This is a genomic window from Bradyrhizobium sp. Tv2a-2, from assembly GCF_000472425.1.
Classification (GTDB): Bacteria; Pseudomonadota; Alphaproteobacteria; order Rhizobiales; family Xanthobacteraceae; genus Bradyrhizobium.
The window spans coordinates 215,001-260,192 of record NZ_AXAI01000013.1; the positions used below are offsets into that span (position 1 = coordinate 215,001).

The 45,192-nt window shown below is 63.4% G+C and carries 42 protein-coding genes, 2 tRNA genes, 1 rRNA gene and 1 riboswitch; of the genes, 23 read left to right on the forward strand and 22 right to left on the reverse strand.

Translation table 11 applies throughout. The features are described 5' to 3' along the window. Positions 1 to 188 precede the first annotated feature (188 nt). The 3 genes from A3AI_RS0126435 to A3AI_RS0126445 form a co-directional block, all read right to left on the reverse strand. A tRNA-Ala gene (locus tag A3AI_RS0126435) sits at positions 189 to 264 on the reverse strand. 69 nt (positions 265 to 333) lie between these two features. Beyond that, positions 334 to 410, reverse strand: a tRNA-Ile gene (locus A3AI_RS0126440). Between the two features lie 231 nt (positions 411 to 641). Then, a 16S ribosomal RNA gene (locus tag A3AI_RS0126445) occupies positions 642 to 2,130 on the reverse strand. Between the two features lie 847 nt (positions 2,131 to 2,977). Between A3AI_RS0126445 and A3AI_RS0126450 the strand changes: the two genes are divergently transcribed. Beyond that, on the forward strand, positions 2,978 to 5,044 hold the full coding sequence (locus A3AI_RS0126450; RefSeq protein WP_024518480.1) for a M23 family metallopeptidase: 2,067 nt from the start codon (positions 2,978 to 2,980) through the stop codon (positions 5,042 to 5,044). A 60-nt stretch (positions 5,045 to 5,104) separates the two neighbouring features. Here the strand turns inward: A3AI_RS0126450 and clpB are convergent, their stop codons facing one another. Then, positions 5,105 to 7,744 (reverse strand): ATP-dependent chaperone ClpB, encoded by a 2,640-nt coding sequence (gene clpB, locus A3AI_RS0126455; protein ID WP_024518481.1) that lies wholly within the window; start codon positions 7,742 to 7,744, stop codon positions 5,105 to 5,107. 228 nt (positions 7,745 to 7,972) lie between these two features. Here clpB and A3AI_RS0126460 point away from each other — a divergent pair, with 228 nt between their 5' ends. Beyond that, positions 7,973 to 8,758: an MOSC domain-containing protein gene (locus tag A3AI_RS0126460; protein WP_024518482.1), complete on the forward strand. Its 786-nt coding sequence runs from the start codon at positions 7,973 to 7,975 to the stop codon at positions 8,756 to 8,758. Positions 8,759 to 9,949: 1,191 nt separating this feature from the next. Here A3AI_RS0126460 and A3AI_RS0126465 read toward each other — a convergent pair. Continuing rightward, complete coding sequence (locus A3AI_RS0126465) at positions 9,950 to 10,594, reverse strand: hypothetical protein (protein WP_156927955.1); 645 nt, start codon at positions 10,592 to 10,594, stop codon at positions 9,950 to 9,952. A gap of 462 nt (positions 10,595 to 11,056) precedes the next feature. On the opposite strand from A3AI_RS0126465, the gene A3AI_RS47955 reads away from it, so the two are divergent. From A3AI_RS47955 to A3AI_RS0126475, 3 genes are all read left to right on the forward strand, one after another. Continuing rightward, on the forward strand, positions 11,057 to 11,233 hold the full coding sequence (locus A3AI_RS47955) for a hypothetical protein (protein ID WP_156927956.1): 177 nt from the start codon (positions 11,057 to 11,059) through the stop codon (positions 11,231 to 11,233). Between the two features lie 16 nt (positions 11,234 to 11,249). Continuing rightward, positions 11,250 to 11,471, forward strand: a complete 222-nt coding sequence (locus tag A3AI_RS46435) for a DUF3551 domain-containing protein (RefSeq protein ID WP_349509700.1) — start codon at positions 11,250 to 11,252, stop codon at positions 11,469 to 11,471. 156 nt (positions 11,472 to 11,627) lie between these two features. Continuing rightward, a complete protein-coding gene (locus tag A3AI_RS0126475) occupies positions 11,628 to 12,692 on the forward strand; it encodes a RelA/SpoT domain-containing protein (protein WP_198030212.1) in 1,065 nt (354 codons plus the stop codon). Positions 12,693 to 12,710: 18 nt separating this feature from the next. Here A3AI_RS0126475 and A3AI_RS0126480 read toward each other — a convergent pair whose 3' ends face one another. Next, positions 12,711 to 12,992 (reverse strand): hypothetical protein, encoded by a 282-nt coding sequence (locus tag A3AI_RS0126480; RefSeq protein WP_024518485.1) that lies wholly within the window; start codon positions 12,990 to 12,992, stop codon positions 12,711 to 12,713. A 658-nt stretch (positions 12,993 to 13,650) separates the two neighbouring features. Between A3AI_RS0126480 and A3AI_RS0126490 the strand changes: the two genes are divergently transcribed. From A3AI_RS0126490 to A3AI_RS0126520, 7 genes are all read left to right on the forward strand, one after another. Continuing rightward, the gene (locus tag A3AI_RS0126490; protein ID WP_024518486.1) at positions 13,651 to 14,538 is read left to right on the forward strand and encodes a haloalkane dehalogenase; all 888 of its coding nucleotides are present in this window, start codon (positions 13,651 to 13,653) and stop codon (positions 14,536 to 14,538) included. Positions 14,539 to 14,572: 34 nt separating this feature from the next. Beyond that, entirely contained in the window at positions 14,573 to 15,490 is a 918-nt protein-coding gene (locus tag A3AI_RS0126495; protein ID WP_024518487.1) for a DUF427 domain-containing protein, read from the forward strand. A gap of 101 nt (positions 15,491 to 15,591) precedes the next feature. After that, positions 15,592 to 15,993, forward strand: a complete 402-nt coding sequence (locus A3AI_RS0126500) for a hypothetical protein (RefSeq protein WP_024518488.1) — start codon at positions 15,592 to 15,594, stop codon at positions 15,991 to 15,993. Between the two features lie 152 nt (positions 15,994 to 16,145). After that, positions 16,146 to 17,744 (forward strand): purple acid phosphatase family protein, encoded by a 1,599-nt coding sequence (locus A3AI_RS0126505; RefSeq protein ID WP_024518489.1) that lies wholly within the window; start codon positions 16,146 to 16,148, stop codon positions 17,742 to 17,744. A gap of 265 nt (positions 17,745 to 18,009) precedes the next feature. Beyond that, positions 18,010 to 18,198: a hypothetical protein gene (locus A3AI_RS0126510; protein WP_024518490.1), complete on the forward strand. Its 189-nt coding sequence runs from the start codon at positions 18,010 to 18,012 to the stop codon at positions 18,196 to 18,198. After that, positions 18,195 to 18,404 (forward strand): hypothetical protein, encoded by a 210-nt coding sequence (locus A3AI_RS0126515; RefSeq protein ID WP_024518491.1) that lies wholly within the window; start codon positions 18,195 to 18,197, stop codon positions 18,402 to 18,404. Before A3AI_RS0126510 ends, A3AI_RS0126515 begins: the two co-directional genes overlap by 4 nt. 232 nt (positions 18,405 to 18,636) lie before the next feature. Beyond that, positions 18,637 to 19,620 carry a D-2-hydroxyacid dehydrogenase family protein gene (locus A3AI_RS0126520; RefSeq protein WP_024518492.1) on the forward strand — a complete coding sequence of 328 codons (984 nt, stop codon included), beginning with the start codon at positions 18,637 to 18,639 and terminating at the stop codon, positions 19,618 to 19,620. A gap of 103 nt (positions 19,621 to 19,723) precedes the next feature. Here the strand turns inward: A3AI_RS0126520 and A3AI_RS0126525 are convergent, their stop codons facing one another. Then, complete coding sequence (locus A3AI_RS0126525) at positions 19,724 to 20,371, reverse strand: TIGR02594 family protein (protein ID WP_024518493.1); 648 nt, start codon at positions 20,369 to 20,371, stop codon at positions 19,724 to 19,726. A gap of 228 nt (positions 20,372 to 20,599) precedes the next feature. On the opposite strand from A3AI_RS0126525, the gene A3AI_RS0126530 reads away from it, so the two are divergent. Next, positions 20,600 to 21,466: an alpha/beta fold hydrolase gene (locus tag A3AI_RS0126530; RefSeq protein ID WP_024518494.1), complete on the forward strand. Its 867-nt coding sequence runs from the start codon at positions 20,600 to 20,602 to the stop codon at positions 21,464 to 21,466. Between the two features lie 166 nt (positions 21,467 to 21,632). Here the strand turns inward: A3AI_RS0126530 and metW are convergent, their stop codons facing one another. Beyond that, positions 21,633 to 22,298, reverse strand: a complete 666-nt coding sequence (gene metW, locus A3AI_RS0126535) for a methionine biosynthesis protein MetW (protein ID WP_024518495.1) — start codon at positions 22,296 to 22,298, stop codon at positions 21,633 to 21,635. A 4-nt stretch (positions 22,299 to 22,302) separates the two neighbouring features. Next, positions 22,303 to 23,514: a homoserine O-acetyltransferase MetX gene (gene metX / locus A3AI_RS0126540; protein WP_024518496.1), complete on the reverse strand. Its 1,212-nt coding sequence runs from the start codon at positions 23,512 to 23,514 to the stop codon at positions 22,303 to 22,305. A gap of 88 nt (positions 23,515 to 23,602) precedes the next feature. Then, positions 23,603 to 23,682: riboswitch (SAM riboswitch) on the reverse strand. A 182-nt stretch (positions 23,683 to 23,864) separates the two neighbouring features. Here metX and A3AI_RS0126545 point away from each other — a divergent pair. From A3AI_RS0126545 to A3AI_RS0126560, 4 genes are all read left to right on the forward strand, one after another. Then, positions 23,865 to 24,713: a chorismate mutase gene (locus A3AI_RS0126545; protein ID WP_024518497.1), complete on the forward strand. Its 849-nt coding sequence runs from the start codon at positions 23,865 to 23,867 to the stop codon at positions 24,711 to 24,713. A 27-nt stretch (positions 24,714 to 24,740) separates the two neighbouring features. Beyond that, positions 24,741 to 25,838 (forward strand): histidinol-phosphate transaminase, encoded by a 1,098-nt coding sequence (hisC, locus tag A3AI_RS0126550; RefSeq protein WP_024518498.1) that lies wholly within the window; start codon positions 24,741 to 24,743, stop codon positions 25,836 to 25,838. Continuing rightward, on the forward strand, positions 25,835 to 26,773 hold the full coding sequence (locus tag A3AI_RS0126555; protein WP_024518499.1) for a prephenate/arogenate dehydrogenase family protein: 939 nt from the start codon (positions 25,835 to 25,837) through the stop codon (positions 26,771 to 26,773). The genes hisC and A3AI_RS0126555 overlap by 4 nt, the downstream gene beginning before the upstream one ends. Before the next feature lie 197 nt (positions 26,774 to 26,970). Continuing rightward, positions 26,971 to 27,267 (forward strand): DUF1127 domain-containing protein, encoded by a 297-nt coding sequence (locus A3AI_RS0126560; RefSeq protein WP_024518500.1) that lies wholly within the window; start codon positions 26,971 to 26,973, stop codon positions 27,265 to 27,267. A 243-nt stretch (positions 27,268 to 27,510) separates the two neighbouring features. On the opposite strand, the gene A3AI_RS0126565 is transcribed toward A3AI_RS0126560, so the two are convergent. Then, positions 27,511 to 27,765 carry a hypothetical protein gene (locus tag A3AI_RS0126565; protein WP_024518501.1) on the reverse strand — a complete coding sequence of 85 codons (255 nt, stop codon included), beginning with the start codon at positions 27,763 to 27,765 and terminating at the stop codon, positions 27,511 to 27,513. Between the two features lie 156 nt (positions 27,766 to 27,921). Next, positions 27,922 to 29,118 (reverse strand): DUF2125 domain-containing protein, encoded by a 1,197-nt coding sequence (locus A3AI_RS0126570; protein WP_024518502.1) that lies wholly within the window; start codon positions 29,116 to 29,118, stop codon positions 27,922 to 27,924. A gap of 108 nt (positions 29,119 to 29,226) precedes the next feature. Between A3AI_RS0126570 and A3AI_RS0126575 the strand changes: the two genes are divergently transcribed. Then, positions 29,227 to 29,832: a gamma-glutamylcyclotransferase gene (locus tag A3AI_RS0126575; RefSeq protein ID WP_024518503.1), complete on the forward strand. Its 606-nt coding sequence runs from the start codon at positions 29,227 to 29,229 to the stop codon at positions 29,830 to 29,832. Here A3AI_RS0126575 and A3AI_RS0126580 read toward each other — a convergent pair. From A3AI_RS0126580 to ftsE, 4 genes are all read right to left on the reverse strand, one after another. After that, a complete protein-coding gene (locus tag A3AI_RS0126580) occupies positions 29,822 to 30,589 on the reverse strand; it encodes a lysophospholipid acyltransferase family protein (protein WP_024518504.1) in 768 nt (255 codons plus the stop codon). The two genes, A3AI_RS0126575 and A3AI_RS0126580, sit on opposite strands and share 11 nt — an antisense overlap. Positions 30,590 to 30,632: 43 nt before the next feature. Next, positions 30,633 to 31,343, reverse strand: a complete 711-nt coding sequence (locus A3AI_RS0126585) for a YdcF family protein (RefSeq protein ID WP_024518505.1) — start codon at positions 31,341 to 31,343, stop codon at positions 30,633 to 30,635. A gap of 103 nt (positions 31,344 to 31,446) precedes the next feature. Continuing rightward, positions 31,447 to 32,409 carry a cell division protein FtsX gene (locus A3AI_RS0126590; protein WP_502685768.1) on the reverse strand — a complete coding sequence of 321 codons (963 nt, stop codon included), beginning with the start codon at positions 32,407 to 32,409 and terminating at the stop codon, positions 31,447 to 31,449. A gap of 1 nt (position 32,410) precedes the next feature. Continuing rightward, entirely contained in the window at positions 32,411 to 33,070 is a 660-nt protein-coding gene (ftsE, locus tag A3AI_RS0126595) for a cell division ATP-binding protein FtsE (protein ID WP_024518507.1), read from the reverse strand. A gap of 180 nt (positions 33,071 to 33,250) precedes the next feature. On the opposite strand from ftsE, the gene A3AI_RS0126600 reads away from it, so the two are divergent. Continuing rightward, positions 33,251 to 34,138 (forward strand): MJ0042-type zinc finger domain-containing protein, encoded by an 888-nt coding sequence (locus tag A3AI_RS0126600; RefSeq protein WP_024518508.1) that lies wholly within the window; start codon positions 33,251 to 33,253, stop codon positions 34,136 to 34,138. Positions 34,139 to 34,179: 41 nt separating this feature from the next. Beyond that, the gene (locus A3AI_RS0126605; RefSeq protein WP_024518509.1) at positions 34,180 to 34,554 is read left to right on the forward strand and encodes a response regulator; all 375 of its coding nucleotides are present in this window, start codon (positions 34,180 to 34,182) and stop codon (positions 34,552 to 34,554) included. 278 nt (positions 34,555 to 34,832) lie between these two features. Here the strand turns inward: A3AI_RS0126605 and A3AI_RS0126610 are convergent, their stop codons facing one another. Further along, a complete protein-coding gene (locus A3AI_RS0126610) occupies positions 34,833 to 37,451 on the reverse strand; it encodes a TIGR02302 family protein (RefSeq protein ID WP_024518510.1) in 2,619 nt (872 codons plus the stop codon). Positions 37,452 to 37,616: 165 nt separating this feature from the next. Here A3AI_RS0126610 and A3AI_RS0126615 point away from each other — a divergent pair, with 165 nt between their 5' ends. Further along, positions 37,617 to 37,997, forward strand: coding sequence for a carboxymuconolactone decarboxylase family protein (locus A3AI_RS0126615; protein WP_024518511.1), 381 nt, complete (start codon positions 37,617 to 37,619; stop codon positions 37,995 to 37,997). Between the two features lie 12 nt (positions 37,998 to 38,009). Continuing rightward, on the forward strand, positions 38,010 to 38,918 hold the full coding sequence (locus A3AI_RS0126620; RefSeq protein WP_024518512.1) for an NAD(P)-dependent oxidoreductase: 909 nt from the start codon (positions 38,010 to 38,012) through the stop codon (positions 38,916 to 38,918). A gap of 66 nt (positions 38,919 to 38,984) precedes the next feature. On the opposite strand, the gene lysA is transcribed toward A3AI_RS0126620, so the two are convergent. The 3 genes from lysA to argH form a co-directional block, all read right to left on the reverse strand. Then, positions 38,985 to 40,250: a diaminopimelate decarboxylase gene (lysA, locus tag A3AI_RS0126625; RefSeq protein WP_024518513.1), complete on the reverse strand. Its 1,266-nt coding sequence runs from the start codon at positions 40,248 to 40,250 to the stop codon at positions 38,985 to 38,987. 7 nt (positions 40,251 to 40,257) lie between these two features. Further along, on the reverse strand, positions 40,258 to 40,536 hold the full coding sequence (lptM, locus tag A3AI_RS0126630) for an LPS translocon maturation chaperone LptM (RefSeq protein ID WP_024518514.1): 279 nt from the start codon (positions 40,534 to 40,536) through the stop codon (positions 40,258 to 40,260). A gap of 101 nt (positions 40,537 to 40,637) precedes the next feature. Then, on the reverse strand, positions 40,638 to 42,029 hold the full coding sequence (gene argH, locus A3AI_RS0126635) for an argininosuccinate lyase (protein WP_024518515.1): 1,392 nt from the start codon (positions 42,027 to 42,029) through the stop codon (positions 40,638 to 40,640). Positions 42,030 to 42,136: 107 nt separating this feature from the next. Between argH and tlpA the strand changes: the two genes are divergently transcribed. Next, a complete protein-coding gene (tlpA, locus tag A3AI_RS0126640; protein WP_036049599.1) occupies positions 42,137 to 42,814 on the forward strand; it encodes a thiol:disulfide interchange protein TlpA in 678 nt (225 codons plus the stop codon). A gap of 51 nt (positions 42,815 to 42,865) precedes the next feature. On the opposite strand, the gene A3AI_RS0126645 is transcribed toward tlpA, so the two are convergent. The 3 genes from A3AI_RS0126645 to A3AI_RS0126655 form a co-directional block, all read right to left on the reverse strand. Further along, positions 42,866 to 43,057: a putative motility protein gene (locus A3AI_RS0126645; RefSeq protein WP_024518517.1), complete on the reverse strand. Its 192-nt coding sequence runs from the start codon at positions 43,055 to 43,057 to the stop codon at positions 42,866 to 42,868. A 173-nt stretch (positions 43,058 to 43,230) separates the two neighbouring features. Beyond that, complete coding sequence (locus A3AI_RS0126650; protein ID WP_024518518.1) at positions 43,231 to 44,109, reverse strand: 3-hydroxybutyryl-CoA dehydrogenase; 879 nt, start codon at positions 44,107 to 44,109, stop codon at positions 43,231 to 43,233. A 189-nt stretch (positions 44,110 to 44,298) separates the two neighbouring features. Continuing rightward, a partial coding sequence (locus tag A3AI_RS0126655) for an electron transfer flavoprotein subunit alpha/FixB family protein (RefSeq protein WP_024518519.1) occupies positions 44,299 to 45,192 on the reverse strand: 894 nt, incomplete at its 5' end.

Here is a 45,192-nt window from a genome sequence, read left to right on the forward strand (position 1 = left end):
TGAAGGATGCGCATGGAATTTCCACGCGATCCAACTCGGATCGATCTCCTCTTTACGATGTCAGAAATCACGCATGCGATGTCTTTGTGAGACAAGGCATGCGAAACGATGTTTTCGCGGACGTCATGTGGTTGGCATCACCGGCGATCAACCTTCCGGCTGCGCCACGCACTGCCAGAGGCGAAGCGTGGTGGAGCCAGACGGGATCGAACCGACGACCTCATGCTTGCAAAGCACGCGCTCTCCCAGCTGAGCTATGGCCCCGTGACCACTGCAAACACGCTTCGCTTATCGTCTGGCGTGGCTGCGCCACGCGCAACCGCAGGCGAAGCGTGGTGGGCCTGGGAAGACTTGAACTTCCGACCTCACGCTTATCAAGCGCGCGCTCTAACCAACTGAGCTACAAGCCCTTAACACGAAGGGCCTGTGTTTCGCGCGATTTTTCAGCGCAGGCTGGATAGCCGCGCCGGATGCAATCGCACAAGCGCAGCCCCTGGCGCGTGTTCGTCCGCGAAGAAAGAGAAACGAAGACGGCGAAATCCCGCCTATGGAGCTCAACGATCTGGCGATCTGTTGGCCCCTGAATGTTTCTAAAACGATCCGATAGATCTGCGTGAGCTGATCTGAAGGATCATCCTTAGAAAGGAGGTGATCCAGCCGCAGGTTCCCCTACGGCTACCTTGTTACGACTTCACCCCAGTCGCTGACCCTACCGTGGTCGGCTGCCTCCATTGCTGGTTAGCGCACCGCCTTCAGGTAAAGCCAACTCCCATGGTGTGACGGGCGGTGTGTACAAGGCCCGGGAACGTATTCACCGTGGCGTGCTGATCCACGATTACTAGCGATTCCAACTTCATGGGCTCGAGTTGCAGAGCCCAATCCGAACTGAGACGGCTTTTTGAGATTTGCTAGGACTTGCGTCTTCGCATCCCACTGTCACCGCCATTGTAGCACGTGTGTAGCCCAGCCCGTAAGGGCCATGAGGACTTGACGTCATCCCCACCTTCCTCGCGGCTTATCACCGGCAGTCTCCTTAGAGTGCTCAACTAAATGGTAGCAACTAAGGACGGGGGTTGCGCTCGTTGCGGGACTTAACCCAACATCTCACGACACGAGCTGACGACAGCCATGCAGCACCTGTGTTCCGGGCTCCGAAGAGAAGGTCACGTCTCTGCGACCGGTCCCGGACATGTCAAGGGCTGGTAAGGTTCTGCGCGTTGCGTCGAATTAAACCACATGCTCCACCGCTTGTGCGGGCCCCCGTCAATTCCTTTGAGTTTTAATCTTGCGACCGTACTCCCCAGGCGGAATGCTTAAAGCGTTAGCTGCGCCACTAGTGAGTAAACCCACTAACGGCTGGCATTCATCGTTTACGGCGTGGACTACCAGGGTATCTAATCCTGTTTGCTCCCCACGCTTTCGTGCCTCAGCGTCAGTATCGGGCCAGTGAGCCGCCTTCGCCACTGGTGTTCTTGCGAATATCTACGAATTTCACCTCTACACTCGCAGTTCCACTCACCTCTCCCGAACTCAAGATCCTCAGTATCAAAGGCAGTTCTGGAGTTGAGCTCCAGGATTTCACCCCTGACTTAAAGACCCGCCTACGCACCCTTTACGCCCAGTGATTCCGAGCAACGCTAGCCCCCTTCGTATTACCGCGGCTGCTGGCACGAAGTTAGCCGGGGCTTATTCTTGCGGTACCGTCATTATCTTCCCGCACAAAAGAGCTTTACAACCCTAGGGCCTTCATCACTCACGCGGCATGGCTGGATCAGGCTTGCGCCCATTGTCCAATATTCCCCACTGCTGCCTCCCGTAGGAGTTTGGGCCGTGTCTCAGTCCCAATGTGGCTGATCATCCTCTCAGACCAGCTACTGATCGTCGCCTTGGTGAGCCATTACCTCACCAACTAGCTAATCAGACGCGGGCCGATCTTTCGGCGATAAATCTTTCCCCGTAAGGGCTTATCCGGTATTAGCACAAGTTTCCCTGTGTTGTTCCGAACCAAAAGGTACGTTCCCACGCGTTACTCACCCGTCTGCCGCTGACGTATTGCTACGCCCGCTCGACTTGCATGTGTTAAGCCTGCCGCCAGCGTTCGCTCTGAGCCAGGATCAAACTCTCAAGTTGGACTTGGAACTTTGAACCGGCTGATCACAACGTTTGACGAGGTCCCACCATCTCGCAACGATTCACATCGCTACGACTGATCTCACTGAAGAGATCATGGTGTTACCTTTGAAACGTGTACCGCCGAAGTCTTCGTCCGGTCTCGAACCAGGAAAGCCGAAGCTTACCTTGGCGCCGAGACCCGCAAGGACTCCGCCGTCCACGTTTCTCTTTCTTCATCTTTACTTGTCAAACAGCCCGAGACCCGAAGGTCTCTCACCCTTAGAGGGTTTCGAAGTCTCACTCGACGACAAATCACAACCGATAGTCTATCGGTTGTTCGATTCACTCATCGGAATGAGGAGCTTCACGAGGCACCAAACTCGGTCTTGGCCAAGGGCCAAAACAGCGCCGCGCTCAGTGGGTCGGTCTATAAACCCGCCCCATCGACCTTGTCAACGCCTAATGTCAACAAATCGTCGCATCGACCGAACTTATTTTGCGGCGCGAAGAAGCCGTGATTTTTGCGGGCCTTACGCCGTACTTGAGCCATAATCCTGCGACGTTCTGACGTATAGTTACGCTTGAATCGTCGGATGCCAGTGGGGGCTGCCGGCATTCTTCTGGTCGGGAGGGGCGATCGCAGATGATCCTTCGTCCTTTTTCGACCTCCGACAGACACCGAGAGATCCAGCAGCATTGTTGTTCACAACTCCGGCCGGCCCGCACGACCATCTTTGGGCCACTGATTTGCGGATAATTCTGCAGAACGCTTGGTTCCCGACTTGCTCTTGCGGGGAGCAAATCGAGATCCCGGCCGGACGGATCTCTTCAGTGTTACGTTCGGTGCAGTTTGGGGGACGGTGGGTTGAGCCAACGGACGTCACGCGCGGGCGGATATGGGCGCGATGCCGGGATCATCGATCTCGGTCACGAGCCGCCGCTTTCGGTCGATGGCAGCGAAGCCGCTGTGATCGATCGCCGTCGCGTCTCCGTCCAGTGGTTTAGTGGAACCATTCTGACCGGACTTTGCGGGGCGGCCCTGATCGGTGGCGCCGTCTTCGCGTCTCTCGACGGTGAAACGACCTTTGCCCGCGTGCCGGAGCGGGTCGAGAGCGCGCTGCGCGGCGCATTCGGCGCCAATGACCGCGCCGTCAGCCTGCACAAGGCCGACCGCCTGCCGCCCCCGAGCGAAGCCTCCGCCGCACGCAGCCTGGTGCGTGTCTCCACCGTCACGAGGGTCGGCAGCCGCGACGTGATCAGGGTGCGGCCGTTCATGCGGGTCTCCGGCAACCTGTCGATGACCACGAGCGATCTGTCCGCCAAGATTCCACCCTTCAATGCCCAGCGCATGCTGACCGACGTCGGCGGCGACTCCCAGACCTCGACGGACGACGCCAACAATGCAAACGCCGCCGAGCCGGATGCCGAGGTGTCCTTCGTCACCAAGGATCTCGGCACGGTGCTGCCCAAGGCCAAGATTTCCGCCGGCATCGCGCTGGACGAGATTGTGATGCGGGTGCGCGATGCCGCCAACTGGCATGGCAACGGCGCGAGCGGGGTTCGCTACGCGCTTGCCAACGCGACGGCGGATGCCACCGGCGCGACCAAGTCCGACATCAAGATGGCCTATGCCACCGAGGGAGCCACGGCGGCCGACCCCTATGCCGGCTTCGAGACGCGCGTGGTGCCGGAGAACGTGACCCTGCTGCCCAAGACCAAGGAGCAGGTCACCGGCGGCAATCCCACCGGCGAGCGCGTCCATATGGTGAAGAAGGGCGACAGCGCCGCCTCCATTCTGCGCGATCAGGGCGCCACGCCTGACGATATCAAGGCGATCATCGCCCTGCTGGGCGCCCGTGGGCGCGACGGCGGCATCAAGGAAGGCGAAAAGCTGCGCATCCTGATGGCCCCTGCCGCCCCCGGGGCCCGCCTGCAGCCCTGCCGCGTGATCATCGCCAACGACACTACGGTCGAAGCCGACGTCGCCCTGTCCGACCTCGGCAAATATGTCGCGGTCGACGTGGCCAGCATGAACACGATTGCCGAGACCCCCGATATCGCCAAGGCCGACGACGATGACGATGACGATGGCACCGGCGTGCGGCTCTACCAGAGCATTTACGAGACCGCGCTGCGCAACAAGGTGCCGATGCCGGTCATCGACGACATGATCCGCATCTATTCCTACGACGTCGACTTCCAGCGCCGGGTGCAGCCGGGCGATTCCTTCGACGTCTTCTATGCCGGCGAGGACGAAGGCGCGAACAACAGCTCCGAGAAGACCGAGGTGCTGTATGCGGCGCTCACCGTCGGCGGCGAAACCAAGAAATACTACCGCTTCCAGACCCCCGATGACGGCGTGGTCGACTACTACGACGAGACCGGCAAGAGCGCGAAGAAGTTCCTGGTGCGCAAGCCGGTCAACGACGCCATCATGCGCTCCGGCTTCGGCGGCCGCCGCCATCCGATCCTCGGCTATGTGAAGATGCACACCGGCGTCGACTGGGCCACGGCCTACGGCACACCGATCTTTGCCGCCGGCAACGGCGTGCTGGAGAAGATCGGCTGGGAAGGCGGCTACGGCAAATATATCCGCATCAAGCACAACAACGGCTACGAGACGGCTTACGGCCACATGTCGGCCTTCGCCAAGGGCATGGAAATCGGCAAGCGCGTGCGCCAGGGTCAGGTGATCGGCTTTGTCGGCTCGACCGGCATGTCGACCGGCGCCCATGTCCACTACGAAATCCTGGTCAACGGCCGCTTCGTCGATCCCATGCGTGTGAAGCTGCCGCGCGGCCGCGCGCTGGAGGGCCCGATGATGGCGGGCTTCGAGAAAGAGCGCGACCGGCTCGATGGCATGATGGGCGGCCGCAACGGCTCCTCGGCCCGCATCTCGGACGCGGGCCCGATGCAGGTGACGAACCGGTAAGGCCGGAAAGCGCGGCCGATCGGACCGCGCCTTTCTCGTCTCAAGCCTCGAACCTCACGTTCAGTTCAGCTTGCGCTTCGGCGCCGGCGCCTCGAACTGCGCGATTTCAGCGGTTTGCGACGCCTTGCCGTTGAAGGTCAGCACATTGCCCTTCGCCGAGATCGCGACCTTGTCGCCGTCCTTGACCTCGCCGGCAAGGATCATCTCGGCCAGCGGGTCTTGCAGGTACTTCTGGATCACGCGCTTGAGCGGACGCGCGCCATAGGCCGGATCCCAGCCCTTGGCGGCAAGCCAGTCTCGGCCATCCGCATCCAGCGTGAGCGCGATCTTGCGCTCCTCCAGCAGTTTTTGCAGCCGCGCGAACTGGATCTCGACGATCCGTCCCATCTCGCTCCGCTGCAGGCGATGGAACAGGATGATCTCGTCGATCCGGTTGAGGAATTCGGGGCGGAAATGCGCCCGCACCATCCCCATCACCTGCTCGCGCACGGCCGACGTGTCCTCGCCCTCCGGCTGATTGACCAGGAACTCGGAGCCGAGATTCGAGGTCATGATGATCAGCGTGTTGCGGAAGTCGACGGTGCGGCCCTGACCATCGGTCAGACGGCCGTCATCGAGCACCTGCAGCAGCACGTTGAAGACGTCGGGATGCGCCTTCTCGATCTCGTCGAACAGCACGACCTGGTAGGGACGCCGACGCACCGCTTCGGTGAGCGCGCCACCCTCGTCATAGCCGACATAGCCCGGAGGCGCGCCGATCAGCCGCGAAACCGAGTGCTTCTCCATGTATTCGGACATGTCGAGGCGAACCATCGCGGTCTCGTCGTTGAACAGGAATGCGGCGAGGGCCTTGGTCAGCTCGGTCTTGCCTACCCCGGTGGGACCTAAGAACATGAACGAGCCCATGGGGCGATTCGGATCCTGCAGACCGGCGCGCGAACGCCGCACGGCGGTCGCAACCGCATGCACGGCCTCGGCCTGACCGACGACGCGCTTGCCAAGCACGTCCTCCATCTTCAGGAGCTTGTCCTTCTCGCCCTCCAGCATCTTGTCGACGGGCACGCCGGTCCAGCGCGAGACGACCTGCGCGATGTGGTTGGCGGTGACCGCCTCCTCCACCGTCTGGCCGGCACTCTCCTTGGCCTCGATATCGGCGAGCTTCTTCTCCAGCTCCGGAATCTTGCCATAGGCAAGCTCGCCCGCGCGCTGGAACTCGCCACGGCGCTGCGCATTCGCAAGCTCGACCCGCAACGCGTCCAGATCGCTCTTGAGTCGCTGCGCGTTCGACAGCTTGTTCTTCTCTGCGCTCCAGCGCGAGGTCAGCGCTGCCGATCTCTCCTCGAGCTCGGCCAGTTCCTTCTCCAGCGCCTTCAGGCGGCTCTTGGAGCCGAGATCGCTCTCCTTCTTCAGGGCCTCCTGCTCGATCTTGAGCCGGATGATCTCGCGGTCGAGCGAATCGAGCTCCTCGGGCTTGGAATCGACCTGCATCTTCAGCCGCGCCGCCGCTTCGTCCATCAAGTCGATGGCCTTGTCGGGCAGGAAACGGTCGGTGATGTAGCGGTTCGACAGCGTCGCCGCCGCCACCAGCGCGGAATCCGTGATCCGCACGCCGTGGTGCTGCTCGTATTTGTCCTTCAGGCCGCGCAGGATCGAGATCGTGTCCTCGACCGAGGGTTCGTTGACAAAGATCGGCTGGAACCGCCGCGCCAGCGCCGCGTCCTTCTCGACATGCTTCTGGTACTCGTCGAGCGTGGTAGCGCCGATGCAATGCAGCTCGCCGCGCGCAAGCGCAGGCTTCAAGAGATTGGACGCATCCATCGCGCCGTCGGCCTTGCCGGCGCCGATCAGCGTGTGCATCTCGTCGATGAACAGGATGTAGGTGCCCTCGGAGGCGGTAACCTCCTGCAGCACGGCCTTCAGCCGCTCCTCGAACTCGCCGCGATATTTCGCGCCGGCAATTAGCGCGCCGAGATCGAGCGAGAGCAGCTTCTTGTCCTTCAGGCTCTCCGGCACGTCGCCATTGACGATGCGCAGCGCGAGGCCCTCGACGATGGCGGTCTTGCCGACGCCAGGCTCGCCGATCAGCACGGGATTGTTCTTGGTACGCCGCGACAACACTTGAATCGTGCGGCGGATCTCCTCGTCACGGCCGATCACCGGATCGAGCTTGCCGTCACGCGCGGCCTGGGTCAGGTCGCGGGCATATTTCTTCAGCGCGTCATAGGCGTTTTCGGCCGTGGCGGAATCCGCGGTGCGGCCCTTGCGAAGGGCTTCGATCGCCGCGTTCAGGTTCTGCGCGGTCACGCCGCCTTTGGCCAGGATGCCGCCGGCCTCGCTGTTCTTGTCCATGGCCAGGCCAAGCAAAAGACGCTCGACCGTGACAAAGCTGTCGCCGGCCTTCTCGCCCGCCTTCTCGGCAGCGTCAAAGGCACGCGCCAGCTCCGGCGAAAGATAGACCTGCCCTGCCCCGCTGCCCGAAACCTTCGGCAGCTTGTTCAGCGCGTCCTCGGTCGCCTTCAAAATCGCACGTGAATTGCCACCGGCCCGGTCGATCAGACCGCCCGCGAGCCCTTCCTGGTCGTCGAGGAGCACCTTCAAAAGATGCAATGGCGAGAATTGCTGGTGGCCGTCGCGCACCGCGAGCGACTGCGCGGACTGGACGAAGCCCCGTGCACGCTCGGTGTATTTTTCAATATTCATCTGTTTGATCCCTCAGCCTGCCGCAACCGCCCCGAAGCGACGGATTTTGGGCATCTTCGTTGGGTTTCCGCCCCCCGCGTTGACATCCGTCAACAGCGCAAGCGAAGGTGTCACCGACGTTTCCGCCGGCTTGCGGCAAATGTGGGAAGGGCCTACCCCTAACGGAAGAGGCACGTTCACAAAATCGTGCGCGGAGGCCGTAGGCCCCGCGAATCTGCAGGGAATTTCATGCCCGACACGCCCGACGCCGACATCGCCGGCCTTTACCGCTACCCGGTCAAGGGCCTCACTCCGGAGCCGCTGCAGAAGATCGCACTGGCGACCGGCCAGACCGTGCCGGCCGACCGCCGCTATGCCATCGAGAACGGCCCGAGCGGCTTCGACCCCGCGGCGCCGGCCTGGCAGCCCAAGACCCAGTACCTGATGCTGATGCGCAATGAGCGACTGGCCGCCCTGCGCAGCCATTTCGAGGAGGCAACCAACATTCTCACCATCCGCAAGGACGGCGAGATGGTTGCGCGAGGCGACCTCGAGACAGCCGAGGGCCGCGCCGCCATCGAGAGCTATTTCGAACAGAACTTCCAGCGCGAGCTGAGGGGACCGCCAAAACTCCTGACCGGCGGTGGCCACAGTTTTTCGGACGTCGCCAAGAAGGTGGTCTCGATCATCAACCTTTCGAGTGTCGCGGCAATCGAGAGCATGGTCGGCACAACGGTCAATCCGCTGCGCTTCCGCGCCAACCTCTATTGCAGCGGCTGGCCGGCCTGGCACGAGTTGGGCCTGCTCGACCGCACGCTCGCGATCGGCGACGTCAGGCTCAAGGTGGTCAAGCGCATCGTCCGCTGCGCCGCCACCAATGTCGACCCCGACACCGCCGCGCGCGATCTCGACATTCCCACGACGCTGATGCAGCAGCTCGGCCACAATGATTGCGGCATCTATGCCGAGGTGATCGCGCCGGGCACGATTGAGGTGGGGGACGCAATCGAGGTGGAAGAGCCGAGATTGATTTGAGGATTGCACGCTGGCGCAGGCTGGCGTAGCGACTGCGTGCGGCGACCTGCGTTCGCTCAATTCGCGCCCCGTCGTGCGTCAGCCGGGACGACGCGAGAACGTGCAACAGCATCCTCGCGACGCATTTTCGCCCGAGCTTTGAGTCTCTCGTCCCCCTCCGGAAAATAAAGAGGGCGCAGGGAAGGCCGGGTGGCCGCATGCACCCGGGGCCCGCGCGCAAAAAAATTGCGCGAGGCGCGTAGACCACAGGTACAGGCGGTGACAACCGGCCTTCCCTGCGCGGTGGTGCTACGGCTTATACGCGCTCTCCTCGGTGAACCATCCCGTTTGCCACCGTCGCCTTGGGAGGTCTCATGCGCATCGCAGCCCGGTTGGGCTCCGCGCGACCTCCACCAAGACTTGGCGCCGGACCTTGGGGCGCCAGGACCACACGACTTCGCCGTCCGCGAACCTCTCCACCACGCGCGCGACAGGGTTTCTCGCAACCCCGCCGTAGCCGCGATGGAGACGCTTTTAGCGCCGCTCGTCCCGCGCGCCGTTCGATCGCTCACGGCCAAGCCGCCCTGCAATCACGTTCGCGCACGACGCTCTCGCGTCCACCGCTTCCCCGGCTGAACGTTTCGTGACGTTCGCGAGACGCCCCTCTTGGCGGGCCGGGATAACGGCATCCAAACATAACTTCCAGAAAAGCGAAACAAGAATATTTTCGCGTGAAGGGACTGGACGCCCCAAATCAGCTTGAACCGGCACGCGAAATTCAATTTTTCGCGCACGCGGCTGCTGCCGATCAAAGACGCTCGAGGGGAAGCATGACGCAGAATTTCGACTGATCCCGCCCGTCGGGCGAACCACCTGCCCACGGTTTTTCATGATGAAATCGGCGGCTCGCCTGTAACGAAACCCGGACACCCTGCGAATAGAGTCCCGACAGATCACGCCAGCCAAGCGCGCCGACCAGCGGGTCTACCGTCGCGCAGGCCTACGGAGTGCCCTCCAAGGCTGTCCATGGGGGAACAGCCAGTCGGCAGGTCCTCCAAGATGGCTATCAGCAAGCAAGCCGCATACTGGTGAAGCTACTTGCGCGATGTGTCGAGATCGGTCGCGTGCCAACGACCACAGAGTTGGATGCCCTCGCCCTCAACTCGACGGCCTCATGAAGCCTATTGAAGACAATTACCTGCCTACTTCTTGCTAAGCTCGCGAATTATCGACCCTCTCCATACTTTTGCGCAGCAACTCCTCATAGTTGAGGATAGTAAAGGCTCCGAGATCGTTGAGGATCGCCTTGCCGTCTCCCGTCATAGTTTTCTTTGCCTCATCGGGAATGTCGATCATGCGCGCAAGTGGCAATGAGCACATGGACAAAGCGTAGCCCAGCTCCGTCATGCATACGAAAACACCGACTTGTTGCATGATGCCTCCTACGACCGGCCGCCCCGTGCCACTGAAATGGCCTGGCCGGAACCCCGGAATCGGATGAGTGCCGACTTCGCAGAGCCGTTGATACCGTTCTTGGTCAATCGGGATAACGTTGCCTCCAAGCAGCTTCTCTAGCCTTCGTCGGACGGTGGCTGGGCCAAACGCATCCATGCGCTCTTTGTGGGATGCCGTCTTCCAAGCTGCCAACCCCGTCTTGTCACTCATGAAGAGCCAGAGGAGATTTGCCGCTTCCCCCATCCCCCAGATGAGCATGAGGGCTTCGTCGTAGTTCCCCGCCCTTACGAGCCGGTGTGCTGCCATCGCTTGGTTAACCACCCGACCGGCGAGCCACTCCAGTATATGATCCCCCTTCGAGCATCCCCAGGCACAGCAGGAGAGCCGGTAGAGGTAGGACAACAGATTGCCTACACGGACCATAGTTGCCGGAAGCTTTTTCCCCCATTCTTCATGAACTCGTCGGTGACTTTACTGGCTGAGTCGCCAGTTTCCTGAAGCAATGCCAGAAAGTCGCGGCCAACCGGGTATTTCTCGTGTTGCTCGGATGTCATCCGCGCTTGCGCCTCCGCTTAAGACCGTCATCCGCCCGCTGTAGCATCCATCCTGGCGAGGGGCTTGTCCAAAAAAGCGGCTCCTAAAAATTCCGAGCGCGGCGGCAGTCCAATCTTGATGCCCGCAGTTTGGCAAAATCTCTTGAAATAAAAATTTCTTCGGCAACAAATCGAGCAGGAACGCCCGACATTCGCTCGTGAACGGCTCGAGATCACCCAATGACAGACCGGTCCTACCATCGTCCATTGGGCGCGGTATCGCCCCGCATGGTATCGCAAAGAGCCGCCGTTCTATTGCCGCGCCACGCTGATGAAGCGCGCCATCGGCGACGACGGCAAGCCTGCCCTGAAACAGATCGGCTACATCAGCACGCCTGCGATAAGCTTGAAAGACCCCCGCAGCGCCAGGAATTTTGGCAACGGCCCGTATCGGATCGGCAAGATGCGGCTACAGCCCAACAAGCGCGCGTTGATCGAACAGCAATAGGGAGGTTACAATGCGCATGCTTGCTTATATCGCCCTCGCTGGTGCGACGATCCTCGCGGTCGACCCCGCTACGGCTCAACGCCACGACCCCCGCTTTCCCTATTGTATCGAGCGGTTTAGGTCAGGGCGCAGCAGCTACGTCGACTGTCGCTTCACCTCATTGGGCCAGTGCCGAATGACGGCCTCGGGGCTCCGAGCCAGGTGCTTTCGGAACCCATTTTTTCGAGGGTCGAGATAGAGCTTCTGCTGGAAGCTGGGGATATGTTCCCGGCGGTTCTACCAGAACGAGCGAGCAGCGCTAATCTCACCGACGCAGCGGATGGGGGCCGCTTACGTCATGCCGTGGGCTCGACCTGAATATTCGAAGCGCCGCGTCAATGATGCCGGTGCGTACGTGGCCACCTATTATGACCTGGCCGCAGCTACCGAGGCTGGTTTTCCGCAATATCTTGCCGCTTTGGACATCGTGAACAATTGGCGTTCGGCGCACAATTTCCCGCTCAATACCTTCCACGTTGGACTGAGGCGACGAGGAAAACAAATCGATAGCGGGATAATCACCGCGCAACGCATCAAGCGTCTCTCTTCAATCGAGCACAAGCTCTCGCGCTTTCCAACGATGACGCTGTCGCAGATGCAGGACATCGGCGGTTGCCGCGCCATCATGAGATCGACCAGGGCGGTGAAGCAGCTGTGCCAGGCCTATGCCGCCAGCGACTTAAAGCATACCCTGGCGGTGAACGATGATTATGTCGCCTCGCCAAAGCCATCTGGCTATCGGGGCATTCATCTCGTCTATAAATACTTTTCGGATCGCAAGACCGACTACAACACGCTGAAGATCGAAATCCAAATTCGGTCGCAGCTGCAGCACGCATGGGCAACGGCGGTCGAGACTGTCGGCACGCTCCAACAGCAGGCGCTCAAGTCCAGCCAAGGTGAAAAGGACTGGCTACGATTTTTTGCGTTAGCCAGCAGCGCCTTTGCGTTGCGGGAGGGCACGCCCCCTGTTCCGGGAACGCCGAGCGCCTATAGCGAACTCGTCCGGGAAATGCGCGATTATGTGGGACGGCTCGATTTGGCAAAACGGCTGCAGACCTACGGTCACGCCATGCAAATCCTGTCCAATCCACAGCATGGTAGGAGCGACAACCACTATTTTCTGCTGGAGATGAACCCCACCCAGAGATCGATTGAGGTGACAACTTTCAAGTTCGGCGAGTCGACGTTGGCGAACCAAAAATATCTGGAAGTTGAGCGCAAGCTGAAGGACATCCCCGGCGCGGAAGCGGTGCTCGTCTCGGTCGACTCCCTAGACGCGGTCAGGAAGGCCTATCCGAATTACTTTCTCGATACCGAGGTGTTCGTGCGGCTCATTCGAGAGACAACCAAAACGCTCAGGCCGCCTCGGCCACCTTCTAGGAGGCCTGACGCTAGGCAGCTCGATCTGTTCAAATAGGATGCTGGCGCGCTGGGATCATTTCTTCCAGTCCCAGTCGGTGCTCATCCGGTAGCGTTCGTTCCTGGGCAGTGCCAGCCTCGCCTGAACCTCTTCCGGTTCGATTTTGCGCTTGGCCCAACCGGCAAAGCTCTTCAGCTCGCAGTCACCTTTTTCCTGCGCGAGCCAGAAATAGTCCAAGGTTTCCGGATCGGCGTCACGCCATTTCACGAACCAGCCGTTCGACTCGGTCACTTCCCGGATGCGCTGCGACTTCCCGCCAATGTAGAAGCCGCCCTTTACGATATCAGCCTGTCTCACCCTTCCAGTTCCCAGTTTATGATGCGGGTCATGGCGGGCTTAGCACGCCGCTTTCTGCTGAAGAAAGGCCGAGGCCTTCGTAGAGCGCCCCACGCGTGCGACAGGGTTTCTCGCAACCCCGCCGCAGCCGCGATGGAGACGCTTTTAGCCCCGCCCGTCCCGCGCGCCGTTCGATCGCTCACGGCCAAGCCGCCCTGCAACCACGTTCGCGCACGACGCTCTCGCGTCCACCGCTTCCCGGCCCAACGTTTCGTGACGTTCGCGAGACGCCCCTCTTGGCGAGCCGGGATAACGGCATCCAAACATGACTTCCAGAAAAGCGAAACAAGAATATTTTCGCGCGAAGCACTGGACGACCCAAATCAGCTTGAACCGAAACGCGAAATTCGATTTTTGGCGCACGCGGCTGCTGCCGATCAACGATGGTTCGAGGGGAAGCACCGCGCGGAACCTCAAGTGATCCTGCCCGCCGGGCGAACCACCTGCCCGCGGCTTATCATGACGAAATCGGCGCCATGCCTGTAACCAAACCCGGCGGCCCCGCGAATAGAGTCCCATCAGATCACGTCAGCGAAGCGTGCCGACCAAGCGGATGCCGTCCGGCTCCGGCAGCACGGCTCAACATTTGTCTTGGTCGACCAATCCAGGAGAAGCGAACATGATTCCTGCGGCATCCCCGTACCAGAAAAAGCGGCGACGGGTCCTCGGCCACGAGATGGCATATGTGGAGGTCGGACAGGGCGATCCCATCGTGCTGTTGCACGGCAATCCCACCTCGTCCTACCTCTGGCGCAACGTGCTGCCGCACCTGCAGCCACTGGGCCGCTGCATTGCGCCCGACCTGATCGGCATGGGCGACTCCGACAAGCTGCCTGACAGTGGGCCCAGCTCGTACCGCTTCGTCGAGCACCGCCGCTACCTCGACGCCCTGCTCGATGCGCTGGATGTGCGCGAGCGAGTCACCTTCGTCATTCACGACTGGGGTTCGGCCCTGGGCTTCGACTGGGCCAATCGCCATCGCAAGGCTGTGAAGGCTATTGCATACATGGAGGCGATCGTGCAGCCGCAAGGCTGGGACCACTGGGACGTGATGAACATGCGTCCATTCCTGCAGGCGCTGCGCTCCGAGAAAGGCGAGGCGATGGTCCTGCAGGACAACTTCTTCATCGAGAAGATCCTGCCAGGGGCCATCCTGCGCACTCTCTCTGCCGAGGAGATGGCGGAGTACCGACGGCCTTTCGCTGAGCCCGGTGAGGGGCGACGGCCGACGCTGACATGGCCCCGCCAGATCCCGATCGCGGGCGAGCCCCCCGATGTCACTGCGATCGTGGCCGCTTACGCGGACTGGCTCTCGACCAGCAATGTGCCCAAGCTGTTCATAAAGGCCGAGCCCGGCGCGCTCCTCGGCGGCGGGACGAACCTCACCACCGTCCGTGCGTGGCCCGCGCAGACCGAGGTGAAAGTCGCAGGCGTCCATTTCGTCCAGGAGGATTCGCCTGATGAGATCGGGCGCGCCATCTCCGACTGGATGAGGATGTTGGGCTGACAGGCCGTTCAATCAGGGAACGACGGAGGGAACGGTGGGACTGTCCTGGCAACAAGGTCCGCTTTCAACAGGAGCCATCGGCCGATTTCTGGTGCCCGAGCCGCTGCCGAAAAGACTCCTGTACGTGGAGCGATTGCGCAGGCGTATGCGGGTGCGCTTCGGGGGCAACTGGATCGCCGACAGCGAGAACGTGCTTCTGCTGTTCGAACCGGGCCGCTATCCGGTCGCCTACTTCCCCGAGGGCGACGTGTCTTCGCGCATCCTCGAGCGCACCGAGCAGACCACCCAACACCCAGATCTCGGGCCCACCTCCTGGTACAGCGTTCGGGCTGACGAGCAGCACATCGCACCGCGGGGGGCGTGGCAGCACACCGGCCTGCCCGCCCACGCCAGCGAACTCCAAGCACGCGTCGCGTTCGCCTGGCGCGCCATGGACGCCTTCTACGAAGAGGACGAACGAATCCTCGGCCATGCCGCCGATCCCTACCATCGCATCGACATTCGCCAGGCCTCCCGTCACCTCGTGGTCCGCCACGGTGAGCGGGTGATCGCGGATACCAAGCGGCCGGTGGTTCTCTACGAGTCCGGCTTCGCGCCGCGCTGGTACGTTCTACGCGCCGACATCGATGAATCCGCCCTCGCGCCCGTGAAACTTCAGACCTTCTGTCCGTACAAGGGTCTCTGCAGCTACTACTCCATCGGGGACGCACGCCAGGCGGCATGGTCGTATCCCGACGCCTATCCCGAGGTCCGCCGCATCTCCAACCTGGTCTCGTTCGAACCTGACATCGTCACGGTGCACCTCGATGGCATCCAGCTCCGTCTCGAGTCGGGTCAGACGGTGGTGCCGCACGGCCCCGATCGCAACCTCGATCTCGCCGAGATCGTCCCCGCCGCCAACGACCCTGAGCAAGTATCTGGTGGTGGGCCGGCAGCGGCCGCGAGCGACTAGCTGACCTTTTGTCGACGCGATAGCGGGATCGCTGGACTGTCAGGGACTGTCAATTGAATGTCGTCGAGTCGAAATAGCCTGCCTGGCTCAGGAGGCTAGGCATGAAGCAGCTCGCGTTAGTGATCACCCTATCAGTGGCCGGATTTCTGGCCGCGTGCATCGAGGTTGGTCAGATGATTCCCCTGGATGAAACGGCAAAATCGATCGGAACACCGAAAATCGAAATCGCATTGCATCAAACGGCACACGGGGGCGTTGGCGTTGCGATGCCTGACGGAGAGATTTTGCAGGGCGAATATCAGGTCCTCGATAGCGCCTCCGGCGGACTCACCCCCTCTGGACAATACGCCCTCACAGGTCTTCCAGCCGGCAGCCGCAACGTCTTTGTTCGCGCCACGGGCCCCCAAACCGAGATGAGTTGCAACGGGCTAACAAACGGACAGGGTCATGGTTCGGCGATCTGTGAGATGAGCAGCGGTGCGCACTATCGCATACTGTTTTGAGTTGCGCAGTCCGGGCGGATCGACGAACTCGGTTGACGACCGGAACATTCTCTGACCGGGAGAAACGCCATCAAAGCGCCCGCGCAGCCAACGAACTGTCGTCAAGTTGCGATAGGCTCTCCCGACCAGCACGGAAGAAGAAGCCCATCGCCATGACCACGTACGACACGGAGACATTCGACCTCGATCTCAGCCGCCGCAAGCTGCTCGCTGCAGCGGGCATTGGCGGTGCGGCCCTGGTGGCGGCATCGCTCGTCGGAAGCGGCGCCGAGGCCGCGCCCCTCCCAGGCGGGTCGTCCGATCCGGCAACGACACCTCCGGTCGCAGGTCTCCATCTGCAGTTCGGCGCCGATGCGTCGTCGGACATGGTGGTGTCCTGGCACGCGCTGCAGCCCGTGCAAAATCCGAAGGTCGTGCTGGGGCAGCTCGACGGCAAGCTCGAGCAGACGGTCAAGGCCACGGAGACGAGCTACCTCGATGCGAAGTCGGACAAGCACGTCTACGCCTATCATGCCAAGCTCAGTGGACTGCGGCCGGACTTCACCTATCTCTACGGCGCAATGCATGACGGCGCGGAGCCGGAGTTCGCGACGTTTCGCACCGCGCCGCGCGGCCGCGCGGCGTTTACTTTTACGAGCTTCGGCGATCAGGGCACGCCGACGCTCGGCAAGAAGTTCGTGCCGCCTCAAGGCGTGACGCTGCAAAATCCGCCTTACGTGAACGACAATCTCGGCTCGCCGGCGGCGGGCGATACCACGCTCGGCGTCGAGCGGCTGAAGCCGCTGTTTCATCTGTTCAACGGCGACCTCTGCTACGCCAATCTCGCCGAAGATCGCGTGCGGACCTGGTGGGATTTCTGGGACAATAACAGCCGCAGCGCCCGCAAGCGTCCCTGGATGCCCTCGCCCGGCAATCATGAAAACGAACTCGGCAATGGGCCGATCGGCTATCAGGCCTATCAGACCTATTTCTCGGTGCCGGAAGCCGAAGGCCAGACCGAGGTCACGCGCGGGCTGTGGTATGCCTTCACCGCGGGCTCGATGCGGGTGATCAGCATCGCCAACGACGACATCTGCTATCAGGACGGCGGCAACTCCTACGTCCGCGGCTATTCGCAAGGGGCGCAGAAGACCTGGCTGGAAAAGGAATTAGCCGCAGCCCGCAGCGATCATGATGTCGACTGGGTCGTCGTGTGCATGCACCAGGTCGCGATCTCGACGGCCGACATGTTCAACGGCGCCGACCTCGGCATCCGCGAGGAATGGGTGCCGTTATTCGACAAGTACGGTGTCGACCTCGTGGTGTGCGGGCATGAGCATCACTACGAGCGCTCGCACCCGATCCGCGGCCGGGAATCCAACGCGACGCTCACGCCTGTGCCGACCGCAACGACAATCGATGTCGTCGACACCACGAAAGGGACGGTGCACATGGTGATCGGCGGTGGCGGAACGTCCGTGCCGTCGAACCAGCTGTTCTTCAACCCGCCGGCTTGCCGGGTCATCACCGCGGTCGGCGAGCCCGATCCCAAGACCGGCAAGCGCCCGCCTGTCTATGTCAAGGAACAGGCACCATGGTCGGCGGTGCGAAACGCCGCGCATTCTTACGGCTTCGCCGCCTTCACGCTCGATCCGGGCTCAACGCGCGGCGGCACGACCTCGATCAAGGTCGTCTATTACGATGTGGTGGGACCGGACGGTCAGTTGACGCCTTTCGAGACCTTCACGCTGAACCGCCCTCGCCGCGACTGAAGCGCGGCGAGATCAGCTGCATTGTCGTCGCCAGCAGAGAATGTCGGCCACCGCGCATGCGCGTTTGCCCGACCTCTTCTTTGCCCGGCAGGTACGTCCATACGGCTCCCTTTGCTCAGCCGTCAGCCGGCCGCTCACGCGCTTTTTATTCTTCGTTACACCCGCAGACCTTCAACATCGGCTCCGAAGTACCAGATTAGAATTGGAATGATACACATCATCTCACGGCGATTTATTCATCGTCAGCCGAAGGTCTGGAACGAATATGGGCGAAGTCATTCAGTTTGTCTCGAAATCCGAGCGCGAGCGTATCCGGCTCATCCGTGAAGCGCGTGCGCACTATGAAAGCGTGTTTCCGTCGGCTGATCCGGCCGGAGCGCAACGGGACGATGCAGCCACACCTCATGCGGCCGAAGGCGTCAATGCCCGCCGCGGTGATGGGGGCCTCGCGTGATCAAGATCATCGCCGTGCTCTGCAGCCTCTCCGCTCCCACGAATTGCCACGAACAGACTGTCACCACGTCGGACTTCGCCGAAGTCTCGATGCAGTCCTGCCTGATGGGCGCGCCGCAGCTTGCCGAATGGATGAAGCAGCATCCGGCCGAGCGCCTGGCAGCCTGGCGCTGCGCGATCGGCAACCAGGACGGCCGGGGCATCTAAAGCGCCTGGTTGAATCGTGATCGCGCGTTAGGCTCTTTGGCTGAGCAGGATCTTTCCGGAAAACCGCTACACACTTTTCCGGATCATGCTCTAGCGGCAGACGTCGCGCCGAGCCGTGGTCCTGCACGATGATCGTTCGTCCTCCATCGAGGCAGCTCACTGGCCGAAGGACGCGTGAGCTACTAATCTGAAGGCGCTGAATCATCCCTGCCGGCCGCCCCGGAGCGTCTTGATGAACGTCACCATCCTCGACGATTACCACGACACGTTGCGCACGCTTCCCTGCTTCGCCAAGCTCGCGGATCACAAGGTCACGATCTGGAATGACCATGTGCAGGATGTCGATGTCCTCGCGGACCGTCTCAAGGAGACCGAAGCGCTGGTGTTGATCCGGGAGCGCACCAAGATCCGCAGCCCCCTGCTCGAACGGCTGCCGCGACTGAGGCTGATCAGCCAGCGCAGCGTGTGGCCGCATATCGACATCGACGCCTGCAGCCAGCTCGGCATTGTCGTCTCATCCGACATGCATGCGGACACGCCGTCCTACGCCACGGCTGAATTGACCTGGGCGTTGATCCTCGCATCGATGCGCCAGATCCCGCAGCAGGCGGCAGCGCTCAAGGCAGGGCGGTGGCAGATCGGCGTCGGCACCACGCTGCGCGGCAAGACGCTTGGTCTCTATGGCTGGGGCCGCATCGCGCGCGCAGTTGCAGACTACGGTCGTGCCTTCGGCATGAATGTGATGGTCTGGGCCCGCGAAACCTCGCGCGAGCGTGCGCGCCAGGAGGGCTTTGCGGTGGCCGAGAGCAAGGCGGCCTTCTTCGAGCGGAGCGACGTGCTCTCACTGCACATGCGGTTGGTCGATGCCACCCGCCACATCGTGACCGCAGGCGACCTCGCGCGCATGAAGCCAACGGCGCTCCTGGTCAATACCAGCCGCGCGCCGCTGATCGAGCCCGGCGCATTGGTGGCAGCCCTGCGGGCGGGTCGGCCGGGCCGCGCCGCCGTCGACGTCTACGAGCAGGAACCGCTGACCGATCCGGCCGATCCGCTCCTGTTGTCGCCCAACGTGCTGGCCACCCCGCACATCGGCTACGTCACGCGCGAGGAATACGAGATCCAGTTTACCGACATCTTCGATCAAATCGTCGCGTTCGCAGCCGGCACGCCGACAAACGTCGTCAACCCCGACGTGCTCGCCCGGATGAGACCCTGAGGCCGGGTCGCATCAAGGATGCGATCCGAGTGGCGCTCGTGGACAGAATCCCTCACCCTAAACCCTCTCCCCGCGAGCGCGGGAAGAGGGAGAGCAGCGAGACTCAATTCGGCATCACATACGCGTAGATCCGGCCGCGCGACACGGGTGCCTCCCGCACGCGATTGCCGTTGTTGCCGGAGATCATGATCGGATTGCCCTGGGCATCGACGCCCGTGATGATGCCGACATGGCCGCCGCCGCGGCGACCCATCACGGCAATGGCGCCGACCTGCGGTCCCGAGACGCGCGTGCCGTAGTGGGCGAACGATGCCGCAAGGTCCGAGCCGGTGCCGCTATGGCCGGTCTTCTGCAGCACCATGTTCATGAACCGCGCGCACCACAGGCTGGCGCGGCTGGTCGGATTGGTGCCGAGATAGTGTCGCGCCTCCGCGACCAGGCCCGAGCCGCCGAAGCCGCCCGACGTCGCAACGCCGCCGGCACCTTCGTTTGAGCCGGGCATCACGCTGGCCTGCGTCGACTCCAGGCCGCGCGCGCGAATCTGCGCCACGCCGCGCTCCCGGCGCGAGAGACGTGCCATGTGAGTGTGTGAGAAGCTCCGCCTTGCAAAATGGTAGCCCGTGTGGCGCGCATGTGCGTAGCGCTGAGAGCCGTGATGAGACCTTGCCGAGGCGGGAGAAGACGCGGCGATTGCCGCAGAGCAGAAAGCCAGCGCGACAAGCGACCGGCGGAACGCAGTGAACGCAACCATACTCATTCCTTAGTTAGCACCCCCAATTCCATACCGGCCGCCTCTGCGCGGCCAACATGCGCGGCCCGTATGAGAACCCGGATGTGGCAAGAACATGACGCGATGCAACACGAGAAAATGAGCGGCAGGAGCAGCCGCGATGATTTTGCATCGCGGCTTGCTGCTACTGCATTGCTGCCGGGCGCGTTAACTGCGATTTATGATTTCGACAAAACAAGGGGAGCGCTCATGCCATACGCCGTCGCAAGCGACAACACTCGGCTTTATTTCGAGGAAGCAGGCAGCGGAACGCCGATCCTCTTCCTGCATGAATTCGCGGCCGACCACACCAATTGGGAGCCGCAGATGCGTTATTTCTCGCGCGGCCACCGTTGCATCGCCTATTCGGCGCGCGGCTACACGCCGTCCGATGCGCCTGTATCGAGCGAGGTCTACACCTACAAGCATTTCTACACCGATGCGCTCGCGGTGCTGGATCACCTGAAGATCGAGAACGCACATCTCGTCGGACTCTCGATGGGCTCCTATTCATCGCTGCAGATTGCGCTGAACGCGCCGCGTCGCGCGCTGTCGATGACGCTCGCCGGCGTCGGCTCCGGCTCGAGCCTCGAGAATCTTGAAAGCTTTCGCGCGCAGTGCCGTGCCACGGCGGTAGAATTCGAGACGCTGGGCTCGGCGAAAGTCGCCGAGGTGACGCGCGAGGCGCCGGGACGGATTCCGTTCCTCGTAAAGGACCCGCGCGGCCACGCCGATTTCTACGCCAACCTTGCGCGCCACGACGCAAAGGGCTCGGCCAATACCATGCGCAGCTTTCAAGGCGCGAGGCCCTCGATATACACCATGACCGACGCGATCCGGAAAGCAGCGACGCCGGCGCTGATCATCTGCGGCGACGAAGACGACAATTGCGTCGAGCCGAGTCTGTTCCTGAAGAAGCATCTGCCGGCCGCCGGGCTGACATTCTTCCCGAAGTCCGGCCATGTGCTCAATCTGGAAGAGCCCGCGCTGTTCAACGAGACGGTCGAGCGCTTCGTCGCGCTGGTCGAAGCCGGCCGCTGGCTGCCGCGCGATCCGCGCTCGATGGTGGCGGGCTGACCATTCTCCGTCATTCCGGGGCACGCGAAGCGTGAACCCGGAATCTCGCGCCGTAACCTCTGGATTCCGGGTTCGCAATCCAAGTCGGCTGTTGTCGACTTGGATCATTTTAGAATCGAACTCGGGTAAACCCGAGTTCGGCCGCGCGCCCCGGAATGACGAAAACCTATTTGGCGCTTCCCGCCCGGCTCAAGAGAAACACGCCCTGCTCGCCGAACATGTTCCAGAACCACCACGGCAGGTTGAGCCGCAACGGACGGCCGTAGACGTCGAGCGCCCAGGAACGCTCCATCTTCACGCCGATCTCGTCGCAGAGCTGCACGAAGTCCTTGATGGTGCAGAAGTGGATGTTGGGCGTGTCGTACCAGGTGGCCGGCAGATTTTCGGTACGCGGCATGTGACCGCCGATCAAAAGCTGCAGCCGCATCCGCCAGAAACCGAAATTCGGAAAGGTGACGATGGCGCTGCGGCCGATCCGCAGCAGATTTTCCAGGACCGTCTTGGGCTGGCGTGTCGCCTGCAGCGTCTGCGACAGGATCACATAATCGAAGGCATCATCGGGATAGTTGACGAGGTCGGTGTCGGCGTCGCCCTGCACCACTGCGAGCCCTTTGGCGACGCAGCGGTTGACGCCCTCGCGCGACAGCTCGATGCCGCGGCCGTCGATGCCGCGACCTTCCAGCAGCTGCAGGAGATCGCCGTCGCCACAGCCGACGTCGAGCACGCGCGAGCCCGCCTCGATCAGCCCTGCGATCAGGAGATGATCGCCGCGATAGTGCGCGCTGCGTTCGGCGGTTACGCCATTCAGCGGCAAGGTTTGCTGCAGGGACATGTCGTCAGCTTCCATTGTTCAGGCCGCGCGCCTTGCCTGCCGATTGCAGGAAGGCGCGGGATATGTCGAAGAATTCCGGCACTTCGAGCAGGAAGGCATCGTGGCCGCGGTCGGTCTCGATTTCCGCAAACGACACCCGCGCGCTCGACGCGTTGAGCGCGTGCACCAGCGCGCGCGACTCCGAGGTCGGAAACAGCCAGTCCGAGGTGAAGGACACCACGCAGAACCGCGTCTTGATGCCACGAAAGGCTTCGGCCAGCACGCCGTCATGGTCGCCGGCGATGTCGAAATAATCCATCGCACGCGTCAGATAGAGATAGCTGTTGGCATCGAAGCGCTCGACAAAGGACGAGCCCTGGTAGCGCAGATAGCTTTCGACCTGGAAATCGGCGTCGAAGGAGAAGGTCGGCAGCTCGCGGTCCTGCATGCGGCGGCCGAACTTGCGGTGCAGCGCGGCGTCGGACAGATAGGTGATGTGCGCGGCCATGCGCGCGACTGCCAATCCCCGATGTGGCTGCGCGCCGTCGCTATCGGCATATTGCCCGCCACGCCAGTCCGGATCGGCCATCACGGCCTGGCGGCCGAGCTCGTGGAAAGCGATGTTCTGCGCCGAATGGCGTGTCGAGCAGGCGATCGCGAGCGCGGAGAACACGCGGTTCGGATAGGCCGCGGTCCATTGCAGCGCCTGCATGCCGCCCATGGAGCCGCCGACCACGCAGAACAGCGTGTCGATCCCGAGCCGATCGAGCAGCATGGCTTGCGCGCGCACCATGTCGGGAATGGTGATGACCGGAAATTCCAGCCCCCACACCTTGCCGGTCGCCGGATTGATCGAGGCGGGGCCGGTCGATCCCAGGCATCCCCCGATCACATTGGAGCAGATGATGAAATAGTGATTGGTGTCGAGCGGCCGGCCGGGGCCGACCATGGTCTCCCACCAGCCCGGCTTGCCGGTGACGGGATGCACATTGGCAACATGCTGATCGCCGGTCAGCGCATGGCAGACAATGATCGCGTTGGTGCGATCGGCGTTGAGCTCACCATAGGTCTGATAGGCGATCTGGAACGGCGAGAGATCGATGCCGCAATCGAGCTTGAGCGGCTGATCCGCGCCGAACTGCGCCAGCAGGGAATGCGGATGATCCGCCTCGAGCGAGCGCTCGTCCGCGCTGATCGGACCTTTCGCAGAGCTCGGTTTTGACCTTACGCTGACCATCTTGCACCGATCTCGTTTGCGGCTGGCGCGTCGCGCCAGCGCTGAAATCAGGCCACAAAAAACCCGGCCTGAACAAAGGTTCGGCCGGGATCAACTCTCCCCGGCCTGTTTAGCGATTTTTTTAACGTGGCTGCAAGCCGGCCGGCTCAAATGACCACGGAACGGTACAAAATTAGTCGGTAAGCCCCGCCGCGTCAAGCCAGGGGGGCGTGAAGCGGCGTGGTTAACGGGACCGGGCCCCCTGCGTGCCACGCAAAAACACGATGTTTCTCTTTGCTTTCGGTGCCCGTCTTTCCTAATCAGTTCTTGACGTACCCGCCGCTGAAAGCGGCCCTGAAGGCTTTCACATCATGACCCAGCGCCCGCCTGCCCCGCCTTCGCTTGCCGAATTGCGCACAGAGATCGACCGCATCGATGAAGGCATGCATCAGCTGCTGATGCAGCGTGGCGATATCATCGACCGGCTGATCCAGGTCAAGCAGACCCAGGAGGTCGGCTCGGCGTTCCGCCCGGCGCGCGAGGCCGACATGATGCGCCGCCTCGTCGAACGTCATCGCGGCATCCTGCCGCTCGACACGGTGGAAAGCATCTGGCGCGTCATCATCTCGACCTTCACTTTCGTCCAGGCGCCGTTTGCGGTGCATGCCGACGTGTCGGTGAGCGAGCCCGCGATGCGGGATTCCGCGCGCTTCCATTTCGGCTTCACCGTGCCCTATCTTGCGCATTTCAACCCGAGCGCCGCGGTCGAGGCGGTGGCCAGATCCAAGGGCGACCTGGCGCTGGTTTCGGCAGTCTCCAGCCGCACGCCCTGGTGGGCAGCGCTGGAGGCCGAAGGCGCCCCGAAGATCATCGCGCGGCTGCCTTTCGTCGAGCGCGCCGACCACCCGGCCGCGCTGCCGGTGTTCGTGGTGTCGCGCGTCGCCGACAGTGCCATGGTCACCGAAGTCGAGACCTGGAGCGTCAGGGTCTCGGGCTGGAACGCCGAGATCGCGCGGGCGGTGTCGCCGCTTGCGGAGGTGGTTGCTGTTCCGGATGCCGCCTTCGACGGCGCAGCGCTGCTGGTGTCGATCGCAGGCGCCAACCGGCTGGAAAAGATCAAGCTGGCGCTGATCGAGGCCGGGGCCTCGGTGCGTTCGACGGCCCTCGTCGGCAGCCACGCAACGCGCTATACGGTGCCTTTTAGCGGGTCGGCCCGATAGCCGTACCGTATCATCCCGGAGTTTCTGATGTCCCGCCCCGTGCCGAACCCCGGCATCCTCGATATTGCGCCCTACACGCCCGGCAAGACCCCGGTGCCGGAGCCGGGCCGGAAGGTGTTCAAGCTCTCCGCCAACGAGACGCCGTTCGGACCTTCGCCCAAGGCGATCGAGGCCTACAAGCACGCAGCGGCGCATCTGGAGGATTACCCCGAAGGCACTTCAAAGGTCCTGCGCGAGGCGATCGCCCGCGTGTTCGGGCTCGACCCCAACCGCATCATCTGCGGCGCCGGCTCGGACGAGATCCTCAATCTGCTGGCGCACACTTATCTCAGCCATGGTGACGAGGCGATCTCCACCGCGCACGGCTTCCTGGTCTACCCGATCGCGACCATGGGCAACGGGGCCAGGAACGTGGTCGCGGCCGAGACGAATTTCACGGCCGACGTGGACGCGATCCTGAAAGCGGTGACGCCGCGCACCAAGATCGTCTGGCTCGCCAACCCCAACAATCCGACCGGAACGTACATTCCGTTCGACGAGGTGAAGCGGCTCCGTGCGGGCCTGCCCTCGAACGTGCTGCTGGTGCTGGATGCGGCCTATTCCGATTATGTCTCGCGCAACGATTATGAGATCGGCATCGAGCTCGTGGCCACCACGGAGAACACCGTGATGACCCACACCTTCTCCAAGATCCACGGGCTTGCGGCGCTGCGCATCGGCTGGATGTTCGGTCCCGCCCACATCGTCGATGCGGTCAACCGCATTCGCGGCCCCTTCAACGTCTCGACGCCTGCGATGCTGGCGGCGGTCGCTGCCATCGAGGACAGCACGCATGTCGAAATGTCGAAGGCGCACACCGAGACATGGCGCAACTGGATCACCGAGGAGATCCGGAAACTGGGATTGAAGGTGACGCCGAGCGTCGCCAATTTCGTGCTGATGCATTTCCCGACCGAGAAGGGCAAGACCGCCGCGGAGGCGGATGCGTTCCTGACCAGGCGCGGGCTGGTGCTGCGCGCGCTGAACAACTACCAACTGCCCAATTCGCTGCGCATGACCATCGGCACCGAGGAAGCCAATCGCCTCGTGGTCGAAGGCTTGCGCGACTTCATGGGGACGACGTGACTAATGCATCGCATTTCAAACGGCTCGCACTGATCGGGTTCGGCCTGATCGGCGGCTCGATCGCGCGCGCAGCGCGCGCCCAGGGGCTGGTGAGCGAGATCGTCACCACCGCACGCTCGGAGAAGACCCGCGCGCGGGTGGCCGAGCTAGGCATTGTCGATCGCGTGGTTGAAACCAATGTGGAGGCCGTCGCGGACGCCGATCTCGTGATCCTCTGCATTCCCGTCGGCGCTTGCGGGCCTGTCGCCCAGGACATCGCGGGCCATTTGAAGCCGGGCGCGATCATTTCCGACGTCGGCTCGGTCAAGGGCGCGGTGGTCAAGGACATGGCACCGCACCTGCCGAAGACCGTTCATTTCGTGCCTGCGCATCCGGTGGCCGGCACCGAACATTCCGGTCCCGACTCCGGCTTTCCCGAGCTGTTCATCGATCGCTGGTGCATCCTGACGCCGCCGGAAGGCACGGACGCGGATGCGGTCGAACGGCTGCGCGGCTTCTGGGCCGCGATGGGTGCCAAGGTCGAGGTCATGACGCCAGAGCATCATGATCTCGTGCTCGCCATCACCAGCCACCTGCCACACCTGATCGCCTACACCATCGTCGGCACCGCGGATGAGCTCGCGCAGGTGACCTCGTCTGAAGTGATCAAATTCTCGGCCGGCGGCTTTCGCGACTTCACCCGCATCGCGGCCTCCGATCCGATCATGTGGCGCGACGTCTTCCTCGCCAACAAGGACGCGGTGCTGGAGATGCTCGGCACCTTCAACGAGGATCTGTCAAAACTCACGCGCGCCATCCGGCGCGGCGATGGGGAGGCGCTGTTCGACCACTTCACCCGCACCCGCGCCATCCGGCGCGGCATCGTATCGATCGGCCAGGACTCCGCAGCGCCCGATTTCGGTCGCCCGCATCCGCAGCTGAAGAAGCCGGATTAATCGGCGACATCGGTTCGAGCCAGCCAGCCCGGTCCACCTCTCTGTTAGGGAGAGGTGCACATTGCCGCAACCGACGGAAGCCGGACCGGAGCGTTACTCGTAGGGTTTTCCTCCCCGCCGGCTGTAACGGCTGCTGACACCATGGTGGCAGCAGGGGAGCGTTAAAGCCGTGGAAGCCGTCCCAGGGAGACTCCGCAATGAGCACGACCCACGGCACAACGTGGCTGGAACGAACATCCGTATCGACCCGGCATGTCTCAAGCTTCATCTGGAAATGTTGGGATGCCTTTCGGGAGCGCCGCGAACGCCAAAAATTGCTCGTCACCTTGTCCAGCTTAAGTGACGCCGATCTGATGGATATCGGCATCACGCGCGGAGAGATCTACTACGTCGCCTCGCATCGAGGTATTGACCCGCGCGGCATTCGATCCGGCGAATGGCAGCGATACCTGCCGACAGCGGACGGCCAGATTGGCTCCCCCGACTTCCGATAAGGATCCAAGCCGGCGACGCTCTGATCGAGCGGAAGATTGCTGCTTAGTTCCCAAAAGGGGACTTCTGCGCTTTACGAGTGCACACCACAGCTAGCTTCATGGCGCCGTAACGCGGTGCTGCGAGTTCGGTCGTACTCAAGAAAAAAGAGGGCTCAGCCTGGTACGGCCGAGCCCTTCAGTTTGGGGCAACACACGGGAGGAGAACCACGGGCGCTTGCCCGGCACCCGGAAGAGAGCTGAAGATCAGTGGGCCTTGATCGCAGCGTGGTGGGCGTGATGACGCGGCCGCACCGACAGCCGCAACCCGGCAACATCGCGCGCGGGAGCATAGGCAAAAGCGCTCGCCGGAGGCGCGCTACGCCCCCCGTTCAGAACGTCGGCATTGGGATGATAGAAGGCAAAAGCGCCGGGCTCCTGAATGGCCGCCTGCGCAAAGGCCTGCGTCGCAAATGCCGCCGATAACAGCGCGGCTGCGCCAAGAAGTTTCAAGCTGGTCATGAATTTTCTCCTGTCTTGGTCCGCCCACCTTTGGATGCAGCGGACCGTCCGAGAACTAATGAGACAGGTGGGCTTTCCCATTCCCGTGCGTAAGGGGCCCCGCCATCACGCTTTGGCGATTGGCACCTCGCGAAATCGTGAGATGACGATCGACCTTCAAAACAGCGGCGGCACGTCACCGACTTTCAGCGGCCCGAAGAATACCACGCCGTCGACAAAGCGCAGGGGGAAGGCGCGCGCCTTCTTGCCTTCGAGCTCGGCCTCCTTGCCGAGTGCATTGATGCCGGCGGCGACGCCGACATTGGCATTTTGCTTGACGACCTTGCCGAGGCCGGGAATGGCGCGATCAAGCGCGCCGAACAGATTGTTGATGTCCTGCGTCTTCACGCCGGGAGCGACGCGGTCGAGCGTTGCCTGCGGCACGCCGTCTTCCAGCATCTTCTCGATCCCCAGTGCCGGGATCACGTGATCGAGGCCCGCGACCGTCATCTGCAATTCGCCGTCGAGCCTGCCATTGGCGGTGAGCGACAGCGTGCCGGCGGCGACCGCGATCAGATCGCCCTGCTGGATGCGCGACCGCATGATCTCGATATGGCCGCCGGCCGCCTGGATCTCGCGAAACCGCTGCGGCCAGGGCTTTGGCGCGAAATCCTTCAGGCCCGTGACGATTGCCCGGACATCCGCATCGAACGGCTGCGCCATCAGGGGATGCAGGCCCTGAATGCTGCCCTGGTTGATTTCGAGCACGCTCTCGATATCGGGATGATCGGCGGGCGAACCCTGCGCGATGCGGCCGTGCAGTTCGACATGCTTGGCGTTCGCGAGCGGCACCTGCATCGTCCCGTCGAGGCGATTGATGGTGAGATCATCGAACTCGATGTCGGCGCGCTGCGGGATCGCGGGCAGGCCGACGATGCTGCTGCGGCCCTTGCTCCAGTTGACGACGAAGGAAGGTTGTTGCGCGCCCTGCTGGAAGATCTGTGCCGGCGCGGTGAACTCCGCGATCACGAGCTTCGGATCATAGACCTGGGCGACTGCGAGGATCTCGCCGAGCTTGGCGGTCACGGGCGGGGCCGGCGGCTGGCCCGCCGTCTGCGACACCAGCGAGACGCTGGCGCCATCGCAGCGGATTTCGAGCCGGAACGGGTAGCCCGCGACCGAACGCCGCGCGCAATCATAGATCCGGCCCGACTTCGCCTCGCGCGTGCGCCAGGCATCGGCCATGACGTCGACCTGCGAGGCGGCGTAGAACCAGAATGCGCTCCAGGCGATGGCCGCGATCAGGACCAGGCCGGGAGCGATGAACACGGGCCAAAGCGGGCGCCGGCGCGGCGGAAGCGTGATGTCGGTCATGCAGCGACCCTTTGATGAGCAATTTTGTCAATAAAGCGGACGTGCCGCTGGCATGCCAAATCCAACGTGGTTTGATCACGCGGCAAATTCTGTTAGGCCTTGCGCGAAATGTCCTCCATTGCCCCCTCCCTGACAGCCTCCAAAGGCGATCTCTGGGTGTTCGGCTACGGCTCCTTGATGTGGCGCCCGGGCTTCGAGCATGTCGAGCAGATCCCGGCTCGCCTGATCGGCGAGCACCGGGCGCTCTGCGTCTACTCCTTCGACCACCGCGGCACGCCGGAGAAGCCGGGGCTGGTGCTGGGGCTCGATCGCGGCGGCGCCTGCCGCGGTATCGCCTTCCGCGTCGCCGCCCATTTGCGCGAGGCGACAATCGAATATCTGCGCAGCCGCGAGCAGACCACCAATGTGTACCGCGAGGTGATGCGCTCGGTCTGGCTCGACAATGATGCGCGGCAACGGGTCAGCGCGCTGGCCTATGTGGTCGATCGCGGGCATATCCAATATGCCGGCCGGCTGCCGCTCACTGAGCAGCTTCGCATCGTGCAGCAGGGCCATGGCCGCTCCGGCAACAATCGCGACTATGTGCTGGCGACGGTGCGCGCCATCGAGGCGCAGGGATTGCGCGACAGGGAATTGCACCGGCTGGCGCTGATGCTCCACGAGGCCCATCCGCCGCACGCGACGTCCGACGCCGAGCGGCCGCTTACGCCTTGATCGGATCAGGCACGCGCCTGAACAGTTTTGCCTGCTCGGCACGGCCGGCCGCGACCAGGCGATCGCTCGCCTCCTCGATTGCCGTGCGCAGGCGGTTGAAGAACTCCTCGCGCGGCAGGTTCGGCGGCAGCGGGTCGAGAAATTCGACCACCAGCGTTCCCGGATAGCGCATGAAGGTGCGGCGCGGCCAGAACAGGCCGGAATTGAGCGCGACCGGCAGGCACGGGACGCCGCAGTCGGCATAGATCTGGATGACGCCGCGCTTGTAGTCCGGCGGCGCACCGGGCGCGGTTCGTGTGCCTTCCGGAAAGATCACGAACTGGCGGCCGCGGCGGACCTCATCGCTCGCGCGTTTCATCATGGCCATCAGTGCACGTCCGCCTGCCTTGCGGTCGATCGCGATCATGTCCGCCTTGATCAGGTACAGGCCGAAGATCGGAATCCGCTTCAGTTCGCGCTTGAGCACGAAGAAGGGCGCATCGAAGAAGCGCAGAAGCGAGATCGTCTCCCACATCGACTGGTGCTTGGAGGCGACGAGCAGCGGCCCCTTTGGAATCTTCTCCACCCCGCGAAACTCGACCTTGATGCCGCAGACGATGCGCATCAGGAGGATATTGGTCTTCGCCCACCAGCTTGCCACGCGCAGCAGCGCCGCGCGCGGCAGCACCAGCGTCGGCAGCGCGATGATCGCCCAGAACAAGAAGTTCGGATAGAACATGATATTGAAGATCAGCGAGCGGATGAAAATCGCAACCATCGAAACCCTGGCTCCTGTCCGCCCGCCCGATCGATCTGCGCGATCAATTCGCTTGCGCCGTCGTCGGCCGGCGCGGCGCGCTCGAATTCGGAGGCGTCTCCAGCCAATCGAAATTCAGATCGATGCCGAGATCGTCGAGATGCACTCTGAGCTTGGCGGCGACATATTTCACATACTCCGATAGCACCAGCCGCAAGGTGGGACCACCCTCGTACCACGGCTCCTCGCGCCATTTCTCGCCGACCACGGCATAGGGAATGAGCGCGATATCCGGCATCGCATGCGAGAGTTCCACGATGGCACGCGGCATGTGGTAGTTCGAGGTCACCACGATCAGCGACGTGAAGCCGCGCTCGTGCGCCCAGCGCCGTGTCTCCGCCGCATTGCTGCGCGTGTTGACCGCGGAGCGGTCGAGATCGACGCAGCAGTTGAAATAGGCCTGCCGCTCCGGCAGCGAGCGCGAGATGTCGCTTGCGCCGCTCGATGGATGCACGCCGGAGATCAAAAGCCGTTTGCCGTAGCCCGTGGCCAGAAGCTCCATGGCGTCGGAGACGCGCGAAGCGCCGCCGGTCAGCACCACGATGCCGTCGGCCTTGCGGTCGGGCACAGCCTCGGTGTTGCGCAGCTGGGAGAGGAAGGCGACAAAGCCGCCGACCACGGCCACGACGCCAAGCCCCAGCACGGCGAGGCCCACGCGAAAACGCCGCGGGCGTGCGCGTGCAATCGGCGTTTGATCGTCGGTCGGCGACGTCATGCGACGCTAGGACCCCTCTCCCCGCGCAATGTTAGAAAGGTTTTGCGGCGATGTGGAGTCCGGCATGACCCGCTCGCGGCCCCCGATCCCGCAACCTCTGGCCTCATTCGATCTCGTCCAGCGTCTTGAACAGGGTCCGGCGCGAGGCCCAGGCGGTGATCGCCGCGATCAGGACCGCCTGCACCGCGAGCGCGAGATAGCCCGACGGTCGTAGCGAGAACGTCCCGAGCAGCGCAGCAAACTGGTCGCCGACCGGCGTGCCGGAGAACCAGGCGGCAATCGACTCGGAGAAGCCAAAAAGCAGCATGGCAGCTCCGCCGCCGATCACTCCGCCCTCGAGCCCGAGCAGCAGGAAATGCCAGAAAAAGCGATCGGCGATGTAGCGGTCGCCGGCGCCGACGAAATGCAGGACCTCGACGATCGGACGGTTGGCGGCCATCGCGCCGCGGGTCGCAAACGACACCGAGATGATGGTGGCAATGATCACCAGGCCAAGGATGCCGAGCCCGGCGAACACCGTGGCACCGGTCATCGAGCGCATCCGCTCGATCCAGGCGCGATGGTCGTCGACACCGGCGGTGGGCGCGGCCTGCGCCAACGCCTTGCGCAGCGCGGTCAGGTCGAGCGTGCCGCCCGGCTGCACCCGACCGACGATGACGCGCGGCACCGGCAAGTCGTCCAGCGACAGCCCGCTGCCGAGCCACGGCTCCAGGAGTTTTGCGGACTCCTCCCTGGTGAAGGGCCTGACGTCGAGAATGCCGGGCTGGGCGCGGACGGCGTCGACCGCGGCCGCGGCGTCGCGGTCGAGATCGCGGCCGGCTTGCGGGCGCACCTGGATGGTGATCTCGCTTGCGACATCCGACTGCCATTCCGCGGCGGATGCGCTCACCAGCAGCACCGCGCCGGTCGTGAGCGAGGCGAGGAAGGTCATGATCGCGACGACCGCCACCAGCGCGCGGCCGGCGATGCTCGCGCGCGGCACGATCGGCGACAGATTGCGGGCGCGCGCCGGCAGCTGCGGGCGCTCGTTGGCGAGGTCCACCAGAGGTCCGGGCTGCTGCTCCATATTATTCATAGATGTGCAGGCGTCCCTGATGCAGCACCAGCCGCCGCGCGTCGAATTGATCCATCAGCGTCATGTCGTGGGTGGCGATGACGACCGCCGTCCCCGACCGGTTCAATTCGACGAAGAGCCGGAGCAGCCGCCGCCCGAGCGTCGGATCGACATTGCCGGTCGGCTCGTCGGCGAGCAAGAGCTGCGGGCGCGAGATCACCGCGCGCGCGATCGCCGCGCGCTGCTTCTCGCCGCCGGAGAGAATGGGCGGCAGCGCGTCCATCCGCTCGCCGAGGCCGACCCAGCGCAAGAGGTCGATCACTTCCTTGCGATAGCTCGATTCGTCGCGGCCCGTGACGCGGAACGGCAGCGCGACGTTCTCATAGGTGGTCATGTGATCGAGCAGGCGGAAATCCTGCAGCACGATGCCGATCCGCGTGCGCAAATTGGCAATTCCGTCCTTGGTCAGAAGCGAGACGTCATGGCCGAACAGGTTGACCAGCCCCCGTGTCGGCCGCAGCGACAGGAACAGCAGCTTCAAGAGCGAGGTCTTGCCGGCGCCGGAGGGGCCGGTGAGGAACTGGAAGGAATGGGCGGGAATCGCAAAACTGAGGTCGCGCAAAATCTCCGGGCCGAGCCCGTACCGCAATCCGACATTTTCGAACCGAACCAAGTCTAGCTCCGTTCGACAGGGGCCCCGGCGAGTGCCGGCAACGCCCGGACAAAACGCGCGCAATATGGCGGTTTTGCTTCGGTTATGGTTTCCGGTTCGTTAACGGTCGCCTTGTAGCATCGCCACAAATCCAGTCTGCTCGGGTAGCGTCGCCTTACGGCCATCAGAGAATCCGGCTCCATGCACATCGTCTGTCCCCATTGTACAACGTCTTACGCGGTTGATCCGGCGACATTAGGGGCCACCGGCCGTACCGTCCGCTGCTCGCGCTGCAAGGAAGTCTGGCTGGCGCGCCCCGAGGACGCCATCGCGCCCGAACCGGCCGTCGCTCCCCATTTGGCGGCAGCGAGCCATGAGGAGACCGATGCCGCGGCCGAATGGGAGGCTATGGCGCGCGAGGAGACGGGCGAGGACGCCCCCCAGGTCGAGAGCCCGTCGATCGCAGGCGATTTTCCGGCCGATCGCAGCTTCTCGTCTCACATAGATAACGGCGATTGGCAAACCATGGGCCGCCAGGGCGCCGATGATGAGGCCGAGGACGACGCAGGTCTCGGGCGATCTCGGTTCCACAGGCTTTTGCCGCAGCTCGCGCGGCCGAAATTGACCGGCAGGATGACCGGCTTGACGTTCGCCGGGCCGACCACCGCCTGCGCGGCCATGGGCGCGCTCGCCATGGCGCTTCTGGTCTGGCGCGCCGACGTGGTGCGGCTGATGCCGCAGACGGCGGCCTTCTACCGGATGGTCGGGCTTCAGGTGAACCTGCGCGGAGTGCAATTTAGGGACGTCAAGATCACGACCGAGACCGTGGAAGGCAAGCCTGTCCTGGTGATCGAAGGCGCGATCGTCGGCCGGAGCCGCAAGCCGGTCGACCTGCCCCGGCTTCGCTTCTCCGTGCGCGACGCGCAGGGAGCCGAGATTTACGCCTGGAATGCCGTGCTGGACCAGACCGTCCTGCAGCCCGGCGAGCGCGCCGCCTTCAAATCGCGCCTGGCCTCGCCGCCGGCGGAAGGCAGGAGCATCGACATCCGCTTCTTCAACAAGCGAGACATCGCCGGCGGAAGCGTATAATGCGGGGGAACCGCATTTTCGCTTGAAGAGACCGTCCGCCGATGCCGCGTGTCCTGATCGCCGATGACGAAGAATCCATGCGCAAGCTGGTTGCGCGGGCGATTGCCATGGACGGCCACGAGACCGTCACCGCGCAGGATGGTGCCGAGGCGCTCGACATCCTGACCCGCGAGGATGGCGCCTTCGACCTGTTGCTCACCGACATCCAGATGCCTGTGATGGACGGTATCGCGCTGGCGCTGGCGGCGGCCCGCGACTTCCCGAACCTGACGGTGCTTCTGATGACCGGCTTCGCCGACCAGCGCGAGCGCGCCTCCAACCTCAACGCCATCGTGCATGACGTGATCACCAAGCCGTTCGCGGTGGCGGACATCCGCACCGCAGTCGCGGACGCGCTGGCGACGAGGAAGGAGTAGCGGCGCGGGACGCCGCGACTCAATTTTCAGGCAGCGAAAAAAATTGCGCGTGGTTGGCTTTCGGGCCTCGTGGTTCGAGACGGCGCTGGTGCGCTTCCTCACCGCGAGAGTTTGAGCGCGCGCGATTTGCAACGACCTGACCCTTGAGGCGCGTCGGCGCCGTCTCGAAGGATGGATGGGCAGCAACAAGGGTAGAAGCGACGCGTCAGCCCCTCGGCTTCGGCCCGTACGGCCTGAGGACGCAATCCTCAGTGCTTGCGAGAGCCGGAACGCGCCCGTCAGTATTCCTTCAACAGCCGCTCGAGATAATCGAGCTCGACCTGCGGCCGCGACGGATCGGCCAGTCGCCGGCGCAGCTCTTCGAGGATGCGGCGGGCGCGCTGCACGTCGATTTCGCCGGGCACCATCTTGGAGAGCTCGTCGGAATATTCGCGCCCGTGCAGGGGACGACCGAGCGGATCGGTCTGGGTGCCGTTGCCCTGCTGGCGGCCGGCGCGCTCGCCGGGTCCGTCGCCCTGACCCTCGCCATCGCCCTGCTGCATCGCTTCCGACAGCTGCTGTGCGCCCTTGCGCAGCGCGTCGAGCGCGCGGCCCTGTGAGTCCACGGCACCATCGGGATTGCCATCGCCGAGCTGACCGGAGGCATCGCCCATGGCGCTGTCGGCATCGCCCAGCCCGTTATTGTCACCATCGCCCTGGTCAGCCTGATCGTCCTGGTCGCCCTGTCCTTGCTGTCCTTGGCCTTGCTGACCCTGGCCTTGCTGACCCTGCTGGCCGTTCTTGCCCTTGTCGCCACGCTGCATCTGGCCCATGCCGCGCTTGGCGAGCTGGTCCTGCAGCTTCTTCAGGCGATCGCGCAGGGCATCCTGGTCCTGCTGCAGGTCGCCCATGCCCTGGTCGCCCTGCTGCTTGCCGCGCATGTGGTCGCGCCGGGAATCCTGCCCCTGCTTGAAGGTCTTGTCGCGCAACTGCTGCTGCTTGCGGATCATGTCGCCGAGCTCGTTGAGCGCCTGCTCCATGTCGTTGTCACCGGACTGACCGGGCTGCGCCATCTGCAGGTTCTCGAGCATCTCCTGCAGCTGCTCGAGCAATTGGCGCGCGCCTTCCTTGTCGCCCTGGCGCGACAGCCGCTCCATGCGCTCGATCATATTCTGCAGGTCCTGCTGGCGCAGGACCTTGGTGTTGGGATCGAGCGGCCGCGCGAGCTGTTGCGGATTGTTGCGGAACTGCTCGGCGAGCTGGCGCATGAAATTGTCCAGCGCCTGGCGCAGGTCCTGGGTGAGCTTCTTGATCTCCTCGTCGCTCGCGCCCCGCTCCAGTGCCTGCTTCAGCGCGTCCTGCGCCGCGCGCAGCGCCTTGTCGACATCGGTGATGTCGCCGTCCTCGATCGTCACCGCGAGCGCCCACAGGCTCGCCACCACCTCGCGCAGGGCGTCGTCGGTGCGCGCGGCATCGAGCTGGCGGGCGATGTTGTAGAGCCCAAGATAGTGCCCGCTCTCGCCCACCATGAACACTTCCGGCGCAATCATCAGCGCATCGAGCGCGGTGTAGACCTCGGAATTCCTGTTGGCGTCGAGTGCGAGGATGCGGCGCTGCTCGACCAGCGCACGCGCGAGCGGCTTGGTGAAGAGACGCTCGGGCAGGCGCGTGTTGAAGGGTTCGCTCTTCGCCTCGTTACCGGCCTCATCCTTGGCAGTGAGTGTCAGCGTGACATCGGCCCCCGCATAGGGATCTTCGCTCAGATCCTTCACCGTCTGGCCGATGCCGTTGCGGGTGCGCGCATTCGGCAGCACCAGCGGGAACTGCGGCGGCTGGAACAGCGGCCGCGCCTGCGTGGCTGGATCGCTGCCTTCGGCCGGACGGGCGACAAAATGCGCCTGCGCTTCAGTGACGCCGTAATCGTCCTCGAGCTTGTAGGACAGCTGCAGCGCGCCGCGCGCCTGGCGCTCCGGATCCTTTGCCAACGAAATCGTCGGCGGACGGTCGGGGATGGCGGTGAAAGACCACTGCGGCTGGCCGGACGGCGCGCGCACATGCACGCTGCCATCGCCGGCGATGACAAAATGCTTCTCGCTGGTGCCTTGCGGGGTCTGCTCTTTCGGAGCCGCCTCGGTGAGGCCGCCATTGGCGACGACGTCGAGGGTGGCACCGCTGGAGCGCACGATCAGGGTGCTGCCGGCAGGGACCGACAGCGGGCCCGACGCTGGCAGCGCGGCGGCTTCCTTGTTCGCGGCCGAAAGGATGATCGGCGGCTTGCCGGTGTAGGGCGGCGGGTTCACCCAGGCATCGACCCGGACATTGGCCGGCGCCAGCACGCCGTTCCAGTCGAAGGCCGCCGCGATGCGCATCATGCGCTCGTCGCCCGCGGCCACATAGGTGGCGGCGAGCAGCACCAGCACCAGCGCGCGCAGCGCCCAGGGGTCCTGCAACGACAGCCGCGGCGACGGCAAGCCTGCACGGATGCGCTTAAGCGCCGCGAGCGTGCGTTCGCGTTGTGCCTGCCATAGCGCCAGCGCCACGGGGTCTTGCGTCGAGACCGTATCGGAAAGCGTGGTGGCCGGCCGATGGCGGATACCGGAGCCATGATCGAGCCGGGACAGCGCCTGGGCCCTGCTCGGCCAGCGGAACCACAGCATCGACGAGGCCGCCGCCAACGCCAGCACCACGAAAATGGAAAAACCGATGGCACGGGCGATGAACGGCAGCGACAGCCAGATTCCGGCCCAGGATACCACCAAAAACAGCCCGATCACCGTGAGCAGGCGCGCGAGGGGTGGCCAGGCACGCTCCCAGGCGATGGCAAACTTGGCCCGCTGCAGGGCCTCTTTCAGCTTCAACCGCGCCAAGCCATCGCTCTCGCGCGACGGCCCCAGGGGGTCAGGTGTGGCACCGCTCAATAAAGAATCTCCGGTCGCCGGCACGTCAGCTTAACACAACGGCGGCAGTGAGGCACCCGTTCCTCCACGGGTATCCGTCCCGAATTCACGCATAACACGAAGGAGTGACTACCCTTCCTCGACCTCATAAGGTTCGCTCCGCAAAAGCGAATTGAGGGAACACTCATGGACCAGAAGACGTACGATAAAGGCCTCGAAATCCGCAAGGCCGTGCTCGGCGAGGCCTATGTCAACAACGCGCTGAAGAATGTCGACAGCTTCAACAAGCCGTTCCAGGACCTGCTCAACGAATATTGCTGGGGCTCGGTGTGGGGCCGCGAGGAGCTGCCACGCAAGACCCGCAGCATGCTCAACATCGCCATGATCTCGATCCTCAACCGTCCGCATGAATTGCGCGCGCATCTGAAGGGGGCGCTGACCAACGGCGTCACGCGCGACGAGATTCGCGAGATCCTGATGCAGGTCGCGATCTATGCCGGCATGCCGGCAGCGGTCGATTCCTTCCGCATCGCGCGCGAGGTATTTGCCGAGATCGACAAGGGTTGAAGGCTCAATCACATGGACATCGGATTCATCGGGCTGGGAAAGATGGGCTTTCCCATGGCCCGCCGGCTGATCGAGGCCGGACATCATCTGATCGTGTTCGACACGCGCAAGGAGGTCGTCGAGCAGCTGGCCGCACGCGGCGCCGAAGCCGGCACCTCGCCGAGGGACGTCGCCGATCGCGCCGAGACCGTGATGGCGAGCCTGCCTTCGCTGCAGGCTTCGCTCGAAGTCGCAACCGGTGCGGGCGGAGTGATCGAGGGCAAGCGCGTCAAACGCTTCGTCGATCTCTCCACCGTCGGCTCGCAGATGGCGGTGCGCATCCACGACCTGCTCGCGAAACGCAACATCGTGCAAATCGACAGCCCCGTCTCCGGCGGCGTTGCCGGTGCCGAGAAGGGCACGCTGGCGGTGATGGTCTCGGGTCCGCGCGGCGAGTTCGAGACGGTGAAGCGGGCGCTGGAGGTGATCGGCAAGGTCTTCTTCATCGGCGAGAAGCCGGGCGCAGGGCAAACCATGAAGCTCGCCAACAATTTCCTGTCGGCGACCGCCATGGTTGCGACCTCGGAAGCCGTGGTGATGGGGGTGAAGTCCGGGCTCGATCCCAAGGTGATGATCGACGTCATCAATGCCGGCTCGGGCATGAACACCGCAAGCCGCGACAAGTTTCCGCGCTCGGTCCTGCCGCGCAGCTTCGATTTCGGCTTCGCGACCGGCCTGATGGTGAAGGACGTGCGGCTGGCGCTCGAGGAGATGAAGTCGCTGGGGCTGTCGATGGAGGTCGCCGAAGCGGTCGGGCGATTGTGGGAGGTCGTGATCCGCGACGAGGGCGCGGAATCCGATTTCACCGCGGCGATCAAGCCGGTCGAGAAGGCGGCGGGGGTTGTGGTCGGCGGAAAGGCTGGAGGGATCGCGGCGAAATAAGCTGTCGTCCGGGCGAAGGCAAGGCGAAGGCCGGGACCACGGCGATGGTGTTTCAGCGCCGCCGCCTCACAGCCAGGGCGCGGGCTTGTCCATCGCGATCAGCGCGTCGACGTCCACGCGCGGGCGGACCACCGCGTATTGATCACCCTTGACCAGCACTTCCGGCACCAGGGGGCGCGTGTTGTAGGTGCCGGCCTGCACCGCCCCATAGGCACCGGCGGTCATGATCGCCAAGAGATCGCCGGCCTTGGGCTCGGGAAGCCTGCGGTCGAGGGCGAGATAGTCGCCACTTTCGCAGACCGGGCCGACCACGTCGGCCGTGATCGTCTTCGCGTCGCGCGCGGGCTCGATCACGGGGAGGATGTCGTGATGAGCCTCATAAAGTGTCGGCCGGATCAGATCGTTCATCGCAGCATCGATGATCACGAAATTCTTGGCCTCGCCATGTTTCACATGGATCACGCGCGCGACCAGGATGCCGGCATTGCCGACGATCAGCCGGCCCGGTTCGAACATCAGCGTGCAGCCGAGATTGTGCGCGATGCGCTTGACCATCGCGGCATAGGCGTCCGGCGCGGGCGGCGCTTCGCGATCCATGTAGTAGGGAATCCCGAGGCCGCCGCCGAAATCGACATGGGAGATGGTGTGGCCATCGGCGCGCAGCGTATGCACGAACTCGACCAGGAGGCGGAACGCGGTTTCCATATTGGCGAGATCGGTGATCTGGCTGCCGATATGCATGTCGACGCCCGTCACCTCGATCCCCGGCAGCTTGGCTGCGCGGGCATAGACGGCGCGCGCGTGCGCCAGCGGAATGCCGAATTTGTTCTCGGACTTGCCGGTGGAAATCTTCGCATGCGTGCCGGCATCGACATCGGGGTTGACGCGCACCGAGATGCGCGCGACCCGGCCGGTCTCGGCGGCAAGCCGGGAAAGCAGCTCGAGCTCTGGCTCGGATTCGACGTTGATGCAGAGGATGTCACCGGACAAGGCGGCACGTAGCTCGGCCTCGGTCTTGCCGACGCCTGAGAACACGATCTTGCTCGGCGGAATACCTGCGGCGAGCGCCCGCTTCAGCTCGCCGCCCGAGACCACATCAGCGCCGGCCCCGAGCCTTGCCAGCGTCCTCAGCACCGACTGGTTGGAGTTCGCCTTCATGGCGTAGCAGACGAGCACCTTCTCGCCGGCGAAGGCATCGGTGAACACGCGAAAATGCCGCTCCAGCGTCGCGGTGGAGTAGCAATAAAACGGTGTCCCCACGGTTGAAGCGAGCTCGGCGAGGTTCACCGCCTCGGCGTGCAGCACGCCGTTGCGATAATCGAAATGGTTCATGGTGTTGTTAGTTACCCAGAAGCGGGTCGAGAACAAAGGGTCTTTTCGGGCCCTTGCCGGCAACCGGCGGCGCGTTGGTGCCGTAGCTCGGGTTGAACACGCTGGGCTTGGCCGCCTCCTCCGACGCTGTGTCGTTCGGCTGCTGAAGATTAGCCGTGGAGGCCGACGAGGCAGTCGGCGGCAGCTCCAGCGGGCCCTTGCGTCCGCAGGCCGACAGGCTCAGCGCGGCCACGCTCACGAACAAGACGGCCCATCCCGAAAATTTCGGGCGCAGATTAGAAGTCACGGCAAGATCCCCATTGCGCGGGGCGCACCATACAAAGATTGCCCCGCTCTGGCGAGAGCCGAATCACCATGAAATTGCAGCGAAAATCGGCCCATTCACCGTTATTTCCGCTGCTTTTCCAGCCGCTTCGTCCAGGCCCTGGCCTGCGCCAGCACATTCTTCGGCGCCGTGCCGCCGAAAGAGGTGCGGCTTTTCACCGATGATTCCACCGACAGCGCGCGCAGAGCATCAGCCGTGATCTTCGGCTCGACCGCCTGCATGGCGGCAAGCGGCAGCTCGTGCAGCGCCACGCCGTCCTTGGCCGCCAGCGCAACGATCCGGCCGGTGACATGATGGGCCTCGCGGAACGGCATTTTCAGGGTTCGCACCAGCCAGTCGGCGAGATCGGTCGCGGTGGCATAGCCGTCGCCGGCGGCCGCCTTCATCCTGGCCTCGTCAGGGACGAGGTCCAGGACCATGCCGGTCATGGCGCGGATGGCGAGCGAGAGTGCGACAAAGGCCTCCATCGCGCCCTCCTTGTCCTCCTGCATGTCCTTTTGATAGGCGAGCGGCAGGCCTTTCATGACAATGAGCAGCGCGGTGAGCGCGCCGATCACGCGGCCGGTCTTGGCGCGCACCAGCTCCGCCGCGTCAGGATTCCGCTTCTGCGGCATGATCGAGGATCCGGTGGTGAACTTGTCCGACAGGCGCACGAGGCCGACCAGCGGCGAGGTCCAGACCACGAGTTCCTCGGCAAAGCGCGACAAATGCACGGCGGTGATCGCGGCGGCTGACAGCGTCTCCAGCACGAAGTCGCGGTCGGAGACCGCATCGAGCGAATTGGCCATCGGCCGCTCGAAACCGAGCGCTGTTGCGGTAGCCGCACGGTCGATCGGGAACGAGGTGCCAGCCAGCGCGGCGGCGCCCAGCGGGGATTCGTTGAGGCGCTTGCGCGCATCGCTGAAACGACCACGATCGCGCGCGGCCATCTCGACATAGGCGAGCAGATGATGGCCGAAGGTCACGGGCTGCGCGGTCTGCAGATGGGTGAAGCCGGGCATCACGGTCGCAGCATGCTCGGTGGCGCGAGCGACCAGCGCCTCCTGGAACTGTGCAAGGGCCGCGTCGATCTCGTCGATCGTGTCGCGGACATAGAGGCGGAAATCGGTCGCGACCTGGTCGTTGCGCGAGCGCGCCGTGTGCAGCCGCCCCGCCGCAGGGCCGATCAGTTCGGCAAGCCGGCTCTCGACATTCATGTGAATGTCCTCGAGAGCGCGCTTGAAGTCGAAGGCGCCTTTGCCGATCTCTGACAAAATCGTGTCTAGACCCTTGCCGATATTTTTAGCATCTGAGGCCGTGATAATGCCCTGGGCGGCTAGCATGGCTGCATGCGCCTTGGACGCGGCGATATCCTGGGCGTAAAGGTGCCGGTCGACGTCGATGGAGACGTTGATTTCCTCCATGATCGCATCGGGGCGCTCGGAAAACCTGCCGCCCCACATCTTGTTGCTCATGATCGCTTGCCCGAACCCTTGCCACGCATTGAGAGGCGCCAGAAATCTGCGCATCGCGGTAATTTCGGCCCCTGCATAGCCGTATCTGCTACAGAATGACAAACGATATGCCCGAGAACTCCCCAACCCCCGCTCCCGCCCCGCGCCGCCGGATTCCGCTTGCGGTCGCTGCCGTGCTGGTAGGGGCCGTAGCCGGATTTGCCGGAATTTACAGTTTTGGCAGCCTGCACCGCGAGGCTGGCGACCCTACCTGCCGCGGCGCGGTCGATCTCGCAAGGAAGATCACCCCCCTGGTCCATGGCGAAGTCGCCGCACTGACGATGGCAAGTGCGCCCTTGAAGCTTCCAGACCTCGCCTTCGAGGACGCGGAAGGAAAGCCAAGAAAGCTCTCGGACTGGCGCGGCAAGACGGTGCTGTTGAACCTCTGGGCTACCTGGTGCGTGCCGTGCCGCAAGGAAATGCCGGCCCTGAATGGCCTGCAGGCCAAGCTTGCGGGACCGAATTTCCAGGTGGTCGCGATCAATATCGACACCCGCGACCCCGAAAAGCCGAAGAAGTTCTTGAGCGACGCCGGCCTGACCAAGCTCGACTATTTCACGGACGAAAAAGCCAAGGTCTTTCAGGATCTTAAATCGATCGGACGGGCGCTAGGCATGCCGACCTCGGTGCTGGTCGACCCCAAGGGCTGCGAAATCGGCACCATTGCCGGCCCCGCAGAATGGAACAGCGACGACGCGATCAAGCTGATCACGGCGGCGCTTAGCCCAGCCGCTGCGGGGCTGTGACCTTTCACCTCTCCGATCGGGAGAGGTGACCTCAGCCGCGGACGCAGGGTCTTAAGCGGTGATATTCAGATTGCCGCCGACCCCGGGACCGACATTGGCGAGCGACTGTGATGCGCCGGCGAGCAGGGTGAGGACGTCGGATTTCTGCTGGTCCAGGTTCTGCTTCAGTACGGAGGTCGATATCTGTGACTGCAGGGCACCCTGCTGCTGCGCCATCACGGCAGCGACCAAGCTCATATCCATAACGTAATACCCTCACACGTCCCGCCGGAACCCTAGGCGGGAAGCGTTAATGGAAGGTGGAGATGAGAAACATTTGGAAACAGCAGGATGGCAGAGCGCAGCCAAACCCACCGCTTTTTTGCAGCAGCTTTTGACGGGTTTCGCTTACGCACCACCCATCCTAGGCAACCACATCACCGCGTCGGTACCGGCTTGGCGCCGCGATAGTCATAGAAACCGCGCTGGGTTTTGCGGCCGAGCCAACCGGCTTCGACATATTTCACGAGCAGCGGACAGGGGCGGTACTTGGAGTCGGCGAGCCCCTCATGCAGCACCTGCATGATCGACAGGCACGTATCCAGCCCGATGAAATCTGCCAGTTCCAGCGGCCCCATCGGATGGTGCGCGCCGAGCTTCATCGCGGCATCGATCGCTTCGACGTTTCCGACGCCCTCATAGAGCGTGTAAATCGCCTCGTTGATCATTGGCAGCAGAATGCGGTTGACGATGAAGGCCGGAAAATCCTCGGAGACCGCGACCTGCTTACCTAGCGCGTTGACGAACTCCTTGGCCGCCTCAAAGGTGAAATCATCGGTAGCGATACCGCGGATCAGTTCCACCAGCTCCATCAGGGGCACCGGATTCATGAAATGAATGCCGATGAAGCGCTCGGGACGGTCGGTGGTCGAGGCGAGCCGGGTAATCGAGATCGAGGACGTGTTGGAGGCGATCAGTGCTTCGGGCTTCAGAACGGCGCACAGGTCGTGGAACAGCTTGCGCTTGACCTCCTCCTTCTCGACCGCGGTCTCGATCACGAGATCGCAGTCGGCCAGCCCTTCCAGAGTTTCGGTCAAAGCGATGCGGCCGAGCGCCTTGGCCTTGACGTCCTCGGTGATCACGTTCTTGGCGACCTGCCGCGACAAATTGCCGTTGATGGTGGCCATGCCCGACTTCAGCCGGTCGCCCGAGACGTCGTTGAGCACCACGTCAAAGCCCGCCACCGCCGCAACATGCGCGATGCCATTGCCCATCTGGCCCGCACCGATCACGCCGACCTTTTTGATCACTGCCATGTTTTCATCCACTGGAACGGCGCGCATCTTTGCGCCTGCCCCCTAAAGTGTGACGAGATTAGGTAAAATCTCGGTCCCGCTCCAGACTTTTGATTGCGCACATCTCGTCCGGGAAGCCCACTCTGCCCGGATCATGCGCCAATAGACAACACCGGCCGGATTTTGCCCATCCGGCCGGTGGTATTAGGCTTACTTTCCAAGCTTGCCGAGCTCTGCCGTCAGCTCGGGAACGGCTTGGTAGAGGTCTGCGACCAGGCCATAATCGGCGACCTGGAAGATCGGCGCGTCCTCGTCCTTGTTGATCGCGACGATCACCTTGGAGTCCTTCATGCCGGCCAGATGCTGGATCGCCCCGGAAATACCGACCGCGACGTAGAGTTCGGGGGCCACCACCTTGCCGGTCTGGCCGACCTGCCAGTCGTTCGGTGCATAGCCGGCGTCGACCGCCGCACGCGAGGCGCCGACACCGGCGCCCAGCTTGTCCGCCAGCGGCTCGATATATTTGGCGAAATTCTCCCGGCTCTGCATGGCGCGGCCGCCGGAGACGATGATCTTGGCCGAGGTCAGCTCGGGGCGGTCGCTCTTCGCGACTTCCTCGCCGACGAAGGACGACAGGCCGGGGTCAGCCGCAGCCGCGGCATTCTCGATCGAGGCGCTGCCGCCGGCGGGCGCCGCCGCGAAGGTCGAGGTGCGCACCGTGATGACCTTCTTGGCGTCCTTCGACTTCACCGTCTGGATCGCGTTGCCGGCATAGATCGGCCGCTCGAACGTATCTGGCGACACCACCTTGATGATCTCGGAGATCTGCATGACGTCGAGCAGCGCGGCGACGCGCGGCATCACGTTCTTGAAGCGCGAGGTCGCGGGCGCGACGATCGCGTCATAGTTCCCGGCAAGCGNCGCGATCAGCGCGGCCAAAGGCTCCGCGAGATCGTGNGCGTAAGCATCGCCCTCGGCGAGCAGCACCTTCTTCACGCCCGTGAGCTTGGCGGCGGCTTCGGCGGCAGCCTTGGCGTTCTGGCCGGCCACCAGCACGTCGATGTCGGCGCCAAGCGCTGCGGCCGCGGTGAGCGCCTTGTTGGT

Excerpts from the sequence above, each read along its gene's own strand:
- clpB (WP_024518481.1), bottom strand. The coding sequence starts at position 7,744 with ATGAATATTGAAAAATACACCGAGCGTGCACGGGGCTTCGTCCAGTCC.
- A3AI_RS0126460 (WP_024518482.1), top strand. The coding sequence starts at position 7,973 with ATGCCCGACACGCCCGACGCCGACATCGCCGGCCTTTACCGCTACCCG.
- A3AI_RS47955 (WP_156927956.1), top strand. The coding sequence starts at position 11,057 with ATGAAGCGCGCCATCGGCGACGACGGCAAGCCTGCCCTGAAACAGATC.
- A3AI_RS46435 (WP_349509700.1), top strand. The coding sequence starts at position 11,250 with ATGCTTGCTTATATCGCCCTCGCTGGTGCGACGATCCTCGCGGTCGAC.
- A3AI_RS0126490 (WP_024518486.1), top strand. The coding sequence starts at position 13,651 with ATGATTCCTGCGGCATCCCCGTACCAGAAAAAGCGGCGACGGGTCCTC.
- A3AI_RS0126500 (WP_024518488.1), top strand. The coding sequence starts at position 15,592 with ATGAAGCAGCTCGCGTTAGTGATCACCCTATCAGTGGCCGGATTTCTG.
- A3AI_RS0126505 (WP_024518489.1), top strand. The coding sequence starts at position 16,146 with ATGACCACGTACGACACGGAGACATTCGACCTCGATCTCAGCCGCCGC.
- A3AI_RS0126510 (WP_024518490.1), top strand. The coding sequence starts at position 18,010 with ATGGGCGAAGTCATTCAGTTTGTCTCGAAATCCGAGCGCGAGCGTATC.
- A3AI_RS0126520 (WP_024518492.1), top strand. The coding sequence starts at position 18,637 with ATGAACGTCACCATCCTCGACGATTACCACGACACGTTGCGCACGCTT.
- A3AI_RS0126525 (WP_024518493.1), bottom strand. The coding sequence starts at position 20,371 with ATGGTTGCGTTCACTGCGTTCCGCCGGTCGCTTGTCGCGCTGGCTTTC.
- A3AI_RS0126530 (WP_024518494.1), top strand. The coding sequence starts at position 20,600 with ATGCCATACGCCGTCGCAAGCGACAACACTCGGCTTTATTTCGAGGAA.
- metW (WP_024518495.1), bottom strand. The coding sequence starts at position 22,298 with ATGTCCCTGCAGCAAACCTTGCCGCTGAATGGCGTAACCGCCGAACGC.
- metX (WP_024518496.1), bottom strand. The coding sequence starts at position 23,514 with ATGGTCAGCGTAAGGTCAAAACCGAGCTCTGCGAAAGGTCCGATCAGC.
- A3AI_RS0126545 (WP_024518497.1), top strand. The coding sequence starts at position 23,865 with ATGACCCAGCGCCCGCCTGCCCCGCCTTCGCTTGCCGAATTGCGCACA.
- hisC (WP_024518498.1), top strand. The coding sequence starts at position 24,741 with ATGTCCCGCCCCGTGCCGAACCCCGGCATCCTCGATATTGCGCCCTAC.
- A3AI_RS0126560 (WP_024518500.1), top strand. The coding sequence starts at position 26,971 with ATGAGCACGACCCACGGCACAACGTGGCTGGAACGAACATCCGTATCG.
- A3AI_RS0126565 (WP_024518501.1), bottom strand. The coding sequence starts at position 27,765 with ATGACCAGCTTGAAACTTCTTGGCGCAGCCGCGCTGTTATCGGCGGCA.
- A3AI_RS0126570 (WP_024518502.1), bottom strand. The coding sequence starts at position 29,118 with ATGACCGACATCACGCTTCCGCCGCGCCGGCGCCCGCTTTGGCCCGTG.
- A3AI_RS0126575 (WP_024518503.1), top strand. The coding sequence starts at position 29,227 with ATGTCCTCCATTGCCCCCTCCCTGACAGCCTCCAAAGGCGATCTCTGG.
- A3AI_RS0126580 (WP_024518504.1), bottom strand. The coding sequence starts at position 30,589 with ATGGTTGCGATTTTCATCCGCTCGCTGATCTTCAATATCATGTTCTAT.
- A3AI_RS0126585 (WP_024518505.1), bottom strand. The coding sequence starts at position 31,343 with ATGACGTCGCCGACCGACGATCAAACGCCGATTGCACGCGCACGCCCG.
- A3AI_RS0126590 (WP_502685768.1), bottom strand. The coding sequence starts at position 32,409 with ATGGAGCAGCAGCCCGGACCTCTGGTGGACCTCGCCAACGAGCGCCCG.
- A3AI_RS0126600 (WP_024518508.1), top strand. The coding sequence starts at position 33,251 with ATGCACATCGTCTGTCCCCATTGTACAACGTCTTACGCGGTTGATCCG.
- A3AI_RS0126605 (WP_024518509.1), top strand. The coding sequence starts at position 34,180 with ATGCCGCGTGTCCTGATCGCCGATGACGAAGAATCCATGCGCAAGCTG.
- A3AI_RS0126615 (WP_024518511.1), top strand. The coding sequence starts at position 37,617 with ATGGACCAGAAGACGTACGATAAAGGCCTCGAAATCCGCAAGGCCGTG.
- A3AI_RS0126620 (WP_024518512.1), top strand. The coding sequence starts at position 38,010 with ATGGACATCGGATTCATCGGGCTGGGAAAGATGGGCTTTCCCATGGCC.
- lysA (WP_024518513.1), bottom strand. The coding sequence starts at position 40,250 with ATGAACCATTTCGATTATCGCAACGGCGTGCTGCACGCCGAGGCGGTG.
- argH (WP_024518515.1), bottom strand. The coding sequence starts at position 42,029 with ATGAGCAACAAGATGTGGGGCGGCAGGTTTTCCGAGCGCCCCGATGCG.
- tlpA (WP_036049599.1), top strand. The coding sequence starts at position 42,137 with ATGCCCGAGAACTCCCCAACCCCCGCTCCCGCCCCGCGCCGCCGGATT.
- A3AI_RS0126645 (WP_024518517.1), bottom strand. The coding sequence starts at position 43,057 with ATGGATATGAGCTTGGTCGCTGCCGTGATGGCGCAGCAGCAGGGTGCC.
- A3AI_RS0126650 (WP_024518518.1), bottom strand. The coding sequence starts at position 44,109 with ATGGCAGTGATCAAAAAGGTCGGCGTGATCGGTGCGGGCCAGATGGGC.